The organism is Desulforegula conservatrix Mb1Pa (assembly GCF_000426225.1).
Lineage (GTDB): Bacteria > Desulfobacterota > Desulfobacteria > Desulfobacterales > Desulforegulaceae > Desulforegula > Desulforegula conservatrix.
On the sequence record NZ_AUEY01000003.1, the window covers coordinates 57,672 to 115,342 of the forward strand.

48 protein-coding genes (2 of these 48 cut by a window edge) are annotated in these 57,671 nt (G+C 43.2%); 41 read left to right on the plus strand and 7 right to left on the minus strand.

Annotated elements, in window-relative coordinates:
• Positions 1 to 143, plus strand: the end of a protein-coding gene (locus K245_RS0102160; protein WP_027357983.1) for an SDR family NAD(P)-dependent oxidoreductase. It extends 679 nt beyond the left edge of the window; only the last 143 of its 822 coding nucleotides appear in the window; its start codon lies off the left edge, out of view; its stop codon occupies positions 141 to 143.
• Between the two features lie 238 nt (positions 144 to 381).
• Here the strand turns inward: K245_RS0102160 and K245_RS26220 are convergent, their stop codons facing one another.
• The 3 genes from K245_RS26220 to K245_RS0102180 form a co-directional block, all read right to left on the minus strand.
• On the minus strand, positions 382 to 5,964 hold the full coding sequence (locus K245_RS26220) for a PAS domain S-box protein (RefSeq protein ID WP_051283793.1): 5,583 nt from the start codon (positions 5,962 to 5,964) through the stop codon (positions 382 to 384).
• Between the two features lie 152 nt (positions 5,965 to 6,116).
• Entirely contained in the window at positions 6,117 to 7,079 is a 963-nt protein-coding gene (locus K245_RS0102175) for a diguanylate cyclase (protein ID WP_027357984.1), read from the minus strand.
• Positions 7,080 to 7,497: 418 nt separating this feature from the next.
• Entirely contained in the window at positions 7,498 to 7,860 is a 363-nt protein-coding gene (locus K245_RS0102180; protein ID WP_027357985.1) for a DVU0772 family protein, read from the minus strand.
• 472 nt (positions 7,861 to 8,332) lie between these two features.
• Between K245_RS0102180 and K245_RS0102185 the strand changes: the two genes are divergently transcribed.
• From K245_RS0102185 to K245_RS0102315, 25 genes are all read left to right on the plus strand, one after another.
• Entirely contained in the window at positions 8,333 to 8,533 is a 201-nt protein-coding gene (locus K245_RS0102185; protein ID WP_027357986.1) for a hypothetical protein, read from the plus strand.
• Between the two features lie 54 nt (positions 8,534 to 8,587).
• Complete coding sequence (gene rbr / locus K245_RS0102190; RefSeq protein ID WP_027357987.1) at positions 8,588 to 9,163, plus strand: rubrerythrin; 576 nt, start codon at positions 8,588 to 8,590, stop codon at positions 9,161 to 9,163.
• 44 nt (positions 9,164 to 9,207) lie between these two features.
• Entirely contained in the window at positions 9,208 to 9,582 is a 375-nt protein-coding gene (locus K245_RS0102195) for a desulfoferrodoxin (protein ID WP_027357988.1), read from the plus strand.
• A 3-nt stretch (positions 9,583 to 9,585) separates the two neighbouring features.
• Positions 9,586 to 10,110 (plus strand): ferritin, encoded by a 525-nt coding sequence (locus tag K245_RS0102200; RefSeq protein WP_027357989.1) that lies wholly within the window; start codon positions 9,586 to 9,588, stop codon positions 10,108 to 10,110.
• 249 nt (positions 10,111 to 10,359) lie between these two features.
• A complete protein-coding gene (locus K245_RS27985) occupies positions 10,360 to 10,518 on the plus strand; it encodes a rubredoxin-like domain-containing protein (RefSeq protein ID WP_198013807.1) in 159 nt (52 codons plus the stop codon).
• A 291-nt stretch (positions 10,519 to 10,809) separates the two neighbouring features.
• The gene (locus K245_RS0102210; RefSeq protein WP_027357990.1) at positions 10,810 to 12,135 is read left to right on the plus strand and encodes a cytochrome ubiquinol oxidase subunit I; all 1,326 of its coding nucleotides are present in this window, start codon (positions 10,810 to 10,812) and stop codon (positions 12,133 to 12,135) included.
• 36 nt (positions 12,136 to 12,171) lie between these two features.
• Positions 12,172 to 13,200: a cytochrome d ubiquinol oxidase subunit II gene (cydB, locus tag K245_RS0102215; protein ID WP_027357991.1), complete on the plus strand. Its 1,029-nt coding sequence runs from the start codon at positions 12,172 to 12,174 to the stop codon at positions 13,198 to 13,200.
• Positions 13,184 to 13,555, plus strand: coding sequence for a cytochrome c3 family protein (locus K245_RS26225; protein WP_051283794.1), 372 nt, complete (start codon positions 13,184 to 13,186; stop codon positions 13,553 to 13,555). The genes cydB and K245_RS26225 overlap by 17 nt, the downstream gene beginning before the upstream one ends.
• Before the next feature lie 197 nt (positions 13,556 to 13,752).
• Positions 13,753 to 14,709 (plus strand): NAD(P)H-dependent oxidoreductase, encoded by a 957-nt coding sequence (locus K245_RS26230; protein WP_051283795.1) that lies wholly within the window; start codon positions 13,753 to 13,755, stop codon positions 14,707 to 14,709.
• Positions 14,710 to 14,730: 21 nt separating this feature from the next.
• Complete coding sequence (gene rd / locus K245_RS27135; RefSeq protein ID WP_084156095.1) at positions 14,731 to 14,889, plus strand: rubredoxin; 159 nt, start codon at positions 14,731 to 14,733, stop codon at positions 14,887 to 14,889.
• 227 nt (positions 14,890 to 15,116) lie between these two features.
• Positions 15,117 to 16,304: an FprA family A-type flavoprotein gene (locus K245_RS0102240; protein WP_027357993.1), complete on the plus strand. Its 1,188-nt coding sequence runs from the start codon at positions 15,117 to 15,119 to the stop codon at positions 16,302 to 16,304.
• A 98-nt stretch (positions 16,305 to 16,402) separates the two neighbouring features.
• A complete protein-coding gene (locus K245_RS0102245) occupies positions 16,403 to 16,747 on the plus strand; it encodes a DsrE family protein (RefSeq protein ID WP_051283796.1) in 345 nt (114 codons plus the stop codon).
• A gap of 9 nt (positions 16,748 to 16,756) precedes the next feature.
• Positions 16,757 to 17,446: a DVU0298 family protein gene (locus K245_RS0102250; protein WP_027357995.1), complete on the plus strand. Its 690-nt coding sequence runs from the start codon at positions 16,757 to 16,759 to the stop codon at positions 17,444 to 17,446.
• 89 nt (positions 17,447 to 17,535) lie between these two features.
• On the plus strand, positions 17,536 to 19,023 hold the full coding sequence (locus tag K245_RS22720; protein ID WP_051283797.1) for a TolC family protein: 1,488 nt from the start codon (positions 17,536 to 17,538) through the stop codon (positions 19,021 to 19,023).
• Positions 19,010 to 20,158 (plus strand): efflux RND transporter periplasmic adaptor subunit, encoded by a 1,149-nt coding sequence (locus tag K245_RS0102260; protein WP_027357996.1) that lies wholly within the window; start codon positions 19,010 to 19,012, stop codon positions 20,156 to 20,158. Before K245_RS22720 ends, K245_RS0102260 begins: the two co-directional genes overlap by 14 nt.
• A 112-nt stretch (positions 20,159 to 20,270) precedes the next feature.
• Complete coding sequence (locus tag K245_RS0102265) at positions 20,271 to 20,810, plus strand: REP-associated tyrosine transposase (protein ID WP_027357997.1); 540 nt, start codon at positions 20,271 to 20,273, stop codon at positions 20,808 to 20,810.
• Positions 20,811 to 20,925: 115 nt separating this feature from the next.
• Complete coding sequence (locus K245_RS0102270; RefSeq protein ID WP_035276345.1) at positions 20,926 to 24,168, plus strand: efflux RND transporter permease subunit; 3,243 nt, start codon at positions 20,926 to 20,928, stop codon at positions 24,166 to 24,168.
• A gap of 295 nt (positions 24,169 to 24,463) precedes the next feature.
• Positions 24,464 to 26,623 (plus strand): cache domain-containing protein, encoded by a 2,160-nt coding sequence (locus K245_RS0102275; RefSeq protein WP_027357999.1) that lies wholly within the window; start codon positions 24,464 to 24,466, stop codon positions 26,621 to 26,623.
• A gap of 75 nt (positions 26,624 to 26,698) precedes the next feature.
• A complete protein-coding gene (locus K245_RS26235; protein ID WP_051283798.1) occupies positions 26,699 to 30,415 on the plus strand; it encodes a response regulator in 3,717 nt (1,238 codons plus the stop codon).
• 246 nt (positions 30,416 to 30,661) lie between these two features.
• Positions 30,662 to 32,446 (plus strand): alpha/beta hydrolase, encoded by a 1,785-nt coding sequence (locus K245_RS0102285; protein ID WP_027358000.1) that lies wholly within the window; start codon positions 30,662 to 30,664, stop codon positions 32,444 to 32,446.
• 569 nt (positions 32,447 to 33,015) lie between these two features.
• The gene (locus tag K245_RS0102295; protein WP_027358002.1) at positions 33,016 to 33,231 is read left to right on the plus strand and encodes a hypothetical protein; all 216 of its coding nucleotides are present in this window, start codon (positions 33,016 to 33,018) and stop codon (positions 33,229 to 33,231) included.
• On the plus strand, positions 33,231 to 33,806 hold the full coding sequence (locus tag K245_RS0102300) for a nucleoside deaminase (RefSeq protein WP_027358003.1): 576 nt from the start codon (positions 33,231 to 33,233) through the stop codon (positions 33,804 to 33,806). The genes K245_RS0102295 and K245_RS0102300 overlap by 1 nt, the downstream gene beginning before the upstream one ends.
• 99 nt (positions 33,807 to 33,905) lie before the next feature.
• The gene (gene queF, locus K245_RS0102305) at positions 33,906 to 34,310 is read left to right on the plus strand and encodes a preQ(1) synthase (RefSeq protein WP_035276346.1); all 405 of its coding nucleotides are present in this window, start codon (positions 33,906 to 33,908) and stop codon (positions 34,308 to 34,310) included.
• Positions 34,311 to 34,314: 4 nt separating this feature from the next.
• The gene (locus K245_RS0102310) at positions 34,315 to 35,220 is read left to right on the plus strand and encodes a hypothetical protein (RefSeq protein ID WP_027358005.1); all 906 of its coding nucleotides are present in this window, start codon (positions 34,315 to 34,317) and stop codon (positions 35,218 to 35,220) included.
• Between the two features lie 585 nt (positions 35,221 to 35,805).
• Complete coding sequence (locus K245_RS0102315) at positions 35,806 to 38,004, plus strand: acetyl-CoA hydrolase/transferase C-terminal domain-containing protein (RefSeq protein ID WP_027358006.1); 2,199 nt, start codon at positions 35,806 to 35,808, stop codon at positions 38,002 to 38,004.
• A 201-nt stretch (positions 38,005 to 38,205) separates the two neighbouring features.
• Here the strand turns inward: K245_RS0102315 and lysA are convergent, their stop codons facing one another.
• The 3 genes from lysA to K245_RS0102335 all read right to left on the minus strand — a co-directional run bounded on the left by lysA (position 38,206) and on the right by K245_RS0102335 (position 41,559).
• The gene (lysA, locus tag K245_RS0102325; protein WP_027358007.1) at positions 38,206 to 39,465 is read right to left on the minus strand and encodes a diaminopimelate decarboxylase; all 1,260 of its coding nucleotides are present in this window, start codon (positions 39,463 to 39,465) and stop codon (positions 38,206 to 38,208) included.
• A 6-nt stretch (positions 39,466 to 39,471) separates the two neighbouring features.
• Positions 39,472 to 39,957: an Lrp/AsnC family transcriptional regulator gene (locus tag K245_RS0102330; RefSeq protein WP_051283799.1), complete on the minus strand. Its 486-nt coding sequence runs from the start codon at positions 39,955 to 39,957 to the stop codon at positions 39,472 to 39,474.
• 201 nt (positions 39,958 to 40,158) lie between these two features.
• The gene (locus tag K245_RS0102335) at positions 40,159 to 41,559 is read right to left on the minus strand and encodes a DEAD/DEAH box helicase (RefSeq protein ID WP_035276347.1); all 1,401 of its coding nucleotides are present in this window, start codon (positions 41,557 to 41,559) and stop codon (positions 40,159 to 40,161) included.
• 515 nt (positions 41,560 to 42,074) lie between these two features.
• On the opposite strand from K245_RS0102335, the gene K245_RS0102340 reads away from it, so the two are divergent.
• The 6 genes from K245_RS0102340 (at position 42,075) to K245_RS22730 (ending at position 46,932) form a co-directional block, all read left to right on the plus strand.
• Positions 42,075 to 43,640 (plus strand): HD domain-containing phosphohydrolase, encoded by a 1,566-nt coding sequence (locus tag K245_RS0102340; protein ID WP_084156097.1) that lies wholly within the window; start codon positions 42,075 to 42,077, stop codon positions 43,638 to 43,640.
• Between the two features lie 194 nt (positions 43,641 to 43,834).
• Positions 43,835 to 44,389 carry a PilZ domain-containing protein gene (locus tag K245_RS0102345; protein ID WP_027358011.1) on the plus strand — a complete coding sequence of 185 codons (555 nt, stop codon included), beginning with the start codon at positions 43,835 to 43,837 and terminating at the stop codon, positions 44,387 to 44,389.
• 44 nt (positions 44,390 to 44,433) lie between these two features.
• Positions 44,434 to 44,790 carry a PilZ domain-containing protein gene (locus K245_RS0102350; RefSeq protein WP_027358012.1) on the plus strand — a complete coding sequence of 119 codons (357 nt, stop codon included), beginning with the start codon at positions 44,434 to 44,436 and terminating at the stop codon, positions 44,788 to 44,790.
• A 50-nt stretch (positions 44,791 to 44,840) separates the two neighbouring features.
• Positions 44,841 to 45,302 carry a chemotaxis protein CheX gene (locus tag K245_RS0102355; RefSeq protein WP_027358013.1) on the plus strand — a complete coding sequence of 154 codons (462 nt, stop codon included), beginning with the start codon at positions 44,841 to 44,843 and terminating at the stop codon, positions 45,300 to 45,302.
• An 80-nt stretch (positions 45,303 to 45,382) separates the two neighbouring features.
• The gene (locus tag K245_RS0102360; protein ID WP_027358014.1) at positions 45,383 to 45,757 is read left to right on the plus strand and encodes a chemotaxis response regulator CheY; all 375 of its coding nucleotides are present in this window, start codon (positions 45,383 to 45,385) and stop codon (positions 45,755 to 45,757) included.
• A 179-nt stretch (positions 45,758 to 45,936) separates the two neighbouring features.
• Complete coding sequence (locus K245_RS22730) at positions 45,937 to 46,932, plus strand: sigma-54 interaction domain-containing protein (protein WP_232223787.1); 996 nt, start codon at positions 45,937 to 45,939, stop codon at positions 46,930 to 46,932.
• Between the two features lie 52 nt (positions 46,933 to 46,984).
• Here K245_RS22730 and K245_RS0102370 read toward each other — a convergent pair whose 3' ends face one another.
• Positions 46,985 to 47,164 carry a hypothetical protein gene (locus K245_RS0102370; protein WP_027358015.1) on the minus strand — a complete coding sequence of 60 codons (180 nt, stop codon included), beginning with the start codon at positions 47,162 to 47,164 and terminating at the stop codon, positions 46,985 to 46,987.
• A gap of 135 nt (positions 47,165 to 47,299) precedes the next feature.
• Here K245_RS0102370 and K245_RS0102375 point away from each other — a divergent pair, with 135 nt between their 5' ends.
• From K245_RS0102375 to K245_RS0102415, 9 genes are all read left to right on the plus strand, one after another.
• Positions 47,300 to 49,711, plus strand: coding sequence for a tetratricopeptide repeat protein (locus tag K245_RS0102375; protein ID WP_027358016.1), 2,412 nt, complete (start codon positions 47,300 to 47,302; stop codon positions 49,709 to 49,711).
• Between the two features lie 293 nt (positions 49,712 to 50,004).
• Positions 50,005 to 51,405: a sigma-54-dependent transcriptional regulator gene (locus tag K245_RS0102380; RefSeq protein ID WP_027358017.1), complete on the plus strand. Its 1,401-nt coding sequence runs from the start codon at positions 50,005 to 50,007 to the stop codon at positions 51,403 to 51,405.
• Positions 51,406 to 51,480: 75 nt separating this feature from the next.
• Entirely contained in the window at positions 51,481 to 51,885 is a 405-nt protein-coding gene (gene flgB / locus K245_RS0102385) for a flagellar basal body rod protein FlgB (RefSeq protein ID WP_027358018.1), read from the plus strand.
• Positions 51,885 to 52,322 (plus strand): flagellar basal body rod protein FlgC, encoded by a 438-nt coding sequence (gene flgC / locus K245_RS0102390; protein WP_027358019.1) that lies wholly within the window; start codon positions 51,885 to 51,887, stop codon positions 52,320 to 52,322. The genes flgB and flgC overlap by 1 nt, the downstream gene beginning before the upstream one ends.
• Before the next feature lie 14 nt (positions 52,323 to 52,336).
• The gene (fliE, locus tag K245_RS0102395) at positions 52,337 to 52,642 is read left to right on the plus strand and encodes a flagellar hook-basal body complex protein FliE (RefSeq protein WP_027358020.1); all 306 of its coding nucleotides are present in this window, start codon (positions 52,337 to 52,339) and stop codon (positions 52,640 to 52,642) included.
• Between the two features lie 217 nt (positions 52,643 to 52,859).
• Positions 52,860 to 54,455 carry a flagellar basal-body MS-ring/collar protein FliF gene (gene fliF / locus K245_RS0102400; protein ID WP_027358021.1) on the plus strand — a complete coding sequence of 532 codons (1,596 nt, stop codon included), beginning with the start codon at positions 52,860 to 52,862 and terminating at the stop codon, positions 54,453 to 54,455.
• The gene (gene fliG, locus K245_RS0102405; protein WP_027358022.1) at positions 54,452 to 55,465 is read left to right on the plus strand and encodes a flagellar motor switch protein FliG; all 1,014 of its coding nucleotides are present in this window, start codon (positions 54,452 to 54,454) and stop codon (positions 55,463 to 55,465) included. Before fliF ends, fliG begins: the two co-directional genes overlap by 4 nt.
• Complete coding sequence (locus K245_RS0102410; protein WP_027358023.1) at positions 55,452 to 56,330, plus strand: FliH/SctL family protein; 879 nt, start codon at positions 55,452 to 55,454, stop codon at positions 56,328 to 56,330. The genes fliG and K245_RS0102410 overlap by 14 nt, the downstream gene beginning before the upstream one ends.
• 315 nt (positions 56,331 to 56,645) lie before the next feature.
• Positions 56,646 to 57,671: the 5' portion of a FliI/YscN family ATPase gene (locus tag K245_RS0102415; RefSeq protein WP_027358024.1), read on the plus strand. It continues 306 nt past the right edge of the window; the window shows 1,026 of its 1,332 coding nt (coding positions 1-1,026); the start codon lies at positions 56,646 to 56,648; its stop codon lies off the right edge, out of view.

Sequence of the window (57,671 nt, forward strand, 5' to 3'; positions counted from 1 at the left end):
CAGATCAGGCAGCAGATACAATCATTGACGGAATCAAAAAAAGCAGGTCAAGGGTTCTTATCGGAAATGACGCAAAACTGCTTGATAAAATCCAGAGATTCTTTCCTGCCGGATATGACAAGATTTTTGCGAAGATTCTTTAATCCGGCATCTTCGTATTTTCAGATAGTTATGGATTCTGGCTCCGCCTTTTTGCGAGATCATCAAAATAGATGGCCTCGCAAAAAGTCCAAAAAAAGCATCGACGTCATGCCGGACTTGATCCGAATCCAGTAATTTCAGCCATTTCTGGATTCCGGCCTTCGCCGGAATGACAGGAATCGGATTTTTTGCGACATTGTCAAAATTGGAATAAATTCTTGATGGTGCGAAATAGGATGTCTATGTTTTCAAAATACCGGACAGAACATTCTCTGCTTTTTTGAAATCAAGCATGTCAATATGCTTTTTAAGTTCAGAAAGCTCCGGTGATTCTGGCATTACAAGACACAATTTTTTAAGAACATCCTCTGCCCTCAGGTCACAGGCAAGAAGCATGCATTTAAGCTCAGCTAATAATGCTTCGGTTTTTTCCTTTGATAAAGCTGCCATTCCTTTGTGTTCAAAAGATTTCTTATTTTCTGACTCAAGTATTTCGGCAGCTCCAAAAGTTTTTTTCATCTGGATTTCAAGTTCGTCGATAAGAGATGGGATCATGTCTGTATTATTGTTTCTGATGGCCATTTCTATTTTTACAGATGCAGAAAACATGGCTTCGGCTCCAAGATTTCCTGCCAGCCCCTTCAATGTGTGCGCTAATGTCTCTGCTTTTTCAATCTGGCCTGAGTTCAGGGCCTTTGCCATATCACTGACTGTTGAGAGATTCTGATTTTTGAAACTTATTACAAGATCCCTGAAAAGTTTTCTGTTACCACCTATTCTTTTTAGCCCTGCTGATACATTGAATCCAGGAAGATTATCCGGCAGGCATGACTCGTCTGTCATATACTCGCAGACAGCTGTTTCTTTAATGGAAGCAGCCGATGTAGGCTTTAGCCATTTAATGAGGGTCCTGTAGAGATCTTCGACATCTATGGGCTTGGCAATATGATCATTCATGTCTGCCCTCAGGCATTTTTCCCGTTCATCCAGCATGGCGTGGGCAGTCATGGCAATTATCGGCAGATCATCCGCAGACCAGTCTGCCCTGATTTTTGCGGTTGCTTCATAGCCGTCCATAACTGGCATCTGGATATCCATGAGCACTGCGCTGAAATTCTTCCCGTCTTTCCTGATTGCTTCCACAGCTTTTTTGCCATTATCCGCTATGAGCACTTCCATTCCCGCATTTACAAGGATCTCCCTTGCGACCTGCTGATTGATGGGATGATCTTCAACAAGAAGAATCCTGGCTCCTTTCAGCGTCTGTATGCTTTTTGTTCCGGGTGATTCGGAATCACTGTAATGATTCAACCTTGGCTGCACATTGCCGACAGCTTCCCAGATGCTTCTGTATAGAATATGCGGCATTACAGGTTTTGAGAGGAACGTCCTGATTCCTATATCTGAGGCTCTTTGCCTTATTTTTTCACCACCGAATGCTGAGGTTATGATTATTACAGGTACAAAAGGATGAAAATTTGAATTCTTGATTTTTTGCGCGGTTTCAAGCCCATCCATTTCCGGCATCCTCCAGTCAATGAGGGCAAGTTGGTAAGGATCAGAATCTGAGCCTTGTGACTGGTTAAGCTCTCTTAGAACCGCCTTGCCTGAAGAAACGGCAGTCACCCTGAGCGATAGTCTCTTCAGCATTTCACTCAGCACTTCAAGCGACACCGGGTTATCATCGGCCACAATTATTTTCATTCCTGCCAGATCCGAAGTTACGCTGAAAATATCCGCAATATCTTTTGAGCTTTTTTCAAATACTCCTGTAAATGAGAAGGTGCTTCCTTTCCCAGGTTCACTTTCAGCAGTTATGGTGCCTTCCATCATTTCCACAAGGCGTTTGCAGATGCTAAGCCCTAGGCCTGTTCCTCCATAACGCCTGGTTGTTGAAGTGTCTGACTGGGTGAATGGCTGAAACAGTTTGCCAAGCAGATCAGGGCTAAGGCCGACACCGCTGTCCTTGATAGAAAAACGGAGCATGATCTTTTCGTCTTCGATATCTTCTGGCTCAACCGAAACAGAAAGAATGATCAGTCCCTTTTCTGTGAATTTTACGGCGTTTCCTATTAGGTTCACAAGGATCTGTTCCAGCCTCATTGAATCACCTACAAGGCTGTCCGGCACATCAGGATTTATTGAATAAAGAATTTCAAGGCCCTTCTGATCGGAACGAACCGTAATCAGGCTGGAAATTCTGTTAAGAGTTTCATTGAGGGAAAAATCAGCCTTTTCTATTTCAAGCTTGCCAGCCTCTATTTTTGAAAAATCCAGAATATCATTAAGAATTCCAAGGAGGGATTTGGCCGAAGAATTGATTTTGTTAAGATAATCCCATTGCTTTGGAGAAAGCTCTGTCTGCATTATGAGATGTCCGAGGCCGAGGATGGCGTTCATCGGGGTGCGGATTTCATGGCTCATATTTGCGAGGAAAGCGCTTTTTGCTCTTGTGGCCGCCTCTGCCGCCTCTTTTGCCTCAAAAAGTTCTTTTTCCGATCTTATGCGTTCGGCGACTTTCCAGGTTGAATCCATCAAAAGTGTAAGCTGGAGTATATCCGACTGGTTATAATCTGTTTCACGGTTTGCTACTCCAACCACACCAATAATCTCATCATTATTGAAAACTGGTATGGTCAGATATCTTAAAAGATGGGCGTGTCCTTCAGGGTAACCTTTTTTTAAGGGATGAAAGGCATTGTAATCATTGATGAGGATAGGCCTTCTCTGCCTTACCGCTTCTCCCCATATCCCCGTATTTTCAAGGGTATAACAAACTTTTGGGGAAACTATGGCGCATTCCTTCATTACTGTTTTTGAATAGCTGTCGAGGGAGAATTCCTGCTTTTCACTGTCGTAGTGATATATGTAGCCAATTTTGCTGCCGGTAAGGCTTATTGCCTCTTCAAGTGCGAAATCGAGAAGTTCTTTTACGTCCTTTGTCCGGAACTGTGAAACCTTTATAAGACTCTGGAGTCTTTTCTGATCTTGCAGCAGTCTTTCTTCGGCCTCTTTAATGGCAGTAATATCATAGTTGATTCCAGTCATTCTAAGGGCCTGCCCTGTCTCATCCCTTTGAACACGGCCAAAGGCTCTTAAATGGCGGATTTGTCCGTTTGGCCAGATAACCCTGAATTCCGTATTAAACTCTTTTTTATTCTCAAGGGCCTGCCGGATTTCTTCGTCTCCGCGCAGTTTATCTTCAGGGTGAATACCTTTAAGCCATGATTCATAGGCACCTCTAAAATCAAATTTATCAATGCCGTAAAGCCTGAACATCCTTTCATCCCAGAACAACTGGTTGTTTATGACATCCCAGTCCCAAACTCCGATATCAGCGGATTTTACCGCTATCTCGAATCTCTCGTTCAGAAGCTGGAGTTTCTCTTCGGCCTGTTTGCGCTGGCTTATATCCCTTGCAATGCTTGACGCTCCAGTTATTTCATCGTTTTTGTCTTTGATTGGGGATACTGATACTGAAACAGATACTAAGTGGCCGTCCTTGTGCTTGCGACTGGTCTCGAGGTGCTCAACCGAGCCTCCGAAGCTTATTGTTTCAAGGATTCCTGATTCCTCGTCTTCATAACCTTCGGGGATGAGAATCATCATGGATTTGCCGATTATTTCATTTTCAGAATAACCAAATATTTTTTCAGCTCCGCGGTTCCAGCTGGCTATGATTCCGTCAATTGATTTCCCAATTATGGCGTCTTCGGATGATTCGACAATGGATGCAAGAAGCTTGTTTTTTTCTTCTGCTTTCCTGGATAATGTAATGTCTTCAAAGGTTCCGAGTACGCCGAAGGCCTTTCCGTCTATGTCATAGAGAGGAATCTTGCTGATCCTTGCCCAGTGAGTTTCTTCATCGTTATGCCTAAAAGACAGCTCATAATTAATCCTTGGAATTCCCGTGCCCATGATCTTCATGTCTTCGGCCCTGAATTTTTCTGCGTCTTCCTTCCATGAGAAATCATAATCGGTTTTGCCAATGACTGCTTCAGGCGTATCGAGCCCGGTATCTTCTGCAAAAAGTCTGTTGCAGCCTGCATAGCGCAGCCCCTTGTCCTTCCAGAAAACCCTTTGGGGGATATTGTCCAGAATCATTCTCAGCACTTGGCGGGAGTGGTGGAGTTCCTCCTCATATTGCTTGCGCTCCGTAATATCCCTTACAACGCCGATACATCTTGTCTTGTCACCAAGACAGATCATTTTTGCGTTAATTTCCACAGGGATTTTAACCCCATCTTTAGTGACATGAACGGATTCAAATATTGCTGATCCATGCTCATGGATCTGGCTTAATCTTGATAATAACTGGCTGCCAAATTCCTCATCATCTATGTCTCCAGGCCCCATGGTCAAAAGCTCCGACTCTGTGTATCCGAGCTTTTCTACTGCCTTGTTGTTGACAGAAACAAATCTGCCATTTTCATCCAAAATGAAAATGGAGTCGTTTGCATTTTCAAAAAGTGTCCTGTAACGCTCTTCGCTGATTATAAGGTTTTCCTCCAGTCTGCGGCGTTCGGTCATGTCCGTGACTATGCACAAAAGTCTGTCTGTATTTTCCAGTTTTAAAAGTTTGCCTATTATCACTCCTTTAAGTGGTGTTCCGTCCTTTCTGATCATATCAATATCATGCCCACCGCTTTCTCCTTTTTCCTTTATCTGCCTTGCAAACATTCTGCGCTGTTCAAGGTCATTCCATATGCCAAGCTCAAGATAGGTCTTTCCTGAAGTTTCTTCATGGCTGAATCCGAAAGTGCGGTGGAATACTTCGTTTGTTTCAAGTATAAGGCCAGTTGCTGGGTCAGTGACAATCATGATGTTGGGGCTTGAAAGGAAAAGTTTGGAGAATTTTTCTTCAGATACCCTTAGTTCAGCTTCAATATGCCTGCGCTCATCTATTTCAGAAACTAAATCCTGGTTGAGCTGATCGAAATGTTTGTGGTTTTCAAGAAGCTTTTCTTCATGCTTTCTGCGTAATTCTAAATGTCTGAGTATGATAAAAAAACTTGTGGACAGAGACATTGCTGTTATGAAGGACAGGAAATAAAACAAGAGAGAATGTGACGCAGAATGCCATCCTTTTTTTGTAGATAGGGAAATGGTCCATTTGGCGTTGGGCACTTCAAAGGAAAAATCCACCGGGGATTTAAAATCCTCCGATGTTCCGTTCGTCGCAAAAATATGCTTTTGTCCGGTATCAGGATGGATGCCGGATAATTCATATATGTATCCGTCTTTTTCAAGCTGCTGGATATCGACTCTCTTCAGAAAATCCTGAACATTGATGATTGCGATGGCGAAGCCCCAGAATTTTTTGTTCTCAACACCTTCAGGGATAAAGACCGGCAATCTTCCAACCATCGCGAGTCCCCCCTGCACAAGCTCAAATGGCCCGGCAAAGGTCAGCTTGCCCGTCTTTATCGCCAGAAGAGATTCCTCCCGGCGCTTGGGGGCATTCAGCAGATCGTGGCCAATGGCTTTTTCGTTTCCTGCCAGGGGATACATCTTTGAAATAACTCCACCGGGTGCAAGCCCTATGCTGCTTATGACCACATTTGCCTTTATAAGGCTTTCAGCTATCTCGTCGAATTCTTCCAGAAAATTTTTGTCATGCTTGAGAAATAACTCGAGTGTAGCTGTGACGGAAAGGGCAGAGGAGAGTTCCCTCTCTATGGAATAAGCTTTGTTTGCAGCGAGCGACATTGCTGCATGGCGATGCTCTATGGAATGGTAATTATCATGGATGCTTGTGAAATAAATGCTAAAGCCCATAATTATAAAGAAAACAGCAATGGGAAGAAGAAGTTTGATTTTCATTTTGCACCTTATATTGATGGTCTCGCAAAAACAGAAAAAAGGTCTTCAGCGTCGTGCCTGGCTTCATCCGGCATCATTGTATTTCCAGACAATTAAGGATTCCGGCCTAAGCCGTAATGACTGAAATTGTACTTTTTGCGCGACAATCAACCTTATTCCATGGAAGCTGCTGTGACTCTGTTTCTTCCGTTTTCCTTGGACTTGTAAAGGGCTGAGTCGGCCTTGCTGGTGAACCATTTTGGCGACATCTTTTCGTTTGTCACCATAGCGCTTGCCACTCCTATGCTGATTGTCACGCAGTCGGCAATATCAGAGCAGGCATGGGGCAGATTTTCGGAAATTGTTTCGAGTCTGAACTTTTCAGCGAGTCTTAACGCGCCTTCCGGGGATGTGTCCGGCAATATGATTACAAATTCTTCTCCTCCGTACCTGGCAGTAAGGTCGCTTGATCTTTGGAAAATTCTTTTAATAATCTCACTTATGTGACGGAGGCAGTCATCGCCTGCAAGGTGTCCGTAGTGGTCATTATAGCGTTTGAAGTAATCGATATCGCAGAGTATTATGGAAAGACATTCGCCGCTTCTGTGCGCTCTTCTTACTTCAGCATCCATCACTTCATCGAAGTGTCTGCGGTTTGCAAGTCCGGTTAATCCATCGTGCTTGGCAAGAATATCAAGTTCCCGGTTTTTCTGGGCAAGAACCTCGCTGAGCATTTTAAGGGCATCGCTGTAACTTTTCAGCTTAAGATGGTTTCTGATTCTGTTTTTTACAATAGGCGGGCTGAATGGCTTTGTAATATAGTCGATTGCTCCGGCTTCAAGGCCTTTGGCTTCCTCTTCAACGCTGACCATGGCTGTGACAAAAATTACAGGGATCCATACGGTCGCTTCATCTGATTTAAGAATCGAGCAGACTTCGTATCCGTCCATTTCAGGCATGAGAATATCCAGAAGAATAATATCAGGCAGTTCTCTTTTAGCGATCTCCAGCCCCTGTTCTCCCCTTGTGGCGAAGAAAATCCTGTAATCATTGCGGAGTATTTCATTCAGAATTCTTATATTGTCAGGCGTGTCATCAATTATGAGAATCTTCTGCATTGATATGTTTTCTGACATAGAGATCATAATCTCCAAAGGGTTTTAGGAAAGCCTATATTTTAGGAGAGCTATCAATGGGGTGCTTCAGTTTGATTTGGAAAATGCAATTGTAAAGGATTATTTAAAAAAATGCATGCGATTTTCTTTGCTTCAAACCTGAGCCTGTGAATCCTCGGGAAAATAATAATAGGATGATAAATATCTGTAGCATGGCATGTCCATTGTTTTCAAATACTTCTGGATTCCGGCGTGGCTATTCAGTCATTCCGGCTAAGGCATGAACCCAGAAGTGCCTGAAAATATAAAAATGACGGATCAAGTCTGTCATGAAGCTTAAACAATTGTCTGACTTTTTGCGAGATTACAAAAGATAATCTTTAAATAAAAAAAGCATTCAGCCCATTTTGTTCCAATGCAGCTGAATGCCTTATTATTTTTAGTTTAGCATCAGCAGGGATTGAAGCCACTTTTTTACTTCGCCTTCAACAGGGTATACACCTCTGTTTCCCGCAACAGAATCAACGAATGATCTCTGTAATTCCTTTGGCAATTCAATTTTTGCAAGCTCAACCGCTTCTTCTGAGTTTCTTTTGATAAAGTAAACACATGGCTCCGCATCCCAGTAGTATACCGTAAAATAATAAGATACATCATTTTTACCATGCACGAAATTATTGTTTCCCTTGATCCAGCTTCCGCCCCACTCAAGGTAGAGAGACACAGCATGTGCCGGTGTCATTTCCCAGTCTATAGAATTCTTAAGATGTAAGTCATTGCCTATTTCTTCAAGTGTCATCATTCTGATTCTCCTTGTCTTGTTTATTGTTTTATAACTATTTAAATTCATCTGTATTTTGTTTTGCAATCGTCGTGCCATCAAATGAGGCGCTGGCAGGAGGCTCTAAGTTCTTTATTTTGAAGGGGGTTTTCTTTTTCTTGAAGCAATTGAATGTTTTGTGATACGTTTTTGTCTCATGGATTTGATTCATGTGTAGCAGACAAAAGCTGTTTATAATTTAAATCATTTTTGTCAGTTAAATCAGGATGTTTTTTGTTTATAACTGATCTTTTCACTGTCCTTATGGGTCAAGCTGTCCCGTCCCCCGAAGATCGGGACACTATTGAGCAGGCTCTTTTTTTCATTATTATATAGAAATAACAGCATATTAATGGTTTGTTTTCTCTTTGGCACGTAAATTGAATTAACTGCATCAAGATTTTGCGTAATTTGAATGTGATGCTGATATTCAATATAAAGGCAGGGGGTCAAGGTGAAGACCTGCAATCAAAACATAGAAAAAACAATAGATTTGGCAAAGATTATGCTTGAACTAGCCCAGTCAGGAGACGAGTACAGAGAAGACTCAGGATGCGGCATTTTGTTCGGGGTTTTGCGTGACTCGGCCTACAAGATAATAAAGCTGGCCGAAGCTGAAAAAAAAGCCCATGAAGTCAAAGGCTTCTGGCCATAAAATTTTTTAAGAATAAATGAATAGCAAATATTAAACTCTAATAAGGGGGACACATTGAAGTCTATAATAGGAACCAGAACCGAAAAAAATCTTCTTGCAGCGTTCGCAGGTGAATCACAAGCCAGAAACCGTTACACTTATTTTGCAGGTCAGGCCAAAAAAGATGGATATGTTCAGATAGCGGACATTTTTGAAGAAACAGCTCATCAGGAAAAAGAGCATGCAAAGCGTTTTTTCAGTTTTCTTGAAGGCGGTATGGTGGAAATAACCGCTTCATATCCTGCCGGAATTGTAAAGTCTACCCTCGACAATCTTGTTGCAGCGGCAGAAGGCGAGCACGAGGAGTATACAATCATATATCCTGATTTTGCCAAGATTGCTCGTGAAGAAGGCTTTGAAGCGGTTGCAATGATTTTTGACATGGTTTCGGTGGCTGAAAAACAGCATGAAAAAAGATATCGTGACCTTGCCGCAAATATAGAAGCAGGCAGGGTATTCAAGAGAAGCGAAAAAGTAACATGGAGATGCAGAAACTGCGGATACCTTCACGAAGCGCTCGAAGCTCCGAAAATGTGTCCTGCATGTGCTCATCCCCAGGCTCATTTTGAAATTATTGCTGAAAACTGGTAAAATTATAAATATTTTAATAACTTCTGATAATTAAGGATAAAATAATGCCGTCAAGACTCGAAATATACAAATGCGAAGCATGTGAAAATATGGTTGAAGTAATCCGCGCTGGAAAAGGCCCTCTTGCATGCTGTGGAAAGCCTATGGTTCTTATGACAGAAAACACCGTTGATGCTGCAAAGGAAAAACATATTCCTGTTGTTGAAAAAGTGGCAGGCGGTTTTAAAGTTAAGGTTGGAAGTGTTGCTCATCCGATGGAAGACAAACATTATATTGAGTGGATTCAGATTGTGGATGGCGATATGACATGCAGAAAATTCCTCAAGCCTGGCGAAGTTCCTGAAGCAGAGTTCAAATCAGACGCCGCATCTGTCGTCGCCAGAGAATTCTGTAACCTTCATGGCGTCTGGAAAGGCTAACCAATGATAAGTGCAAAAATGGAAAAGGCTCTGAATGATCAGATAAATGCAGAAGCATTCTCAGCCTATCTTTATATGTCGATGTCGGCTTATTTCAAGTCGTGTAATCTTCCGGGATTTGCTCACTGGATGGATATTCAGGCCCAGGAAGAATATATTCATTCTCGTAAATTCTATGATTATATCATCCAGAGGGGCGGCAAGGTAAAACTTGCAAAAATAGACGCTCCGGAAACTGAGTGGGCTTCACCCCTTGCAATATTTGAGGCAGCCCTCAAACATGAGCAGTATATTACATCAAGAATAAACAGCCTTGTTGATCTTTCAATCAAGGAAAAAGATCACGCCGCAGGTATTTTCCTTCACTGGTTCGTTACAGAACAGGTTGAAGAGGAAGAAAACGCCGGCGGAATAATTGAGCAGCTCAAGCTGATCGCAGATTCCAAGTCTGGCATTTTCATGCTGGACAGGGAGCTTGGACAGCGCCTGCCTCCTGCAGCCGGAGCCCAGGCAGCAGCAGGAGCATAATGTAATACTTGAAAAGGTCGCAAAAAGTCCGGTTCACGTCATTTCTGCTCAGGCCGGAATAAAGAAGTAGCTGAAAACACTGGCTACCTGATCAAGTCCGGCATGACGCAGACACCTTTTTGATTTTTTGCGAGGCCATCAAGACTTGCATGGCAAGGTAATTGATAACAGACAAACATCCGGATTGAGCGGGTATCCCGTTTGATTCGGATGTTTTTTAAAAAAAGCACACAACTTGAGGAGGTATTTATGGCCACAGTATGGAAATGCCAGAAATGCGGTTACCGTGTAGAAGCAGAAACACCACCCGAGCAGTGTCCTGGTTGCAAGGAAAAATGTGAGTTTGTGGATGTAACCTGTTATACACCTGATTGTGCTGGTCCCAAAGTAGATGATCGTTTGAAATAAATGCGGGTAAAGTTTTTATAAAAGCTGCGTTCAGTATTCAGATTGTTTTAAAGACACAGGGTTCCTCTAAAAATTTGAATTTTTAATTTGTTAATTCAAGGGAATCATCAGCGTCGCACTAAGAAGCGTAGTTCATGAGGTATAAGTGAGGCTTCGAGTACGACGCTGCCTGATTAAGCTTTGGCAAAAAAGGCAATTTTTAGAGGTGGCCTGCATAAGCTTTTCAGTCGGCGAGGGAAATATTGAACGCAGCCGCAACAGTATTTTATTATGTTAAAGGAGGCTTTTTCCATGGATGTGCTGCTGCTGTCCAGGCTGCAATTTGCCGTCGCCACGATGTTTCATTTTCTTTTTGTTCCGCTCACCTTGGGCCTTTCATTCCTTATTGCAATAATGGAAACAAAGTATGCAAAAACCGGAGATGAAACATATCTTCGGATGACCAAATTCTGGGGCAAACTTTTTTTAATAAATTTTGCGGTCGGAGTTGTTACAGGCATAAGTCTTGAGTTTCAGTTCGGAACCAACTGGTCCAAGTATTCGGTCTATGTGGGTGATATTTTTGGTTCTCTTCTTGCGATTGAAGCAACTGTCGCCTTTTTTCTTGAATCCACATTCATTGGTATCTGGATTTTCGGCTGGAAAAAGCTTTCGGCAAAAGCCCATGCCTTTGTCATGTGGCTTGTGGCAATAGGAGGAAGCATTTCTGCCGTGTGGATCCTTATAGCAAACGCATGGATGCAGCATCCTGTGGGTTTTACAATAAGAAACGGCAGGGCAGAGCTGACCGATTTATGGGCAATCATAACCCAGGAATTTGCAGCTCTTGAAATTCTTCATACCCTGTCAAGTGCCTATATATTGGGCGCATTCTTTGTAATGGGCATCAGCGCTTACCATCTTCTTAAAAAACAGCATGTTGATGTTTTTACCCGGTCATTTAACATAGCTCTTGTTTTTGGGCTTGTTGCATCAATCTTTCTTGTAATAGAAGGCGATATTCATGCAATAGACGTTGCAAAAAAACAGCCTGCAAAGCTCGCTGCAATGGAATCTCATTGGGAAACCAAGGCTATGGCCCCTGTTTATCTTTTTGCCTGGCCAGATGAAGAAAATGAAAAAAACAAGATTGAAATCGGCGCTATTCCGGGTGTTCTCAGTTTTCTTGCCTACCACGATGTGAATGCTGTTGTTAAAGGGCTTAAGGATTTTCCAAAAGAAGAAAGACCTCCTGTTGCAATAACAGCCCTCGCATTCAAGGTTATGGTGGGATTAGGTTTTTATTTTCCACTTATAACAATCATAGCGTGGTTCAGGCGCAAAAAAATTATGGAAAGCCCGTGGCTTCTCAGAATACTCCTTTTTTCAATACCTCTTCCATACCTTGCAATTGAAGCCGGATGGGTTGTGGCAGAAGTAGGCCGCCAGCCCTGGATCGTTTATGGCCTCATGAAAACCTCTCAGGCAGCTTCTGTTTTACCATCCGAACATGTCCTAATAACCTTGATCGGTTTTTTGGTGGTTTATGGTCTGCTCGGTTTCGCAGGTTTTTACATGATGGCAATCAATGCAATAAAAGGCCCTGCTCCTGCGGTTGCAGAGATTGAGCATGCTTAACGAAAAACAAGAATATGGATGGAAGGAGAGCCTGAAATGATAATGCAGTCGATTTGGTTTTTTCTCTGGGGCCTTTTATGGGCGCTTTTTTTCATGACAAGCGGTTTTGACCTTGGAATAGGGATTCTTTATCCTTTTTTAGGGAAAACCGACACTGACAAAAAAATGATGATCAATTCCCTCGGCCCTTTATGGGACGGGAACGAAGTGTGGCTGATAACCGCCGGAGGCGTCACCTTCGCAGCCTTTCCTCTGGTTTATGCCACAATGTTCTCAACGCTTTATGTTCCTCTGATGCTTATTCTTTTTACCCTTATAATAAGGGGCGTTTCTTTCGAATTCAGAGGTCTTTCCGAAAAGAAGGCATGGACGTTCATCTGGGATTCCTGCATATTTGTGGGAAGTCTTGCTCCTGCTCTTCTTTTTGGAGTTGCTTTTGCCAATATTTTTTCAGGAATTCCTTTTGACGCAAACGGAGTATTTCAGGGCAATCTTTTCACTCTGCTTACGCCTTACGGAATACTCGGCGGCATTGTTTTTGTTCTTCTGTTTGCTATGCACGGCAGCCTCTGGCTTTGCATCAGAACCGAAAACGACCTTCAGGCAAGGTCGATCAAGGCTGTTTCAGTGCTTTGGCCAGTGATTGTGGCTGGCGTGGCAGGTTTTGTCGCTTACAGCAAATTTGCTACCAATCTTTTTGAAAATTATTCAAAATACCCGGCCCTATACCTGATAATTGTTCTTGCTGTTGCAGGACTTGTCGTGGCAAGAATTCTGGCGGCAAAGAAAATGTATTTCAGGGCGTGGGGCGCATCCTGCGTGGCAATTGTTTTCACGACATTTTTCGGGATAGCCGGTCTTTTCCCGAATCTTTTTCCATCCAGCATAGATAAGAATCTTTCACTTACGGCTTTCAATTCTTCGTCAAGTCCTCTGACCTTAAGAATAATGCTCATAGTCGTGCTTATTTTTATACCCATGGTACTCGCTTATCAGGGTTGGGCTTACAAGCTTTTCAGCCATAAGATAAAGGAAGAAGATCTGCATCATGAAGAAGCATATTAATGAAAAAATACTTGGAACAGGATTCTGGCTTGTTGTTTTTGTTATAATTCTTGCAGTTATGACGGGATTGGCTCTTGGCGAAAGCGGAAAAGGCCCGGATAACCCTGCTGTGATAAAATCTTCAAAGGGGAATATTTCATTTTCCCATGAGGAGCATGTTAAGATTGATGGCGGGTGCGGAGCCTGTCATAAGATGTTCCCGCCTAAAGGCGGTCAGATTGAAGCTTTAAAGGCATCTGGCAAAATAAAGGAAAAAGGCGTGATGAATATGTGCCGGGACTGCCACGGAAAGCTGATGGCAGCAGGCAAAGACACCGGGCCTACCGCAGATTGTCTTGGATGTCATAAGAAATGATAAAAAAGGCTCCAGGTTTTTATAATGCCTGGAGCCTTTAAATAATCAGGCCGATCGCTTTTTTGAAAAAAAGTTACGCAAAAAAAATTTTTGATTTTTATGAGTGCGTAACAAACCAAAGATACGGAATCTGATCTAAATAGAAACGGGCCTTTTTCGTGTTTTTCGTTTGTTCCGTGTTTCATCAAGGAGAATATATGCTTGTTTTAGGAATTCAGGGAAGTCCGAGAAAAAAAGGCAACACAGCACATCTTCTTTCGATTTTCATGAAAGCAGCTGCAGAAATGGGTGCCGAGACCATTACAATCAATCCTTATGATTACAAGATTTCTCCATGCCTTGAATATACGGCCTGCGAGAAAACAGGCACCTGTCCCATAAAAGATGATGTCGAAACCCTGATTTATCCGCTTATGCGCAGGGCGACAATTATTGTGACAGGCTCACCAGCATTTTTTTATTCGGCTCCTTCCCAGTTGAAGGCCCTGATTGACAGAACCCAGCCTTTGTGGTCAAGGAAATACAGGCTTAATCTTGATGATCCAATAAGGCCATTCAGAAAAGGTTTTTTTCTTGGCCTTGGTGCCACAAAAGGCAAAAGGCTTTTTGAAGGCTTTGATCTCATGATGAGGTATTTTTATGACGCTGCCGGAGCATCCTATGAGGGAATGCTTGGTTATAGGGAAATAGAAAAACCTGGTGATATGGCAAAGCACCCGACAGCTGAAAATGATGTCAGGACAGAGGCAGAGCGGCTAATAAGGCAATATATGACAAGGCTGAGGCTCGTTTTTTTATGCAGGGATAATTCTTTTTTAGGGCCTGCCGCAGCTGCCTTTACCATGAAAGAAGCTGGCTGCGTTTACGATGCAGAGTCTTTCGGAATAAATCCTTCTGAAAAAGTTCATTCTGGCCTTGTTCCGCTTATGGCTGAAAAAGGGATTGATCTTGGGTTTGTAAATCCAGCGGGAATAGAGAAGTTTCATGGGGATATAAATTCTGCCATGAAAATTTTCATCGGAAGTAATGAATCAGAAGCTGATGGCTTTAAATATGATGTTTTTTGGAAAACGCCTGATTATAAGGATCAGGACGTTAATCTTGATGCAATACTTGACTTAATATCTGAGAAGGTTTCAGGTTTAAACAAATAACTGATTTTGGAGGTAGTTTTTATGGATAAATATGTTTGTACTGTATGCGGCTATGTTTATGATCCGGCAGAAGGCGATTCAGAAGGAGGTATTCCTGCTGGAACCGCTTTTGCTGATATTCCTGAAGACTGGACATGCCCGGTCTGCGGAGCTTCCAAGGATGATTTCGAAAAAAAATAAAAGATAAAAACATGGATAAGGTCGGATTAATAGCAAAGGACATTTTAATCCGACCTACGAATCCGCAATTACAATATAGCAAAAAAGTCCGATTTTCGTCATTCCCGCTAAGGCAGGAATCCAGAAGTATCTGAAAAAGCTGGATGCCGGATCAAGCAAGGCATGACGCTGATGCCTTTTTTGATTTTATGCGAGACAATCAATAATAAATTTAGTCAGAGGACAAAATGAGACCTGTAGAAATAGCGCCAGGGATATATAATGTAGGCGTAAGAGACTGGAACATAAGGGATTTTCACGGCTATTCCACGTATCTTGGAACAACATACAATGCATTCCTTATAATCGATGAAAAAATCACCCTCATTGACACCGTAAAGTCTGATTTTACGGACGAAATGATGGCCAATATCTCAAGGGTTATAGATCCTAAAAAGATCGACGTCATAATCAGCAATCATACTGAAATGGATCATTCTGGCGGGTTGCCACATCTCATGAGCGTTATCGGGCCTGACAAGCCTATTTTATGCTCCAAAATGGGGGCTAAAAATCTTGCTGCCCATTTCGGAAATGATCTGAAATATCAGCCTGTTGCAGATGGTGAAGCCATCAATATCGGAAAGCGTAATCTCAAGTTCATTGAAACAAGGATGCTTCACTGGCCGGACAGCATGTTCACATATGCAGTTGAGGACAAGATTCTTTTTTCCAGCGACGCATTCGGCCAGCACTATGCGGGCTCAGAGACATTTGATGATGAAGTGGGCGAACTCATCATGCCCCATGCCAAAAAATATTACGCAAATATTCTGACCCTTTTTTCCGACCTGATCCAGAAGCTTCTTAAATCGGTTGCTGAAAGCGGGCTTGAGATCAAGACAATATGCCCTGATCATGGAATAATCTGGAGAAAAGATCCGGGTGCGATCATTTCGGCATACAATGATTGGAGTCTTCAGAAGACCGACCAGAAGGCCCTTGTTCTCTATGACAGTATGTGGCATTCGACCGAAATAATGGCGGATGAGATCGTGTCAGGCCTTCTTGCCACAGGCGTAAAAGCAATACCAATGCAGGCGAGAAAATGGCACAGAAGCGACGTAATGACCGAGATGCTCGACGCCAAGGCCCTTATAGTCGGCTCTCCGACGCTCAACAACAATATTTTCCCTGCCTTGATGGACGTCATGACCTACATCAAGGGACTGAAGCCATCAAACAGAATTGCGGCATCATTCGGTTCCTATGGCTGGAGCGGAGAAGCAGCAAACCTGCTTGCTACAGAACTTGAAAATATGAAGTTCAAGGTTGTGGAACCAGCACTGAGAGTAAAGTATATACCTGATACAGCTTCAAGGGATCTTTGTTTCGAATTCGGCAAGAAAATGGGCGAGCATATCAAAGCCTCATGATTTGAATACGGCCCTCCCACGAGGGCCGTTAATTTTTCTGCCACGCCTCTTGTAACCCCACATATCGAAACGTCTCTTTCCAAGAAAGGAAGTGAATAATGAAAAAAGCATTTTTTGCATTCAAGGGCGATCCTGTCTGTTTTATCCATGTTCTTTTAAATGCCCTGGACATGAATGAAAAAGGAGTGGACGTCAAAATAGTAATGGAAGGAGCAGCAACGGCCCTTATTCCTGACCTTGCGTTGCCCGGCAATCCCTTAAATTCCATGTGGGAAAAAGTAAAGGAGATAGGGCTTGTCGCAGGAGTTTGCAAGGCATGCGCTATTAAGATGAATGCTCTTGATTCGGCAAAAAACCAGAACCTTTCCATACTTGACGACATGAAGGGGCATCCTTCAATGGCCGCATTTTTTAATAACGGCTATGACATTATAACTTTCTGACAGGAATATATGGAAAAGAAGAATTACAGCTCATCAAAACTTAAGGCCCATGTCAGGGAAATGCTTCTTTCCGAACAGTTTACTTATGGCTGCTGTTTTGAAAGCTATTCTCCAAGACTTGTGCTTGCAGTGCTTTTTTCCATGTATTTTGACAGCAATCAGCTTCTTAGATGGAGAGCAATCACTGCGACCGGAAGTATTGTGTCCAAAATGGCTGACGAAAACATGGAGTCTGCAAGAATAGTAATGAGGCGCCTCATGTGGACACTTAATGATGAGTCCGGCGGAATAGGCTGGGGATCTCCCGAGGCAATGGGCGAAATAATGTCCAGGCATAGGAAGCTTGCGGATGAATATAACCGTATCCTTATTTCATACTTGATGGAAGATGGAAATTATCTTGAGCTTGAAATGCTCCAGCGCGGAGCTTTATGGGCACTGGCGAGGCTTGCGGGTGAACGCCCTGATTTATGTATAAAGGCGAAAGGACTTATCAAACCATATTTTTCATCTGATGATAAGGAAATAAAGGGTATTGCGGCAATGATCTCAGGAATTCTTAAAGAAGAAGAGGTTCTTGGAGAACTTGAAGCATTGACATCTGATGAGACCATGATAGAGTTTTACGAAAATTGTGAGATCAAAAAATTAAAACTATCCAATATAGCGGCAGACTCAATCATAGCCATCATTAAATAAGACCCCGGATTTTTAGAAGTAATTGCGCGTGAAGTCTATCTTGCCAAACGATTGGGGGTCATCATAAGCAATTGGGAGATAAGGTGATTATGAAACCAGGAGCTCTCGTAGCAAAATGCTTTATCCTGACAGCAGCTTTTTTTCTTTCCTCTGGATTTACAGGTTTTAAGACCTACACCTACGATGAAATTATTAAGGAGCATCCTGACGCTTTATGCGACGCTTCAGGAAATATTCTGAAAGATGGGCCCGGCCCCGGAACCTGTATCCTCAGCGGAAGCGCAGGCATTGGCGATGCCATAAAAATTGCCCTTAAAAACAATCCTGAAATGCTGATGGCTTCGGCCAGGATTGACAGGGCCGACGCAATGAGAACAGAGGCCGAGTCAGCATTATGGCCAAAGGCTGGAGTTTATGGCGAATATTCCCAGGGCGATGCTCCGTCCGGATATCTTTTCAAGACAATAGACCAGAGAAAGCTTCCGCCTGGCACAAATTTCAATGATCCTGGCTGGTATGACAATTATGAATTCGGTGCAAGCGCAGGTGTAAATTTGTATCGCGGTGGTCAGGATATGACACGAGTCAGAATGGCCGGAATCGAAAAAAAGATTTCTGAAAAGGATCGTCTTGCTGCTGGAAACAGGGTCATCTCTTCGGTTATAAATGCCTATTTTGATTTATTTTCTGCGAGGGAATTTGAAAGAATAGCAAAGCAGTCATCTGATACAGTCAGGGAGCAGCTGAGAATTATGGAGGTCAGATTCGCCTCGGGCGGTGCTCTTAAGTCTGATATTCTTTCCCTTAAAGTTCGGGTTGCAGAGGCTGACGAGGAAATTGTCAAAAGCCGCAACAGGGTTATGATGGCCGAAGCTGCTCTTAAAAGGGCAATGGGAATGCCGCTTGAAACAAAAATAGAGTTCAAGGAAGCGTCTCTTCCCGCGACTGATAAGCCTGAGAGCTATGAAAAAGCCCTTGAAACAGCTGTGGCAAAAAGGCCGGAGCTTGAATCCGTAAGGCAGAAGGTGGTTCAGGCAAGAATGTCCCAGGATGTTGCAAAAGGGATGTGGATGCCCAAAGTCGATCTGAATGGAAGACTTTATGCGGATTATCCAGATACAAAGTTTGACACAGAAGACGCAAACTGGATGGTTGCAGCCCTCGTCTCATGGGATCTTTTCACAGGAAATTACAGAAAAGCCGAGGCTGACAAGGCAAGAGCCAATCTTTATGAATCGCTTGCAGCAAGCAGACAGGCTTTAATGGATATCCAGCTTGACGTCAAAAACGCTTATCTGAAAACTTCGGAATCAGAAGAAAGATTTAAGGTCGCTGAAAGCGGGGTGTCAATGGCAGAAGAATCGTTAAAGCTCGTAAAACAGCAGTATGACGGCGGTTCTGTGCCGATTACGAGGTATCTTGAAACAGAATTAGCAAGAAACGGTTCTTTAATACGAAAAGCCTCTGCCCATTATGACAGGGAAAAGTCAAGGGCTGATATGGCCAGGGCGACAGGCGTCCTTATTAACCTTTTCAATGAAGATGCTGGAGAAGGTAGAGAAAATGAAAAAAAATAATAATTACGGAAAGAATTTTGCTTTGTCCTTGGCCTTTGCTGCTCTGGTCGCTTTTTCAGGAGGATGTTCCGGAGATATCAAGCCAGGAACAGTTGAGTCCAAGGGCAACGAGGATCTTAAATTCACAAACACTGCAAAAGCCGAGAAAACAGAAGTAACTGACTGGTATGAAGCTGTGGGAACAGTCAGGCCAAGAACTGAATCAAGGATAGAAGCCTTGGTTACAGCCAATGTAAAAAGTGTAGAGGTTTCGGCGGGCGCAAAGGTAAAAAAAGACCAGGTACTTGCAGAAATTGATGACAGGCAGCTTGTAGCAAAACTGGATCAGGCCAAGCAGGCCCTTGCTGGAGCAAGATCTGCGGAAAAAGGAGCGACCCAGGCTGTGGCTTCTGCCCAGGCCGCATTCACCCAGGCTGATTCGGAATATAAAAGAGTCCAGAAATATTTTTCGTCCCAGGCAGCAACCGCCAGAGAGCTTGAAGAGGCAAAATCAAGATATCTACAGGCAGAAGCAGGACTCCAGCAGGCAAAGGAGGCTCTTTCAGGAGCAAGATCAGGAATAAGGCAGGTTGAGGAAGTCGTCAAAGAAGCCGAGATCGGCCTAGGATATACAAAGATAAAAGCTCCTGCAGACGGAGAGATTCTGAACAGGATGGTCGAGCCAGGAGACCTCGCTTCTCCAGGAAAGCCTCTTTTCATGATGAAGACCAGCGGACTCATGAGGCTTGAGGCCTTTGTCCGCGAGGGACTCATAAACAGCGTGAAACCAGGACAGCTCCTTAAAGTGTCAATGCCTAATCTCAAAAACGAAATAGACGCCACCCTTGAAGAAATAGTTCCCTACGCAGATCCCAAAAGCAGATCATTTCTTGTGAAGGCATCGATATCTAAGGATGAAGGTATTTATCCCGGAATGTTCGGAAAGCTACTTATTCCCCTTGAAAAGCATGAAGCCGTGGTTTTGCCAGCGGAGTCGATTCAGAAAATAGGCCAGCTTGAACTCGTTATGGTTCAAAAAGAAAAGGGCTGGGAGCGGAGATACGTGAAAACCGGTTCCTTTTCTGATGGAAAGACAGAGATTTTATCTGGGCTTACCGGGGATGAGATCATTGGGTATAATGCCGTAAAAAAATAAAAAACCTGGGGGCTTTTTTTTAAAGCCCCACGCCCCTATGAGCTACGAATTGTAAATGTAGGGTGCTCAAGCCGCAAGGCTTGCGCACCAATGTATTTCATGGAGAGCAAGTATGTCAGAATACAGGCGTGTAAAAATTCCAGAAGCTACCTATTTTTTTACGGTGACGACATACCTTCGTAGAAATATTTTCGGGAATGAGGATAACGTTCGCATTCTTGGAGAAACAGCAAGATCAGTAAGAAAAAAGCATCCTTTTCACGTGGATGCCTGGGTCGTTCTGCCTGACCATATGCACTGCATTTGGACAATGCCTGAAAATGACAGCGATTTCTCCATCAGGTGGCGGCTTATCAAGGCGGGATTTTCAAAGAAAGCCAATCATCTGCATGCCCCGGCGCTTGCAGATCCTTCACGTATAAAGCGAAGAGAGCTGACCATTTGGCACAGGAGATTCTGGGAGCATATGATCAGGGACGAAAGTGATTATGAAAATCATATGAATTATGTCCATTTTAACCCTGTAAAACACAATTTTGTGAAAAAAGCGTCGGAATGGAAATGGTCGACGTTTCATAGATATGTAAAGCTCGGAGTATATTCAGATGACTGGGAAATCAAAGAAAATCCAGCAGGAGCCTTTTTTGACTGAAAGATGGTGCGCAGGCCTGAGAGCCTGAGCACCCTACGCCTAAACCGGCAACATAACATAAATTCAGGGTAAACCCTTGGCACACATTGCTTTTTGTTATTAACGAGGAAACATCATGGAAGAAAACGCAGAAAAACCCAAAGGCATGATTCTTGGCCTTGTGAATACATTTCTGACAACAAAGCTTTCCCTGTTTTTTGTGGCAATTTCCATTCTTCTAGGGATTGCGGCGGTAACACTTACTCCGCGTGAAGAGGAACCCCAGATCGTTGTTCCCATGGCAGATGTTTACGTCAATGTGCCGGGCGCGTCTCCGGAGGAAATTGAAAAGCTTGTGGCGACTCCGCTTGAAAAGCTTCTGTGGCAGCTTGACGGTGTTGAATATGTCTATTCCATGTCAGGGCATGAGATGGCCGTGGTTACCGTCAGGTTTTATGTCGGCCAGAACAGGGAGGATTCCCTTGTAAAGCTTCATAACAAGATCATGATGAATGTCGACAGGGTTCCTTCGATTGTTAAAGGTTGGGTTGTCAAGCCGGTTGAGATTGATGATGTTCCGATTGTTAATATCACGCTTTATTCTGAAAAATATAATGACCATGAACTTCATAGAATAGGCGAGGAAGCCTTAAGCCGCCTTGCGGAGGTGAAAAATACTTCCGGAACTTCTATTGTCGGAGGAAGAACAAGGGAGGTAAGGGTAGAACTTCAGCCTGAGAGAATGGCAGGGCTTGGGGTTTCTCTTCTTGAGGTTCAAAATGCTCTTAGGGGAACGGACGCATCAGTCAAAGCTGGTGAATACACAAGATTTAATAAGGAGTTTACTGTCTCTGCTAATTCTTTCATTAAAAAAGCATCCGAAGTATCTGACCTTGTCGTGGGAGTCAGTCAGGGGCGGCCGGTTTATCTAAAAGACATTGCATCCATAACTGACGGGCCTGAAGAAGTTTCAAGCTATACAAAAATAGGTTTCTCAAACAGGGAAAGAAACGAGAATGCGGATAAGCCTGAAACTGCATCAGCCGTAACCCTTGCGATATCCAAGAAAAAGGGTACAAATGCCGTGAGCGTTGCCAATGATGTTCTTGTAAAACTCGAAGAACTCAAAAAGACGGTTATCCCGGATGGCGTGAATGTGGAAATTACGAGGAATTACGGATATTCGGCCCAAGGCAAGGTTAATGAGCTGCTTCGGGGGCTTTTGGAAGCCATAATAATCGTCGTTGTTCTGATCATCTTTTCAATGGGCTGGAAGGAATCAGTGGTTGTTGCGCTTTCCATTCCTGTCAGCTTTGCGCTCGCGCTTTTTGTCAATCTTCTTCTTGGCTACACAATAAACAGAGTGACTCTTTTCGCCCTGATTTTGTCCCTTGGGCTTGTTGTTGACGACCCTATAATGAATGTGGACAATATCCAGAGGCATATGCTGTCCGGCAGATTCAAGAACAGCATTGACGCGGCTCTTTTTGCGGTTAAGGAGGTTCTGCGGCCTGTAATAATTTCGACATTCACCATAATAGCCTGCTTTGTTCCGCTTTTTTTCATCACTGGCATGATGGGGCCATATATGGCTCCAATGGCAATAAACGTGCCTATGGCACTGATCTTTTCTCTTATTTCTTCACTTACATTTGTTCCTTGGTTGAGCCACACTCTGATTAAGAAATCGATCAAGCCAGGAGATGCCGGCCATCCCGGCGGACATAATGAAGAATCTGGATCCTGGGCAAAAAGTGTGGGGCCTGTTTACAGAAAAATAGTCGAGCCTTTGTTAGATTCTTCAAAAAAGCGGAACCTGTTTTTCGGTGGTATTTTTCTTCTTTTTGTTTTTTCGGTTCTTCTTGCTGTTTTCAGAATAGTGCCGCTTAAACTTCTTCCATTTGATAACAAGAACGAGTTCATGATCATCCTTGATATGCCTGAAGGATCAGGGCTTGAGAAAACAGCTGCCACAGTGAATGATTTAGAGGCATATCTAAAGACTGTTCCCGAAGTCACAAATTTTGTGTCTTATACTGGCATGGGCGCTCCAATGGATTTTAACGGCATGGTGCGTCATTATTATCTGAGAAAAGGAAGCAACTTAGCGGATATTCAGGTGAATCTTGCTGACAAGCACAGAAGGAAAGAGCAGAGCCATGCCATTGTTTTAAGGCTCAGAACTGATCTTGAGGCCATAGCTCTAAAACACGGAGCCTTGATAAAACTTGTTGAGACTCCTCCTGGCCCACCTGTGCTTTCAACGGTTGTGGCGGAAATTTATGGCCAGCCTGATAATTCCTACTCAGACCTTTTGGCAGGTTCTGAAAAAGTACAGAAGATGCTTGGTTCAATGCCGTATGTATCTGATATTGATTCTTCAGCAGAGGCTGACAGAAAAAAACTCGAAATCAGCGTTGACAGGGAAAAGGCAGCTTTACACGGGGTTTCTGCCCAGGAAATTGTCGGAACACTTCAATCCGCAATTCAGGGAACCATTGCCGCTACTGTGCATGAATCTGATGAAAGGCAGCCGCTTGGCATAAGAATTGTTCTTCCGAGGGACAAGAGGACGGGAGAGGCTTCAATAGCCCAGATTCCTGTTAAAACTGCTTCTGGAGACATGGTTCCCATTGCCGAAATTGTGAACATGAAATGGGTGGATGAATCCCAGCCCATATATCACAAAAATCTTGAAAGAGTTGTGTTCACTTATGCGGAAATGGCAGGCAAATCTCCTGTCGAGGCTATTTTGGCCCTGAAATCCGATCTGAAGAAAAATCCACTTCCTCAAGGCATAAAGGCTGATCTTGCAGGTGAAGGTGAATGGAAGATAACCGTGGATGTTTTCAGGGACATGGGAATTGCCTTTGGCGTTGCCATGATTGCTATTTACCTGCTGCTCGTGATTCAGTCAGGTTCATACTCCATGCCTGTTCTTATCATGACTTCTATTCCCCTGACTCTTCTTGGCATAATGCCGGGATTTGTGATTCTTAATCTTGTTTCCGGCGGAAAGTCGGGAGGTTTTGACAATCCGGTTTTTTTAACTGCCACGAGCATGATCGGTATGATAGCGCTTGGCGGAATTGTAATCAGAAACTCACTTATTCTGATTGAATTCATTGAGGAAAGCCTTAAAGAAGGCCTTTCGCTTAAAGAGGCGCTTTTAAAAAGCGGGGCAATAAGAATCAGACCCATCTTTTTGACAGCGGCGTCAGCAGCTCTTGGCGCTTGGCCGATAACAAAAGATCCGGTTTTTTCTGGCCTTGCATGGGCGTTGATATTCGGTCTGACCGCATCGACTGTCTTCACTTTGATAGTTATACCTGTGGCTTATTATGCTTTCTTTGGCGCTAAAGAAGGTAAGGCCGTCTGATTTTGGGCCGGTCATCAAAAAATGTTTTTGATGACCGGCAAATGGGCCATGAAAAATATTGCCCAACTCATTGCTTTAACACCATGCCTTTTTGTGTTATCAGTAAAGCAAGTTAAAAATCATTTTCTCAGCTTCAATTACAGCTTTCCATAACAATTCTTAAAACCTGTTTAATAGCAATTCCAGTAATGTTTGGATGTCCCCTGATAAGGGTTTTCAGTAAGTCAATTTGCATTGTTTATCGGAAACTTTTTTGTCTCATATTGTTTAATCTTTGCTTTCTGGATCAGCTGCCATGAAAAAGAGTTTCATCTCATTATTGCGGAAAGCCCTTTTTATACCCCCCCTTGTCATTATTCTTTTTTCCGTTATTGGATGGAGTATTCTTGAATATTTCAGCTGGCATCATGAGTTTGTCGAAGAAACCTCAAAACTAATTGAAGAACGTAAGAATTTTATATTGGAAAGATCAAGGATCGCGGCTTCATATATCGATTTTCAGAGGTCATCTTCACTCGGCAGAAAAAAAGTTCTCATGGAAGCGAAAATTTCAGATACCTATGATTTCATTGATTCTCTTTATGGAACTTATGATGGCGCTTCTAAAGAAGACGTAGAAAAAAAGATCTTCAATACCCTTGACGATATGGCTTTTGGCGAGGCCGGCGGCTTTATAATGAAGGAAACCGGAGATCTTGTCTTTTATCCGGGGGAATCGAGTCCTTCACTTTTTCCAAATCATAACAGCATTCCCACAGACTACCTGATCGAAAATCTGGATAAAAATATGGATGGACGTTTCCTTGTTTCCTATGTCTTTGAAAAAAAAGAAGACGCCCAGGATAAGCCTAAGAGGATCTTCTGCCTAAAAAGGTTCCGTCAGTCAGGGTGGGTGATAGGCATATCCGCTTCTTATGAAGAGGTTGAAAAAGAGGCAAGGGCAACAATCTCAGGATGGTTTTCCAGGCTTGAATCAATTGGCAGTCAGGGCTTTATTTTCATAATGGACTCAGAAGGTCAGATTATTTCAAATTCCGGGCTTCAGAACGTGGTCGGGAAAAACATAAAGGAAGTTGCGCCAGGAAATGTGTCCGAAGCCATTTTTAATAAACTCGGTAAAAAAAGCGAGGAGTTTGCAGACATTGAATGGATATCAGGTGCGGCAGAAAATGCCAGGATCAGTCGGGTCTCATTCTTTAATGTCCCGGAATGGGGCTGGACTGTCGGAGTAGGCTTTTTTACCGATGACCTTGATAAAGCCCTTGAATACAAAAAAGCCCAGGGACGCCAAGAAATTTTTGTCGCTATTCGCTTTCTGATCATCGTGCTTCCATTATTTTTGATCATTGGGTTTTTTTTCTACAGAATAATTTCCATGAGACTTGAAAAGAATTTTCTGAACTTCCATAGTTTTTTTAAAAACGCCCAGGAAAAGGGTGCAAGGATAGACTCCTCTGAAATGGATTTCGGGGAATTTGTGTCAATGGCTGATGCTGCAAACAAAATGCTTGAAGAGCGGCAAAGCACTGAATCAAGGCTCAGGCAGAGCGAGTCTAATTTCGCCTCTTTCTTTAATTCCATTGAAGACAGCATATTCGTTGTTAATGACGATCTTAAGATTCTTGCCATGAATCCTTCTGCCATAGGTATCCTTGATATATCCAATAAAAATGATTCACCGAATAACCTGTCTGATTTTTATGACGCAGATACAATCTCCAGGATACAATGTTTTGTACTAAATCATGAAAAATACTCCAGGGATATGGGCCAGGGTTTTCTGTCTCATGCAGATTCCTTGAAAAAAAATGTTCAAACTTCTGCTTTTGAAGGAACGTGGAACTCTGAAAAGGCTTTTTTTATTCTTAGCAGGGATATTTCGTTCATTGTCGCGTCTGAAGAGAAGTTCTCGAAAATATTCAGTGAAAGCCCTGTAATGATGTCCGTCTCAACAGCCGATGAGGGCAGGTTTGTGGACATAAACAAAACGGCCACAGAATATCTTGGATATCCAAGAGAGGCTTTTATCGGGAGTCTTTCAACTGAAGTCGGGATTTTTGCCGATCCTTCCTGGCGTAACAAAATGAAGCCTTTCATGAAAAAATACGGCAATATCAGAAACGAGGAAGTGGATCTTGTAACAAAAAGCGGAGAAATACTTCACTGCATACTGTCCATGGATATCATCTCTTTTGCGGGGCAGAAGTATATTCTTACGGTCGGCAATAATATCACAGAAAGAAAAAAAGCGGAAAAATCACTTGTGGCCGCCAAGGAAGAGGCCCTTGCTTCCAAGGCAAGGCTTGAAGAAACTCTGCGGGAGCTTGAACTTTTCAACAGATTCATGATGGACAGGGAAGAAAGGCTCATGTCCCTCAAAGAGGAGGTTAACCAGCTTCTTCAAGAGGCTGGCAAGACTCCCCGTTACAATATTTCTGATTATATCGGTGCATGAGCCGGTTTTTAAAGGCAAGGGAATGTCTGACTTAATATGGTTTTAAATAACGGAATCGAACCATGAAGGCTTGAAATGACAGGAAATACCTTATCCAGAAAAAATATATGCCCGGTTACAGGGCTTGAAATCAGAAAAGAGGCTGGCTGGGATAGTCTGAATATTTCGGGCGATCTTTCAGTCTCTGTATATCTGATCGGAGAAAGGATTTTTTGCTTTTCCCTTATTGGCAGAATGTCTGAAAAGGATGGGATGGAGTTCATAAAGCTCCGCAGCCTGATTGCAGGCTCATCAATCTGCGACGGATGGAGGTATTCCGAGGTTATTGATTTTTCAGGGACGACCGGGAACTATTCCCTTAAAAACATGGTGGAGGCTCTTACCAGAAGCGCCATGCCAGGGATTTTTCTTGGAGGAATCATAACAGGCATCAGAAATCATAAATATATTTTTGCAAAAGCGGGCTTTTCCTTAAAAAGAAAAAAAACCGGATACCTTTTTGAGAAAGGGCATGATTCCTCCGTTATGCACGCTTTCAGTATGTGCAACGAATATGACGCAGCACATGAGTTAAAGGAAGATCTTCTTGTCTCAAAGGAGGACTGGGTTTTTTCGAGGGAAGATTTTTCGATCAGTTACAAGGTCATCAGGGAGAGAGTCCTTTACATAAAAACAACCGGATATGGAAACGCTTCGGATGTTGATGAAGCCTGCCGCATACTCGATGTGATTTTCATGGGAGGGTGGTTCAACAAGAGCATACCATATTACAGAATATCCGATTATACAGATTGTATTGGCGGGTCATGGGCCGCAAAAAAAAAGTATGCAAGGGTTCTTATGGACCCGGAAAGACTCCCTCCGGCTGCAAGCTATGTAATAGGTGCCAGCCCTGTTTTAAAGGCTGCAATGCTGCTTGTTCGCTATATATACCCTGTGGATATTTTTTTTCTGGACACGGTCAAAGATGCTTTGCAGTGCATTTCCTCGGCCATTTCAAACCATGGAACCATAAAAAGGCATGGTGGCCATTTGAAAAGAATCGGTGATTTCGTCCTGCCTTTTTTCAAGGGTTCTTATTATTCGAGGGAATGGCTTGAAAATGAGTCCAGAAAGATTCTGGCCGAGATGGGGCTTGTCAAATGGGGCACTGACAAGCCTAAGGCTTATCTTCCCGACGCCAATCATCCTTTCAGGAGCCTTTATGAAGCCATGGGGCTGATCGCCGAAGAAATGCAGTATCTGGTTTCCGAGCTTTCGAGCTCAGAAATCCGTTTCCGGCAAAAGGCGGAAGAGCAGAGTCTTCTTCTTGATACCATTCAGGTGCAGATATGGCATCTTACAGATCCTGAAACCTACGGTCTGGTGAATATGGCCCATGCTGAATTTCTGGGAATGAAGCCCTCAGAGATTCAGGGCAGAAGGCTTTATGATATTTATCCTGATAATATTGCAAGCGCCTATGTTCAGAGTAACCGGGATGTTTTTGAATCAGGAGAAAGCAAGAGACTCGAGCTATGGGTTGAGAATTCCAAGGGCCGCAAGCGATTTCTGGATCTCGTCAAGACCCCTAAGAAGGGCCCGGAAGGCGTGGAATATGTCGTATGCTCGGCCCTTGATATCACGGATAAATGGCAGACCGACCAGGTATTGAAAGAGAGTGAAAACAGGATAAGGTCTATCCTTAACTCTATCCAGGCCGGTATTCTGATTATTAATGAAAACAATCATATAATAGAGTACGCAAATCCTTCAGCCCTTGAAATGTCAGGTTATTCAAAGGAAGAACTGATTGGCCAGACATGTCATATGGTTGTCTGCCCTGCTGAAAGAGGTTGCTGCCCGATAGCTGATCTTAATCAGCGTGTTGACAGATCTGAAAGGACTCTTCTCAGAAAAGACGGAAATTCAATCCCGATATTAAAGACTGTGACAAAGATCACGCTTGATGGCAGACCAAGTTTTCTGGAAAGCTTTGTTGATATAAGCGATATTCATTACGCCCAGATAGAAAGAGATAAAGCCATTGTTCTTCTGACAGCGGAAAAGGAAAAACTCAGAAAAAGTCAGAGAATCATTATGAGCATGATGGAGGACGCCAACAATGCCCGCCATGAAGCTGAAAACGCCAACAGAAAACTGACCGAAGCCGTTGACAGGGCGAATGTTCTTGCAAGGGAAGCAGATGCTGCGAATCAGGCCAAAAGCGCTTTTCTTGCAAATATGAGCCATGAAATAAGAACGCCCATGAATGGCGTGATAGGTATGACAGGCCTTCTTCTTGGAACCGGCCTCACCCAGGAACAGCGTGGGTATGGAGAGATAATAAAAAGAAGCGCTGACAGCCTTCTCTCGCTTATAAATGATGTTCTTGATTTCTCAAAGATTGAGGCAGGCAGGCTTGATCTTGAAATAGTGGAATTTGATTTGCGGGCTGTTCTTGAGGAAACAATAGACATATTATCATCCAAAGCCATTGAAAAAGCGCTTGAGCTTTTCTGCTTTTTGGAACCCGACGTACAGTTTTGTCTGAAGGGCGATCCTGGCCGCCTGAGGCAGATAATTGTGAATCTCGGAGCCAATGCAATAAAATTTACCGAGCATGGAGAAGTCTCAATAAGAGTATCAAAAATGTGGGAGAGCCAGAATTCCACAAAACTCAGATTCGAGGTTAAAGACACAGGAATCGGTATACCTGCCGATAAACAGAACGGTCTATTTTCGCCGTTTATCCAGGCCGATGTCTCCACAACAAGAAAATACGGGGGGTCAGGACTGGGGCTTGCCATTTCAAGACAGCTTGTGAGCCTTATGGGGGGTGAGATAGGCTGTTCAAGCCGGCTGGGAGAGGGATCCTTGTTCTGGTTTGAGATAATCATGGACATTGCGTCGTTGCAGTACCGTGATGATCAGAAAGAGAGAAAGCTGAAGACCAGGGAAAAAATTCTTGTGGTTGACGGCAATGATGCTGGCAGGTCTTTCATGCTTGATTGCATTTCGGCTGCCGGAGGTATCGCAGAAGGAGCCTCTGATGAAGAAAGCGCCATGAGCATTCTCAAAAAAGCCTCATCAGGCGGACATCCATTCAAGGCAGCCATCATAGATATGAAAATAGCCGGGAATAAGGGCGAGCTTCTTGCAAGAAGTATCAAGGAAAACAATGCATTCTCCGATACCATGCTTATTCTGATGGGTAGTGCAGGACAGACAAGAAGGCATACGGATCTGGCCTCAATGGGTTTTGGGGCTTATCTGAATAAACCCGTAAAATATTCACATATCTTAAACTGTATAGAATCTGTTTTGGACAGAAATGATCCGAGAACGTCTGGAAAAGCCTCAGCAGTGAATGAAATCTGTGAGGACTGCGGTCAGAAAACCAGGGCTCTCAAGATACTCATTGCAGAAGATAATGTGATAAATCAGAAAGTGGCGACTATTATACTTGAAAAGCTTGGGCACAAGGTCGATGTTGTGGCAAACGGACTTGAGGCATTAAGCTCCCTCGAGAATATAGAATACGATCTTGTTTTTATGGATTGTCAGATGCCTGAAATGGATGGCTTTGACGCGGTAAAAAATATCAGGGCATGGAAGAACGAAGATAAAGATGGATTGAGATTCAAAGCTTCGGGTAATATAATTGTGGCAATGACGGCCCATGCTCTTCAGGGCGACAGGGAGAGATGTCTTGCTGCCGGGATGGATGATTATATAGCCAAGCCAATAAGACCCGATTCCATATCAGGAATCATAAAAAAGTGGATGGACAGATTGTGCGACAGTGATTGATTCTCCTGGGCTTTACTTCATATTATAAGGTTTGGTGCTTCTTAACCCAGGGATATGACGGAATTGATGGACTCGAAAAAGTCCGATTACAGTCATTCCGGCGCAGGCCGGAATCCAGAAGTGGTTGAAATTACAGGTTGCCGGATCAAGTCCTGCATGACGCGAAAGCCATTTTTTGATTTTTTTGCGAGTCCATTATACTTGATATATGCTCCTCAAATAATGCTTTAGCCAAGGGAGGCCTGAGTGAAGATTGAGAAAAAAGAAACAAAGATAATTTTTCCTGATGAATTGATGGAAATACTTTCCATGTCTCCAGCCGAGAACTCCGAAAACTTTGACACCGTTGTCCACTGGAAAAGTATTTTCGTTGGAGGGATTGTTCGTCAGATGTTTGAGTTCAGAGATATATTAGAAGAGCTTTCAAGGCACAAGGAAGACCTTGGGCTTATGTCCCTTTACGCAGGTTTTTATAATGACCTTTTCACTAGGTTTTGCATCGATCCAATTAAATTTCAGACCCAGGGAGCCGTACGATCTTCAAGGGATCCTGACCCCTTTATCGAGCAAAATATATGGATAGAGACTTCATACGCAGGAGCCATAAAGGATCTGTGTTCTCATTTCATGGATGGAGATTCCTTCAGTTATGAAATGGCCGAGGAATTTTGTGCTTCGGAGGAAGGTCAGGAGTTCCTTAAAAAGAAAATGCTTGAGTTCGCATGGCTTGAATACAGATATCATTCATATGGATTGTCTCCTTTAAGGGCATTGAGGGAGCTTCTTGAGGCTCTTGTTGTAATGATTACAAGGAAGCCTTTCACGAAGAAAGATGTCCCGTTCATGAAAAAAGGGATGGATTTTGATGCTTATCTTGCCGAAGGGAAAATAAGGTTTGAGAATCTGTACAGAGAAGATGCCTTTGATATCGTAAGGTACTGCGAGGACTTTACAGGAGGAAAAATCGGCTGTACTCCATATGAATATGTCGAAGGCTCCCATATGGGCAGCGTCAGGTTGAGGCATTATTATCTGCCTGATTCGATAAAGTCTAATGGGAAAGTCATATACATGGCAAGCCCCCTGATAAACAAGCCCGAGCTTTTTGATATGGCAAAGGGCAAGTCAGTCGTCGAGGCCATGCAGGTTCGCGGATATGACATTTATCTTGTCGATCCTGGAAATCCAGGGGCAATGCATACTGATCTTGGTCTGGATTTTTATGGCAAGACAGTGCATGACGCTTATCTGGATATTATAACGGCAAGAAATCCTGGTCAGGAAATCCTCGTCATGGGTTACTGCATGGGCGGTACCCTCGTTCTTCCATATCTTGCAAGGAGAGCGGAAGAGCGCCTTTCAAAAGGGCTTGGGATGGACATTAAAAAGGTTGCCCTGATGGCGGCCCCTGTGAAATTTGATGATGGTTCCACAGGTCATGGCATGATGAGGGCCTCGATCCGTAAAAATTACAGCAGCTCGGTCATGAACGGACTTTTTGACAATGTTAACATTCCTCCCCAGGTGATTGAATTCGGAATGAATGAGATCCAGCCTGGCGTCAGGTATAACGTCAAAAAAGGTTTTTATGAACGAGCCATGTATGAAGGAGCGATAAGGGATTCCGCAGACTTTCTTTACTGGCTTTCCCACGGCACAAGGTTCGCCACAAAAGCCCACGGAGAATGGATAGAAAATATTTTTCTCGGCAATCAGATATTTGAAGGTAAATATGTACTTCCTTCCAAAGACCCTGCCTTTGACGGAAAGCCAGTAAATATGGACATGCTCACTAAAGCCGGAGTTGTTATTTTTGACTACAGGGGTGACAGAGACCCTATCTCGCCACCAGGGTCATGTGTGGCGAGCGAGACATGGGGAGCGTCTTCTGGCAAGGGAAGCAAATCAACTACTGCTGCAGGTCTGAACCGTACAATTGAAAAGAATGTCGGCCATATTTTTGTAGTGAGCAAAAAGCTCCTTGCGGATTATATAGGAGAAGTTTCCGAGTTTTATGAAGAAGGGGTGTGACCAGTTTTTGAGAAGGCCACAAAAAAACAGATTACAGTCATTCCGGCGCAGGCCGGAATCCGGAAGTATTTAAAAATGGCTCTGTTCCCCTTTGATGTTGAAAACCGAAATAATGAAACTCTTTGTAGCTTTTGATCTTGGGGAACTTTTTGAAAAAAGTTCCCCAAATCCCTCAAAAACTTTATGTTTTCATTATTGTCAGACGCAAATGTCCTAAAGTTGTGTATGCACCGTTTCCTTACCTGAAAGTTTTTGCGGAACTTTTTCCAAAAAGCGACCCGCCGGAGGCAGCTTTTAGATTTGAATATCAAATAGTTATTGTATATATCCTTCTCCGCACTTAAGGGGAACAGAGCCTTAAAAATATAAAGATGCCGTATCAAGTCCGGCATGACGTAGTTGCCTTTTTTTGGTTTTTGCTAGTCCATCAGTTTTAACATTGATGTGTATTGAGTGCCGGACGGAATTAAAACTGTTTTTGACACTATTCATGGTCTGGAGTATAACTTCCGCCGTTTTATAAGTGTTTAATTTGTCTTTGAAAAAAAAGGCGTAACGCGGAGGTTTCTTTGAACATTAAATTTATTATTACTTGCATAGCTGTATTTGGAATAGCTCTTATTTTAGGGAGATGGCATCAGCAGGAAAGAATAAAGAACAGATTCGCGGGTCTGCCCTGGTATGCGGACTACATGAATCTTCCAAGTTTTATAATATATATTCTTGTGATAGCTCTTCTCCTGCTGAGGCTTTATATAGCCAGAACCGGAGGAATCAGTTACTGATGAATATCGAGCTTGTCATTCCTTACTGGATTGAAGAAAGGTTGCTTGATTATGAGAGTGATTTTTCATCCATCGAGGCAAGAATGGAGTTCGTCGTAGCCCTTGCAGAAGAAAATGTGACAAAGGGAACAGGCGGCCCGTTTGCTGCCGTTATCTTTGATATGGACTCATGGAGGCCTGTGGCAGCTGGTGTTAATCTTGTGACCTCCCATAACTGCAGTGTATTTCACGCTGAAATCGTGGCAATAATTTCAGCCCAGAAAAAAATGGGCTGTTTTGATTTGAGCGAAGCGTTGCACGGTAAATTCGAGCTTGTCACAAGTACAGAACCATGTGCAATGTGTTTTGGAGCGATTCCCTGGTCAGGAGTAATCAGTCTTGTATGCGGAGCAAGAGACGTTGATGCCCGTGCAATAGGTTTTGACGAAGGCCCTAAACTGCCTGATTGGGAAAAAGCTCTTGAAGAAAGAGGCATACAGGTGACCCTGGATATAGCAAGGGAAAAGGCGGCCGCTGTTTTGAAGTCGTATGCAGCTTCGGGCGGAGTCATATATAATGGAAGGGGCAGAGTCTGATTTTTGTTTATCCCCTTCTGATATTATGAATTAAAGGGGTATCCAGATATGGCTGGCAACGCTATAATGTTATTGAAATTAACAGTTTAAGAGGTTTTGATGAAAGTAGCCCACGAAAAAAATGTTACCTATGAAATACTGTCTCCGGACACCATAAGAACAGATGTTCTTGATCCCATAGAGTATAAATACAGACAGAAGAGAGACATAGACATAATAATAAAAAATCCTGAACATACCTCGGTCTGTCCAATGACAGGCCTTCCTGACATGGGCTGTATAACAATAAGATATGTCCCGGATATGCATATTGTGGAATTGAAGTCCCTGAAATTCTATATGCTCCAATACAGAAATGTGGGCATTTTCTATGAGCATATTGTGAACAGGATTCTGGACGATCTTGTCGAAGTTCTTAAACCAAAGAAAATGAGCGTAACTGGCGATTTTACATCAAGGGGGGGGATTACCTCCATTGTAACCGCCGAATATAATGGAGCATAGTTTGATGAAGCGTCTCTATCCTTTGTTGGTGTTTGCCGTTTGCATGCTTGTTTCTGGATGCATGAAAAATGGATCTTTGACAATGATCGGGGGAAACAAGGATATAGAGCCTCCCCTTAAAAAGATATGGGTAATGCCTTTTCCCTCAACAGGGGAGAATGCTTTTTCAGAAAAATTCGGGAATAGTCTTAAAAAAGTATTTGGGGCTGAAAAAACCCTGTTTCTTGTGAACTCACATTTATCAGATTATAAGGCCTTGCCTGAAAGATTACCTCTTCTTCCAGGAGGCAGAATCAATAATTCCACGCTTTCTTCAATTGCCGAAGAAGCAGGCATTCAGGCCGTAGGAGTTTATTCTGCTGTTGATGTGTCAGTTGAGGAAAAATACACAGAGACAATGTATCTGAGCAAGACGAGATGGTTTCTCAAGGCCTTTTTTTCATTTTCAGTTTATGACACAGAAACATCCTCAAAACTTTGTGATTTTTACATTGAAGAAAAGGTTAAAATAACTAAAGAAGAATTTGACGAGTATTCAAAATTCCCTGAAAAAATTTCCGAAGCCTCTGTATCAGAGCTTTTTAATCAGGCTTCTTTAACTATCTCAGAAAAAGCGCTCGATGCTCTTTCAAAAGTATCATGGAAAGCTTTTATTGTCAGTGTTAATGGAAACAGGGCCAGGATTTCATCTGGCAAAGAAGTTCTTGTAAAACCAGGGGACGAGATGGATGTATTTTCGCTTGGCCAGATATTTGAAGGCAAAGATGGTTTCAGATACAGAATTCCTGGTGACATAAAGGGAAAGATAAAAATTGAAAGAAGCGAAAACAATTATTCGGAAGCGGAAATTCCGGGAGGACTGACCGTGGTTCCGGGGATGACCCTGAAGCCAATCCCTATGGCTGAATAATCCTTAAAAAAGAGAAAATGATGGCCGCAGACCTTCTTTAAAGGTCTGCGGCTTTTTTTTACTTGGTTGTTATGCTGTTCTATGCTTTATAGAAGTAGAAAATTTTTGACGAGACCTTGTAAATAAAATCCTTCCTTTTAAATAGCACATAATAAAAAATACGCCCTGATTTATGGCAGGGCTGCCTTGTCGCTCTTTTAGTCGTTTTATAATTAAAACTTATATGAGTATGCTCTGATAAATAAATAAAACAGCTGTTTGACCGATATCCTGATCTCGTAAAACAGGTTTTGACTACCCATGCTTTTACATTTTGAATCTGAAACCCTGCTGCACCTTTTTTGCTGAACAGGCAGCCCTGCGGCCAGGATTCATCAAAAAGGCATTTTTATCAAAAAAATCATTGAGTTGACATTTTTTACCCGTTTATTTATAGAAAAAAATTCTAATTATCGAAATATATAATAATAAACAATGTTTATTTTATGGAAGTGCTGGATTTCTTATTTCGAATCATATACTAATTAAGACCGAAATTTGAAAAGAAAAATAACTGACTTTTGATCAATAATAACAGGGGGAGACATGACAGCAGGCAAGGAGCCGGTATATTTTAAAGATCCTGACAAGCTCGTGGATCATATTATTGCAACTGTTGGAAAGGAAATAACCTTTGGAACCCAGCTTGGCCTTGGAAAACCTAATAATATAATGAATGCTCTATTCAGAAGAGCAAAGGAAGATCCAAGCATCAAGCTTAGAATAATAACAGCCCTTTCTCTTGAACCGCCTGTATGGTCAAGTGATCTTGAGCGCCGCATGCTTGAGCCAATCAGGGAAAGACTGTGGAAAGGTTATGTAGAGCTTGAATATGCCGCTGCCGCCAGAACCAAGACCCTGCCTCCGAATGTTGAAATCAGCGAGTTTTTCTACAAAGCCGGCGCTTTCATGAATAATGACCACATGCAGCAGAACTACATCAGTACTAACTATACTCATGCAGCAAGGGATGTTGTTAATAACGGCATGAACGTGGCTGGAGCACTTCTTGGCAGAAAAGAAATAGATGGTAAGGTCATGTTCAGCATGGGCTGTAACGGTGACACAGCCATGGACGCCATCGACCTGATGAGGGAAAGACAGGAAAAAGACGGCAAACCTACCCTTGTTCTTGGTGAAATCAATACAAAGCTTCCGTTTATGTATGGAGATGCTGTTGGTGAGCCATCACTCTGTGATGCTGTTCTTGATAACGCTGAAATAGAAACCCGCCTTTTCAATGTTCCAAGGGAAGCTGTCAGCACTGTCGATTATATGATCGGTGTAAATGCAAGCACACTTCTTAAAGATGACGGAACACTCCAGGTGGGTATAGGCTCACTGGGCGATGCCGTTGCTTATGCCCTTATTGCAAGACATAAGAATAACGCTGATTACAGGGGCGTTGTTGAAAGATCTGGTCTTCTTGATTCCTCTAAGGAACTGATTGAAGAATGGGGTGGTCTGGACGTTTTTGACAAGGGACTTTACGGCTCTACTGAAATGTTCGTTGACGGCTTCCTTCAGCTTTACAAGAACGACATAATGAAACGCCGCTGCTATGACAATATTCATATACAGCGTCTTGTTCATGATGGAGTCGTTAAGGACGGAGTCGTAACCCCAAATGCTCTTGTTGCACTCATCAAGAATGAATCCATCCACAGAAGAATGCAGAAAAAAGATTTTGATCTGCTTCTTGAGTTCGGAATTCTTAAAGACGGCCTCAAATACGAAGACGGATCTATCATTGACGGTGATAAACGTTATTCTGCTGATTTCCATGATACAGACAATCTTAAGGCTGTCGCGGCCAACTGCATGGGCACAAAACTGAAGAAAGGTTACTGGATACATGCGGGTTTCTATGTCGGGCCTCAAGACTTCTACGACACTGTCAATGCGATGTCTGAAGAAGAGCGCATGCAGATCAATATGACCAGCGTACTTAATGTTAATCAGCTTTATGCAAACAATAAGTATATTGGCGAAGATCTTAAAGTTCTTCACAGAAAGAATGGCCGTTTTATCAATGCTGGTCTTATGGTGACACTCTCAGGTGCGGTTGTTTCAGATATGCTTGAGAGCGGTAAGGTTGTCAGCGGTGTTGGTGGTCAGTACAATTTCGTTTCAATGGCACAGGCGCTTGCAGATGGACGCGGGGCGCTCATGATTCGCAGTACAAGAGGTGAAGGCAAAGACGTTGTTTCAAATGTTGTCTTCAACTATGGACATACAACCGTTCCACGCCATCTCCGTGACATAATCATAACTGAATACGGGCTCGCTGATATCCGCGGAAAACGTGACAAGGATATTGCAACTCTTCTCATAAATGTAGCTGACTCAAGATTTCAGGAAAACCTTCTTGCTCAGGCCAAAAAGGCTGGCAAGGTTCCGGCATCCTATATGATTCCTGAACAGTTCAGGAACAACACACCTGAAAAGCTTGAAAAAATTCTTGCTCCGGCAAGGGAAAAAGGTCTTTTCCCTGCGTTCCCATTCGGAACAGATTTCATGCCTGATGAAATTGCCCTTGGAAAAGCACTCAGAACCTTCAAGGCAAAAGCTGAAGAAAGCAAATTTGGAGTAATGAAGGACATTGCTTCTTCATGGTTCTCTCCGGCTCCAGCAAACGCCCAGAAATATCTTGAGCGCATGAAGCTTGAAAAACCTGCCAACGGCAAGGAAAAATTCATGCAGAAGGTTGTTATTAACGCCCTTAAGATGACTGGCGCAATATAAGTTTTAAAGTTTTTAACTAAAATTAAACCCTCCATTCCCAAAAAGGAATGGAGGGTTTTTTTGAAGCAATTCTTTTTTTTGATGAATGATTTTTAAAATAACCATCCTATCAATCCTGAATCAGATATCAAAAATCAGTAATTCATGACGTCGGGTTAAGATAAGCGAACGCCCTAACCCGACATACGACGGCGCATTTTTTTACAGAGCGAGTCTGTCTGGCGTGAAATTTAGGGTGGCGAACAGATCATCCAGGGTTTCTTCCCTTCTGATCATATCAACGCTTCCGTCTTGTTTCAGCATCAGCTCTTTTGGTCTGAGCTTGCCGTTGTAGTTGAAGCACATTGCATGGCCGTGGGCGCCGGTGTCTTGGATAATCAAAAGATCGCCGTCTTCTATGGCCGGAAGTTCTCTCTGAACGGCAAATTTGTCGTTGTTTTCACAGAGAGATCCTACAACGTCCGCAACAAGTGTTTTTGGCATGTCTTCTTTGCCGAGCACGTCTATGTGATGATAGGAACCGTACATGCCTGGTCTCATGAGGGATGACATGCACGCGTCAACGCCAACGTATCTTCTGTAGATTTCCTTTTTGTTTATTGCCCTTGTAACAAGAACTCCGTGCGGGCCTGTCATGTATCTGCCGCTTTCCATGAAAAGGGCGGGAGCGTATCCGTGCTTTTCCTTGAATTCATTGAAGAGGGCTGTGATTTCCTTGCCCATTGAATCAAGGTCAAGATCGTTGTCTTCCGGTCTGTATGGAATTCCGAGGCCGCCGCCAATGTTTGTGAATTCGAATTTTATACCCAAGGCAGATCCGATTTCTTCCACAAGATTAAGAAGCATTCTGGCAGTTTCGACCATATATGTGTAGTCGCGCTCGTTGGACGCGAGCATGGTGTGGATTCCGAAGCGCTTTGCTCCTTTTTCCATAGCCAATTTGTATGCATCTATAATCTGATGATGTGCAACTCCGTATTTGGCCTCAATCGGGTTACCAATGATGGAATTGCCTGTTCTTCTTTCGCCTGGATTGTACCTGAAGCAGATCAGTTCAGGCATTTTCGGGGTTTTTTCCACAAGGGTGATGTCATCGAGATTGAGGATGCATCCTCCGTTTGAAAGTGCCGCTTCGAAATCTTCCGGCGAGGTATTGTTCGATGTGAACATGATATCTGAAGGGCCGGATCCGATTTTTCTGCTTAGGGCAAGTTCCGCAATTGAGCTGCAATCCATTCCAAAACCTTCTTCATGCATGATTTTCAGTATGGACGGATTTGGAAGAGCCTTTACAGCGTAGAATTCCTTGAAGCCTTTTATTCCTGCAAAAGCCTTTTTGAGCTTTGATGTTGTTTCCCTGATGCCTTTTTCATCGTAAATATGAAAAGGAGTTCCGTAGTGCTGCGCGATTTTTTCGGCAGACGGGAAAAGACGACTCTTATAATCCTTTGACATTGGCATGGCAGATTACTCCTGGTCTGTGTCTGTTTTCATGTCAGGCATGGAATCAATCGGGATTTTTGACGTCTCCTTGAACGTATCAAGGACTGTGTGGGTCTTTGTCGCCATGACGCCTTCGATTTTTCTGATTCTGTCCTGCAATATTCGTTTGAGGGCTTCTGGCCCTGATGTCCTGATTTTTATGAAATAGCAGTCCTCGCCGCTGATAAAGTGAACTTCCTGGATTTCAGGAATCAGGGCAAGGGTTTCGGCAACTTTACCTTCGTCTGTTTTTTCCGGATAAACCCAGGCAAAGGACAGAAAATTCCTGTCAAACATGCGAGGGTTCAGCTTTACTTCATATCCGTCGATTATTCCTGATTTTTCCAGCTTTCTTATGCGTTCAAGAACAGCGGACGGCGTAAGCCCCACCTGTCTGGCCACCTCGACATTGGGGATTCTTGCCTTCTCCTGAAGAATATGAAGTATTTTCTGGCTAATTTCATCTATCATTCGGAATTAATGCCATATTGCCATAAAATATTCAATATTTTTATATTAATGCCAAATTTTATTCATAAACTCAAAAGTTTTTTTACGGAGCTTTTTCCAAAAAGCGACCCGCTCGAGGCACACGAATCTGGAGCACAAACCTTAGTGCTTGAGCGCACTACGAATCGGCCTTTTTAGCTAAATTGACCATACAGGCAAAAATCATCTGTCGTCCTCAGGCTGTTCTCCGCTGTAGATTCTCTGCCTTGCCATTGCTCCTGAAACAAGGACATCCACATTTACATCCACATAATCAAATACCCTGGCTTTTTCTTTACCAGGTGCGGGGCGCAGAACCCTTCCGAGATACTGAAGAAGCCTTCCGCTGAACCTGACGGGCGTGGCAAGAAAAAGAGTCGATAACTCTTTTAAATCAAAGCCTTCACCGACAAGCTGGCCTGTTGCCACAATAATCCTGGATTCGCCTGATGAGATCTTGTCCATGGTTTCCTTTCTCTGGGCTGAACTCATGTCTCCGGTGAGCATGACGGCTTCGATATTATGGCCGAATTTCAGCATGGCACAGAGGGTCTCGCAGTGTTTTTTTCTGTCTGACAGGACTATGCAGATGCCTTCTCTTGTTGAAGACTCTTTTGCAACGTCTGCTGCAATGAGTCTGTTTCTTTCGTCATCAGAAACAAGTTCTGTCATTACTTTTGTGTAATGGGTGACGGGATCGAAGTGGGCCTTGAATTCTGTCCGCCTTATGACAATGTCTGCCTTAAGAATATCTCCGCGCATTATAAGCCCTGCCTTGTTGACCTGATGAAGGCAGGGGCCTATGAACCAGTATATGAGCTTTGTGAGGCGGTCGCGCCTGTATAGCGTCGCAGAAAGACCGAGCATGTATTTTGAGTCAAATGCGCTGACAGCTTCGGTGAAGGTTCTTGAAGGCGCTCTGTGGCATTCATCCACGATTATATGTCCGAAGAAAGGAGCTATTTCAGCCGCGCATTTATAAACACTCTGGACTGTTCCGACTGTGAATTCCCTGCCAATTTTTTTTTCTCCTCCGCCGATGAATCCGATTTCTTCGGTTTTTATGCCTGTGAAGCTTTCTATTCTTTCGATCCATTGAAGCGCTAAGTCTTTGGTGTGGACAAGAATAAGACAGGGCTGTTTTCTTTGGGCCGCAATGAAAATTCCCATGACGGTCTTTCCAGCGCCCGTTGGGGCGTTGAGTGTTCCAAAGTCCTTTTTCATTACTTCAGAACAAGCAAACTCCTGGAACTCGCGCAGTTTTCCTGTAAACGGAATATCTATGGGAACCAGGGATCTTCTTTGATCATTCAGGGCAAACGGAATGGAATGCCTTCTGCATATTTCAATCAGCTGTCTTGCGTATCCCCTTGGAATTATGATTTCCCCGGCTGCGGTTTCTTCAAAAAATTTCAGGGATTCGGGAGTTGTTCCGTTCCATCTGCCAAGTCTTTGATTTTCGAGCCATTTAGGGTTCTGGATTGTAAGATTTTGTTTGAGTATGACAAAAAGGCCTGGGGGAAGCAGACGCAGCTTCAGATTGTTTTTAATTAATATTTCCAGAGTACTTGCTTGGTCGTTCATTCAAAAGCTTCCTTAATTTACGCATCAAAAAAACAATGTGATTTTGTCATTCTTGATGGTCTCGCAAAAAGTCAGAAAAAGGCATCGGCGTCATGCCGGACTTGATCAGGCATTTTTGTATTTTCAAATATTTCTGAATTCCGGCCTGCGCCGGAATGACCGAAATCAAACTTTTTGCGACCTTTTCATTCTTAAATCCCGGTCAGATAGAGTCTTGACCTTACAAATTTTATCCATGATTTGGTCATGGGATAAAACCGCCGCGACTCTGCTCAGCTTGTCAGAGCCTTCATGGACTCAATGCCATCATGGGTTTTTTATGTCATTATTTTTAATTGTGCTTAAATATTTGATAGTATTTATTTCATCTGTTGGTATATTAAGCAATTCTATCACTGTCATAGGTAGCCAGTCTGTATAAATGCCATACAGCGCTTATCCAAAGCGCTTTTGGCAAAAAAATGGCATTTAAATATAAGATTTTATAAAGTCACTGTATCATAAGGTTTAGGAAAATGCCGGTTCTAACCGCATCAAGCAGAGACAATTCCACTAATAATATTTTAGATTCATTCTCTGAACAAAAAAAGACAGTTCTTTTTGTTGATGATGAAGAAAGTATCCTTGAGATTGTTGCTGAATACTTCACGCACAAAGGATACCATGTTCTTACTGCCCCGAATGGCGTTGAGGCATTAAAAGTTATTGTCGGGCATCATATAGACTGCTGTTTTACTGACATCAATATGCCCGAAATGACAGGGCTTGAACTGGCAGAGCGCCTCAGAGCGACGGACAACACAATCCCTGTCGTTATAATGACAGGCTATCCTTCGCTTGATAATACAATAAGAACCCTTAGAAACGGCGTAGTTGATTTTTTGATCAAGCCTGTCAATCTTAGCCAGATGGAGCTTTGCCTGAAGAGGGTTTTGAGGGAAAGAGAGCTTTTCATTGAGAATGTCCTTCTCAAGGAAGAACTTGAAAGCAAAAGCAAGATTGAGCAGCTGAACAAGGAGCTTGTCGTCAAGATTGACGAGCTTAATATATTGAACCAGATAATGTCTGAATTTGCGCAGCCGAGCTCAAGCAGGGATATTTTCAGGCGTATAGTTGATATGGCCGTATTTCTGAAAAAGAATTCCGAAGCCAAATTCTATATAGTCAATGAAGAAATGCACGCGCCCTGCCTTGTGGCGTCGTCGACGGTCCAGGGAAAAGGGAATGAATCTCTGCAGGAAGCTGAGGAACAACTTGTTCTTGATGTTTTGAATGACGGAATCCCTCTTCTCATTCCTGAGCTTGATCAGGCAAAACCCATATCTTCCGAGTATGGATCATTCATGCTGGTTCCTCTTAAGATAAGGGAAAAAATATTCGGGGTGCTGACACTTTCGGTCGGCAAGTCAACCGAAGCATTTAATTTCAAGGAACTTTATTATCTTTCCTTCATAGCCAACAAGGCTGCGTACAGCATAGAAAATCTTGCACTCTACGAAAATATTTATGAAAATCTTTTTTCCACGCTCTATGCTTTTGTTTCGGCCATAGAAGCAAAGGATACCTATACCCAGATGCATTCCAAGCGGGTTGCCGAGCTGTCAATAATGATAGGCAAGGAAATAGGATGTACTCTTGAAGAGCTGGAAATACTCAATGTTGTCGGCCAGCTTCATGATATAGGCAAGATTGGAATAAGGGATGAGATTTTGCTCAAGCCCGGAAAACTGACAGATGAAGAGTATGAGATCATAAAACAGCATCCTGGAATAGGAGCCAATATTGTTGGTAAGCTGGGTTTCTGGAACAGGGAGATGGAAATAATCAGGTACCACCACGAAAAATACGATGGCACTGGATATCCTGAAGGCCTGAAACGCGAGGAAATACCATTTCTGGCAAGAATTATTTCCGTGGCAGACTCATACGATGCCATGGCTTCAAACAGAGCTTACAGAAACAGGCTTTCAGACAATGAAATAATGAATATTCTTAAAAAAGGATCAGGAACCCAGTTTGATCCAGGGATAGTGGGCCTCTTTATTTCCATGCTTGAAAAAGGCCAGATTAAAACGGACTGATTAAAAATGACTGACAGCACCGCCACAAGTTTTTGTTTCCATTTCTGCGTATTTTCTTGTGTTTACAGTATATGATTCAGATGTTATAAGTTTAGATACAGCGCCTGAATTCTCCAAAAGGGCCGTTTTCTGAAAGTCTTGTTAAATGCCTCTATTTTCGACTTGAACCTCAAGGGCTTGCTTAAAGACAAACAATGGTAAATAAATTCAAGGAAAAAAGAGAAAACGTCAGAACATTTCTCACTGCCCAGGTGACAGTAAAACCTGTTTCCAGGCATTATGCCGACGGTTTTTCAGGATTTTTTACCGGTATGGAGCCTCTGCTGCCCCCTTCTTCACCAAAAAAAGAATCTGTTCCGGGAACTCCGGACAGTGTGATAGGAATGCTTTTAAGTCTTGATGAAAAGCTTGACCATATTCTTTCAATACTTGAGGACAACAAGAATCTTGCCCAGAAAAGGTGCGAGGCTCTTGACATAAGTGGCACAGGGCTTTGCATTCTGATGGATGAAGAGGTCCGATTCGGCGATAATTTTGAAGTGACCATAAGATTTTCAGGTCATCCTCTGAGGGTTTTGAAAACGTGCGCCGAAGTTGTCAGGGTTTCACCTTACCTTAATAACAGATTTGAAATAGGCATGAAATTCAAAGATCTTACTGAGGCTGAAAAAGAAAATATCATAGCCCTTACTTTTTCAGAAAACAGGAAAAGAATAAGAGAAAACAAAAGTATGTGGGACAACGACTAGTCCTTTTTGGTCTGAAATTATAACCAAGTAACGGCAGGTGAAAAATGACAACTTCTGATGGCTCAGACAGACGGAAAGGTGTAAGAGTTAGATTTGATACAGGAGTTAGTCTCACCATAGATTCCGGCAGTAAGATTATCTCCGCTGTGGGAGACATACGTGATATAAGTCTTAATGGTATTTTTGTAAGAACTCCTGAGAAAATGGAGCAGGGAGCCGAGTGTGACATTAAGATAGAACTGACAGGAACTGAAGTGCCCATTGTTCTTGAGATGAAGGGTAAGGTTGTCAGAATTGAGGATTCAGGGGTTGGCGTTCATTTTGACGCTATGGACCTTGAGACTTTCATGCACCTTAAAAATGTTGTCCGCTATAACGCTCCTGAATCAGATATTTTCTGACTAACATAACTCCGCTAATGTCGGAGGAAATATTGGAAATGGGGTAACTCATGGATGCAAAACTTATTAATCCATTTATAAATGCTACAACTAATGTTCTGGAAACCATGGCTTTCATAAAATCGGTTCCAGGTAAGCCCTATCTCAAGAAGGATGACGTGGCCAAGGGCGATGTCACAGGCGTGATAGGCATCACAGGTGAAACCAACGGAACCATCGCGGTCACCTTTGAAGAAGGCTGCATCCTCAAAATTGTATCCAATATGTTCGGAGAGGAAATGACCACTTTGAACAGCGAGGTTGCCGATGCGGTTGGAGAGCTTACAAATATGATTTCAGGCCAGGCCAGGCGTGAACTCGAAGGCCTTGGAATGGTATTTGAGGCGGCCATTCCTTCTGTGGTCAGCGGCAGGTCTCACTCAATTACCCATTATACAGACGGTCCAAAGATAGCTATCCCTTTCACAACGGATGGCGGGAAATTCACAATAGAAGTCTGTCTTGAAAAATAGATTTGAGATAAAACGGGATTTGTTTTATTAGATTCCCAATCTGAAACCGTTTATTGTTCGCATGACAGGAGGAAGGTATCATGGATACATCCATCAAAATTTTATGCGTGGACGATTTTGCAACCATGCGCAGAATTTTAAAAAATATTCTCAAGCAGCTTGGCTTTAACAATATAACCGAGGCAGACGACGGGACAACAGCTCTTGAAGAGCTTAAAAAATCCCATTACGACCTGATAATCTCGGACTGGAATATGCCTAAGATGACAGGTCTTGAGCTTCTCAAGACAATCAGAAGCACACCTGAATTCAAGGATATTCCCTTCCTTATGGTTACTGCCGAGGCCCAGAAACAGAATGTTATCGAAGCTGTTCAGGCAGGCGTTTCTAATTATGTTGTTAAGCCTTTCACCGCAGAGGCAATAGCAGAAAAGCTCCAGAAGATCCTTGGCTAAGTTTTTACCGGGTTTTTCGGACAGAAAAGAGTATTTCACGGCATAAAACCGGAACTTTTCTGTCCGGAGCCTGATTTGCAAAGTGCGGATAATTTGTTTTATTATTAGGTATATATCTTTCTTAAATGCCAGTGTCCAACTCCTTAAAAAAAACACCTGTCCAGGAAGATCTTTCTGAAATGATCGGTTTCGTTGGGAAAAGTCCTGAAGTTCAGGCTGTTTTGAAAAAGATCACCAAGGTGGCGGCCTCGGACAGCACTGTCCTCATTACGGGCGAAAGCGGCACTGGAAAAGAGTTGATCGCAAGGGCCATACATTGCCTAAGCAAAAGAAGCGCCGGGCCTATGATCACCATCAATTGCGGCGCAATTCCTTCCGAACTTCTTGAAAGCGAGCTTTTTGGTCATGAGAAAGGTTCTTTCACCGGAGCCCATAAGGCAAGAATGGGCAGATTCGAGATGGCCGCAGCCGGAACCATATTCCTTGATGAAATAGGGGACATGAATCCAATGCTCCAGGTCAAGCTTCTCAGGGCAATCCAGGAGCAGACCTTTGAGCGTGTAGGCGGCGAAAAGCCCATAAGTGTTGACATCAGAATTATTTCTGCCACAAATAAAAATCTCAAAAAGGCCGTGGAAGAAGGCTCTTTCAGGGATGACCTTTTCTACCGGCTAAATGTAATACCTCTCCATATTCCTCCTCTGCGTGAAAGAACCGGAGATATTCCAGTTCTGTGCTCTTATTTTTTAGAACGTTTTTCAGAACGAATGGAAGAGCCTGTCAAAAAAATATCAGACAAGGCAGGGGCTTTTCTGGAGGCTTATGCCTGGCCAGGCAATGTGCGTGAACTTGAGAACCTCATGGAGCGTCTTTCTGTGATGGTGGACGGTGAAATCATTGATGTTGAGGATTTACCTGAAAATATCAATGTGCAGGCAGAAAATTCTGTAAGCAAAGGCTTCCCGGATGGGTTTCAGTACGATGAGAACATCGGGTTCAACGACGCGGTTGATAATTTCCAGCGCCACCTTATCCTGAAAGCCCTGAAAAAGACGGGATGGGTAAAGGCAAAGGCGGCAGAACTTCTTAAAATAAACCGTACGACCCTTGTTGAAAAGATCAAAAAGCTTGAGATAGAATCAAAAGCTTCGGATGTTTTTGAAATAGATAAATAACAGCCCTCTGTCAAAATAATGCCACATGCATCCCCGAAAACTGTTTTAATGACTATTTGATCTTGATTTTGATCCCATAAAGCGCAGGTTGTTTTGTAAAAACCGCAACAATAATCTTTCTGATTTTTTTAATAGAGCCTGTAATTATAAGCACAAAAAGCCTCATGGATATTACTTGGCAATGATCCCCCAATTTTTTCTGTCTCTTTATTCCGTACTTTTTTATTGGCATCCACTTATCTTTATTCATACCCGTTTTATTTTAATAATAGATATGGCATTTTATTTGCAGTATTTGCTTACAAGTGCGGACGGACTTAAATAACGTCCGTGTAAAAATGGCTAAATCTATTATTGTGGAAAGAATATGAACTCCGGAAATTATAAAATCTTAAAAGCAGCGATGTGCATTCTTCTGATATTATTTATGTCAGTCGTTTTCACAGATACTTATGCTGCGGAGAAAAAGGCGGCTGCTTCTGCCGAGGCTGCCCCTGCCGGAGATTCCCTTGGCATAAATATCGAATTCATGGGTAAGAAGCCGGAAATCAGGATAGCGAGGGTGGACGGAACTGAGCTCATGATAGCTTTCAGGATGAAGGCATCAGGCGATGATTTTAAGATAGGCGCTGGAAAACAAAAATTTGCCGGATTGAGATATGAGATTTTGCCTGGCGGGGCCGGAGCTATATTTTTAAAAACCCATGACAGAATAGATTCCTTTGACAGCAAATGGGATCAGGATGGAAAAAATCTTCAGGTTTCCGTTATAACAAAAAAGGCTGAAGCCCCCAAGCAACCTGAAAAGACAGTTGAGTCGGCAGGGTCAACAATTTCAAGTGAAGATGCGGAGTTTATTTCAAATATTAAAGAAATGCCCTGCTTTTCCGCCGGCGGATTATCATCAGCTTTCGGTGCCTTGTCGAATGAAAACTGGGACAGTGCAGCCGAAATTCTCGACGAATTTTTGACAGACGCCCAAAACAGCGGCAAGTGCGCGGATGCAGCAAGTTTTCTCAGTGCTTACGTTTTTTACAGATCAAAAGGCAAGGATGATCCCGCAGTTAGCAGGAGAATGTTCCAGGAGATGATGGTCGAGTATCCTGATTCTCCATATATTCCTTATTCTGCCCTTTATCTTGGGGAACTCGAGCTTTCGCTCACAGGCTATGCTCCGGCATCAGGGTATTTCAACTACATACTCACGGAGTTTCCTGATTTCAGGGCAAAGCCCCAGGCAATCTACGGATATGCCATATCAAACATATATCTCGATAATCTGGTGAGTTCATATAAGGCCCTTAGCGAACTTTCGTCCAAATATCCTGACAGTGCATACACTGAACATGCTGCTTTTCAACAGGGAAGAATTTTTTTCAAGCGCGGAGACTATGAGGATGCCCTGAAACGCTTTGAAGTCTATTATTCCAAAAATAAGGATGCTGTTTATGATTCTCCTGAATTGTTATACTATCTTGGAAGTTCCGCCTACCACATAGGTAATTACAAAAAGGCCATAGAATATCTTTCAATGGCTTATAATCTTTTTCCTGAAATTGAAGAGCCAGATATTCTATTTTCAAGAATTGCCGACAGCTACGTTGAAGAAGGCCAGCTTGAAAAGGCAAAAAAGATTTACGAACTGGTCAGGTCAAAATATTCGGGTACTGACGGTTTCGCCGTAAGTTCTGTGAGACTTGCGGGCCTTGTGGATAATCAGGAGGAAAAAGAGGGGATCTACCAGGAGGTTATTGATGGTTTCCCTGATAATCCCCTTGCAAAGCTTTCCATGCTCAAACTTGCAAAGGCAAAGTTTGACACAGGCGATTTTGAAAGCAGTATGGAGCTTCTTTTCCAGCTATTATCTGAAAATCCCGGCGCAACAAAAAAAGAAGCTGATGCATTTTTGCAGCTGGCAACTGAAAAGTATTTTTCCTCAAAAGTATCCGAAGGCAAGGCCTTTGAAGCAGTTAAGAATTTTGAGGCAAAGAAAAAAAAAATTGAACCCTATATGAATCCAAAGATTCAATACCTTGTAGGAAAATCATATCTGAATCTCGGGCTTTATGAGCCTGCCTACGAATATCTGGCCGCATCCGCTCCTGCTTACGCGAACAAGGCCAAACCTCCGGGGTTTGACTATGATCTTGCACTGAGCATGGACGAGACAGGCCGGGCTGCGGAAGCAAAGCATATGTTCGTGTCCGCTTCTTCATCTGATTCTCTTTCGTCTGTGGATGCTCTGAAAAGACTTGCCCGCATTCAGATCTCGGAAGGTAAGCAGGACGATGCCCTGAACACATACAGGGAAGCTTTTTCAAAAAGTGAAAAACCGGATCAGAAAGCCGAAATACTGCTTGATCAGGCCCCAATATTTGAGAGCCGGAAAGATACCGATGCGGTGGCGTCTCTTATGGCCAAGGCCGAGGATCTTTTAAGGGCGAATAATGCGTCACCGGACAGGGACTTGCTTTTGAAAATTTTAAAAAAGCGGGGAGAGGCCGAGGCAAAAAAAGAAAATTATCTTGCAGCATCAGGAGCTTTTGAGCGTGCCCTTGCTCTGAAAAAAGAGGGAGATAATTTTGAAGAAATTTCCTTTTTACTCGCAGATACTTACGAGCGTCTGACCAAGACAAAAGAGGCGTCTGAAATATTCAAAAGCATTTCAGAGGGAGAAAACGATTTCTGGGCAAAGCTTGCCAAGGAAAGGCTCGAGCAGCTCATTTTTTTCGATAAGCTTAAAAGCCCTGAAAAAAAACTGGCGTCCCAGGCTAATTAACTGATGATCGGCCCTCAGAAAGTCTGATTACCGTCATTCCTGCGCAGACCGGAATTCAGAAGTATCTGAAAATACAAAGATGCCTGAGCAGGTATGACAAAAAACCGACTTTTTGCTGTTTTTTCATACGGATTGTTCATCAGGCGTATAAAAATGATAATATAAATATAGATATTTGAGTTTATTTCAGTTTCCTGTTAATAACTTTAGATCTTAAGCTACAGCGGCCGCCACTCCTCAATGTTTTTTTGGGGTATTCATGTTTTTTTCGATTTTTGATATTTAATGCCATCATGTCCAGAGTAGAAATTCTCATAGTTGAAGACAATCATAAAGAAAGAAGCCTGATTCTCCGTTATCTGGAAGATATTGGCGCTTATCCTTCTTTTGCTTCTGATGTTTCAGAGGCTCTGGAAAAAGTCAGAACCGGGAATTTCTGCCTTGTTATTTTAAGCTATGAGACACTCGGCCTCCAGACCCATATCTTTCTCGATGCTATATCAGTTATGGATTCAGCCCCAAGAACCGTAATAACATCAAATACTCCATCCGTTGAAACAGCTGTTGCCCTTATAAAAGCAGGCGCAATGGATTTTCTGGCAAAGCCGGTTCAGAGGGACAGCATAAAGGCTGTACTTGATCTGGTTCTTGAACAGAAAATTGATAAGCTGGACGGATCAGAGCCGCAGAGACCTTCTAAAAAAATCGAGATAATAACCAGAGACAAGGGAATGGAAAAACTCATTGCCCTTGTTGATCAGGTAGCAGACAGCACCGCTTCAGTGCTTATTAACGGTGAAAGCGGCACTGGTAAAGAAGTATTTGCCAGATATATCCATGACAAAAGCAGCAGAAGAAAAAAGGCCTTTGTTGCGGTGAACTGCGCAGCTCTTCCTGAGTCGCTTCTTGAAAGCGAGCTTTTTGGTTATGAGAAAGGCGCTTTCACAGGAGCTGCAGCAAGAAAACCGGGCAAATTTGAAATTGCCAGCGGCGGAACCATCCTGCTTGACGAAATAACTGAAATGCAGCCCCATCTCCAGTCAAAGCTTCTCAGGGTAATACAGGAGAGGGAGATTGACAGGATAGGCGGTATTGCGCCGGTTCCTGTGGATGTTAGAATAATTGCAACCACAAATCGGGATATAAGGGCTTCTGTGGACTCAGGCTCTTTCAGGGACGACCTTTTCTACAGATTAAGCACAATTCCTTTGAATATCCCGTCACTCAGGAAAAGAGCCGGGGATATACCCTTCCTTGCCGAGTTTTTTATCCAGAAGTATAGTCTTATTGACGGTCGCCGTGTCAAAGGTTTGACGGATGCCGCTCTTTCAAGGATCTGTGCATATGAGTTTCCCGGAAATGTCCGTGAGCTTGAAAACATGATGCACAGAGCTGTTCTTCTTGCAAAAGCCGAGCTTATAAAGCCGGTTGACCTCATGATGGAAGATGATGAAGATGATGAATTCAAAGAGATTGTAAAGACTGGTGACCAGCAGGCAGTCAGTTTTTCCATACCCGAAGATTTTTATTCTGCTCCCCTGCGCGACGTTGAAAGACAGATGATTTTCCATACGCTTGAAAAGACCCAGGGCAACAGAACCCACGCTGCCAAGCTGCTTGGGATCAGCGTCAGAACGCTTCGAAACAAGCTTAATGAGTATCGGGAAGAGTTTGGGGATATCCCGGATATTTAACTTGCTTCATGTTAGGCATGAAAATTGCTTTTTAGTATTATCAATGAGAAGAACAATACTGAAAAGGAGTTTACCATGTCTGGTTTAAAAATATTTGACAATACATACAATTTTCTGGGCAACGCCCTTAATGTTTCGTCCAGGCGTCATAATCTCATCACTTCCAATATTGCCAATATAGATACCATCGGTTACAAGCCAAGTGACCTCGATTTCAAATCCACTCTTGAGGCTTTGATGGCAGAGCCCAAAAAAGAAATGGCAGTGACACATCCCAAGCACATCACTCCTGAAACCGCTCCTCCTGACATGAATGGAGAAAGATTCGACATGGCCAATATCTATCATCTTGATTCAGTCGATCTGGACAGGGAGATGGAGAGTCTTGTTGAAAACAATATCAATTACAGAACCACTGCCGAAATGATGATGAGAAAGATAACTCTGTTGAAGCACGCTATAAGTGAGGGAGGCAGATAATGGATTTTTATACTTCTATGAGAATAAGCGCTGGGGGCCTTACTGCCCAGCGCACTAAAATGAATGTCATCTCCGAGAACATTGCGAATGTCGATACCACAAGAACCCCGGAAGGCGGGCCATACAGGAGAAAAATGGTTGTCTTCGGATCAACTCCCGTAAAAGATGATTTCGGCAAGAAGCTTGAAGAAGCAGGCAAGGCTCACACGGGGGTTGAAGTGAAGCAGATTGTCCGCTCCCAGGAAGATTTCAGGCTTGTATACAATCCGAGCCATCCTGACTCTGATCCAGTAACAGGTTACGTGGCCATGCCTAATGTGGATCATATCACAGAGATTTCTGACATGATGGTGGCAAGAAGAGCTTATGACGCGAACGTTTCAGCCCTCAACAACAGCAAGAGTATGATTCTTAAAGCCCTTGAAATAGGCAAATAACCGGGAGGTTTATCATGAATACAATCAGACCAATATTCGGTTCGGCTCCGCAGCTGATGAACCAGCTTAACAAAAGCACTCCAGCACCATCCCAGGGCGAAGGAATAAATTTCATGGATAGATTAAAGAGTGCCATGAGTGATGTCAATAATCGTCAGGTGGTTGCAGATACTGCCTCTGAACAGGTTGTACAGGGAAAAATGGGAATCCATGAAGGCATGATGGCGGTTCAGGAAGCGGATGTATCGCTCAGGTATATGCTCCAGGTAAGGGGCAAGACAGTTGAGGCATACCGCGAGATAATGCGTATGCAGTTCTGATTTTGCTGTTAAAATTTAAGGCCGTTAATAAAATGATCCTGATCAATATCCTTGCATAAACTTTGACAAGGTCGCAAAAAGTTCGGTTCCCGTCATTCCGGCGTATGCCGGAATCCAGAAGTAGCTGAAAACACTGGGTACCGGATCAAGTCCGGCATAATGCCGACGCCTTTTTTGACTTTTTGCGAGACCATCAACTTTAAATTAGGTTGGCACCATGAATCCTATCCTTGAACAGATTCTTAATATCTACAGAAATATGCCTCTATCGAGAAAAATTTTCATAGGGGCGGCCACAGCTATAATGATTGCCGGTTTTGCCGCGCTTTTCATATGGGCCAACCGCGTGCAGTATAATACTCTTTATACCAATCTTTCGTCCGAAGATGCTTCCCAGATTTTAACCAAACTCAAGGAACAGCGGGTGCCATATCAGCTCGAAGGCGGCGGCTCGACCATCAAAATACCTGAGGAGAAAGTCTATGAAACAAGACTGGGAATGGCTGGTCTGGGGCTTCCAAAGGGTGGGGGAGCAGGCTTTGAGATTTTTGACAAGACTGATTTTGGCGCCACTGAGTTTGTGCAGAATCTGAATTATCAGCGTGCTCTTCAGGGTGAGCTTGCACGAACCATAAAAGAATTTGATGAAGTTGAAGACGCCAGGGTAATGATTGTAATGCCCAAGGATTCTGTTTTCATAGAAGATAAAAAACCTCCGACAGCATCAATCATGCTTAAGCTTAAAAAAGATCTGCCAAAGGAAAAGGTCAATGCAGTGGTTTATCTTGTGTCAAGTTCGATTTCAGATCTTGCGCCTGAAAGAATTTCTGTGGTTGACACAACCGGTAAGGTTTTGTTCAAGCATAAGCAGGAAGATGAAGATGGAGGCGATATTGTTGCCAAACGCCAGAAATACAAAACCTCGGTTGAAGAAGAGCTTTCCGCAAGCATACAGTCAATGCTTGAACATATTATAGGCAAGAATAAAGCTATTGTTCGTGTTACTACAGAGATGAATTTTGCCCAGATAGACGAGCAGGAAGAAATCTTTGATCCGGAAGGACAGGTTGCAAGAAGCAGGCATAATATCGGGGAGGCTGCGGACAAGCAGGGCAAGAATCCCGCAGATGTTTCAAGCGTTAATCCTGTAGTTCCTCCTGAAGAACAGGTTGCAGGTGGTACTCCATATAATGAAAAAAATCAGAAGACCGATGATACGGTAAACTATGATATAACAAAGACCCTTAGAAAAACCGTTAAGCCCATTGGCCAGGTAACAAGACTTTCAGTTGCTGCTGTTCTTGATGGCAAGTATGAAGATGCAAAGGATGATAAAGGCTTCATAGTAAAGAAGTTTGTTCCAAGATCCCAGCAGGAAATGGATCAGTTCATGGCTATTGTGAAAAAATCCATGGGTTTCAACGAAGACAGAGGCGACCAGATTTCAGTAGAGTCCCTTCCTTTCTCAAGTGTTGACGAAGTTGCTCCTGATACAAGGTTTGACATAGGAAAAATGAGGAAGGATTATGGAAATATAATTGCAAATATCCTTCTTATACTGGCAATATTCATATTCATTGTACGACCGGTGGCAAAGACCATCAAAGAAGTCAAGACTGTGGTTCAGGAGCCGGCGCTTCCTCCTGGTGAGGAAGAGACAAGACTTATATCAGAAATTGAGGAAGACACCATTCATCTGCCCAAGCCCGAGGAAATTGAGGCCAAGGAAAGGGCTTATGAACTGGCTCTCAGGGATCATGACAGAACAGCCAGCATAATCAGGGGCTGGCTAAACGAGGCGGCGCAATCATGACAGATGAAGAAAAAGGCGGACTTACAGGTCAACAGAAGGCGGCAATCTTTTTGATTGCGATGGGAGAGGATTATGCCGCCAATGTTTTCAAGCGAATGTCTGATCGTGAGATCAGAAAGGCCGCCACTGCCATGGCCACCCTGGAAAAGATAGAACCTGCCGTGGTGGCTAAAGTCATGGAAGAATTCATAGAGCAATACGAAGGTGATGTGCCGATCATGGTTCAGGGAGACACCTTCATAAAAAATGTTCTTGGCAAGGCGCTGGAAAAGGAGCGGGCTGACATTTTCATCAAAGAAGTGGAGGAAGGTAAGAGGGATGTCCCGTTCGACTGGAGCTGGAAGGTCAATACATCCACAATGTCATCATATCTGGGCGCGGAGCATCCCCAGACTGTCGCCATGGTTCTGGCCCATCTGCCTCCTGAAATATCTGCTGAGGTCATGATTGGTCTGCCTGATGAAAGAAAGGGTGACATAGCTCTGCGTATTGCAAAACTTGGTCAGATTCCTGAGGACATAATAAGAGATGTGGATGACGCTTTGAGGGCTGAATTCAGCGGTGTGGCAGGCAAGGGAAGTAAAGGCGGCGGTCTTCAGGTTCTTGTTGATATATTGAACGGAGTTAATAAGGAAACCGAAGAGCTTGTCATGGAAACCATAGAAGAAGAAAATCCGGATATGGCTGAAGACATTAAAGGCATGATGTTCGTATTTGAAGATCTGCTCAATGTAGATGACAAGGCTATGCGCGAGATTCTGAAGAAAGTTGAAGGCAGCCAGCTTACCATTGCGTTAAAGACGGCAAGTGATGAAATGAAGAAAAAGATTCTTGGAAACCTCTCTGCACGCGCGGCTGAAATGCTCATGGAAGACCTTGAGATTATGGGGCCTGTAAAGCTTTCAGATGTTGAAGGCGCTCAGTCTGAAGTTGTAAGAGCGGCCAAGGAGCTTGAGTCAGAAGGTACCATCACACTTGGAGGCAAAGGAAAGGGCGATGTCTTCGTCTGATAATAAAAACAGGCCTGATGATGATTGGAAGCCCATGTCAGTAGATGCTTCCGATCATTTCGAGGATATATCCTCTCCCCAAAGGGAGGAATCGGATTTCAGCGCCCTTTTCAGCCAAGAGGGCAAGAAGAAGAAAAAACAGGTCGATTCCTTTGTTCCTTTTGTTTCTAAAGATGGTGATTCCGTAAAGGTTACGGAAATGACCGAAGATCTCTTTGAAGAAGATCCTGCTGAAAATGTATCCGATCATGTTGAGGAACCTGAAATACCGAGGATTTCCGAAGAAGAGCTGAACGCTATAAGGGAAGTGGCCAGAAAAGAAGGCTTTGATCAGGGCTATGCGGACGGGTTTTCCAAAGGAGAAAAAGACGGATTCAGCAAGGGGGAAAAAGACGGCTTTGCAAAGGGTGAGGCAACAGGTCATGACAATGGTTTGAAAATAGCAGCCAGCCAGGCTGAAAGTATAGAATCCCTCTTATCTGATATGAATTCGGCATATTCCGTTCTTATTAAAAAGAATGAGGCATTCATAATAAGTCTTATATGCCGTGCAGTTGAAAAAATTGTGTATGGTCTTCTTTCCATAGATCATCTGATAGTCAAGCGTGCTGTAATGGAAGCCTTTTCGCTTATTCCCGAGCCAGAGGACGTTACGGTCAGAATCAATACCGAAGATTACGAATTCATAGAGCATGTCAAAGATGATTTTTTCAGGGAAATTTCTTCTCTCAAGCAGGTGACCGTGATTGCTGATCCAGGAGTCAAAAAAGGCGGATGCCAGATAGAATGTGCGGCAGGAACTGTTGATATGAATCTTGAAAAAAGACTTGAAAGCATAAAAAAGAAGATAATTGAACTCAGCTGATGGAATGAATCTGTAATAATATAAAGATGGTTGTTTTTAGATTCTTGATTGGTGATTTTTGCGGTTGGCATTAATAATCAATATTCATACTTCTAAAATCAAAAATCAGCATTAAAAAATTCAAGATGGCTATGCAGTATTTTCAGTTTGATTGTCTGCCCTGAAAATAATGACTTACAAGAATAACGGAAGTATTGTTTTCCAGGCATCTGACATAATCATAAAATTTTTGCGGAGCTTTTTTCAAAAAGCGACTCGCCGAAGGCACTCATAACTGAAAATAAGACAGAGCCGCAAAAATCAATAAGGCTTTTAATGACCGACCCCCATATACATGAGATTCACTGGGAAAAATACTTCGATGCCATTGATTCCTGCAGGCTTGGAGAAATAGAGGGCAGGATTGTAAATGTCATCGGACTTATTGCAGAGGCTGATGGCCTGGGTATGGGGATCGGCAGTCTTTGCAGAATTACAAAGGATGACGGCCATGAAATGATGGCAGAGGTTGTCGGATTCAGAGGCAGCCGTGTTCTTCTCATGCCATATGGAGAAACAAGGGGAATAAGGGCTGGCAGTAAGGTCACACTCATGGACAAGAGCCCCAGGGCTTTTGTTGGCGACGCTTTTCTTGGAAGAGTCGTGAGCGGAATGGGTGAACCCCTGGACGGGCTTGGGCCAATAAAACCCGAGGCTGAATACCCCCTTTACGGCAATCCCATCAATCCACTTGAAAGACGCCAGATTCACGAGCCCCTTGATGTCGGCGTGGCAGCCATTAATGTCATGATCCCTCTTGGAAGAGGCCAAAGAATAGCCATCATGGCTGGTTCAGGAGTTGGTAAAAGCATGCTCATGGGCATGATGGCCAAGCATACGACAGCCAATGTTTCAGTAATAGCACTCATTGGTGAGCGAGGCAGGGAGGTTAAGGATTTTGTTGAAAGCAATCTTGGCCCTGACGGATTAAAAAATTCTGTCGTGATCGCGGCCACTTCCGACACTCCGCCCCTGGTAAGAATGAGGGGAGCTTATCTTGCCACCACAATTGCGGAATATTTCCGGGATCAGGGCAAAGACGTGCTTTTGATCATGGACTCCATCACCCGTTTTGCCATGTCTTCGAGAGACGTAGGCCTAGCTGCTGGTGAGCCCCCGACCAGTCGAGGCTACACGCCTTCTTTTTTCGTGCAGATTCCTATTCTGCTTGAAAGGGCCGGCGCAGTTGCAGGCAAGGGAAGTATCACCGGAATATATACGGTTCTTGTGGAAGGTGACGATCTCAATGACCCTGTCGGAGATACCGTGCGTTCTATAGTTGACGGTCATATTGTATTGTCC

What these genes read in the sequence shown, in the direction of transcription:
- K245_RS26235 (WP_051283798.1), top strand. Translation starts at nt 26,699, where the DNA reads ATGACAGGAAATACCTTATCCAGAAAAAATATATGCCCGGTTACAGGG.
- fliF (WP_027358021.1), top strand. Translation starts at nt 52,860, where the DNA reads ATGAATCCTATCCTTGAACAGATTCTTAATATCTACAGAAATATGCCT.
- K245_RS26230 (WP_051283795.1), top strand. Translation starts at nt 13,753, where the DNA reads ATGCTTGTTTTAGGAATTCAGGGAAGTCCGAGAAAAAAAGGCAACACA.
- K245_RS0102335 (WP_035276347.1), bottom strand. Translation starts at nt 41,559, where the DNA reads ATGAACGACCAAGCAAGTACTCTGGAAATATTAATTAAAAACAATCTG.
- K245_RS26220 (WP_051283793.1), bottom strand. Translation starts at nt 5,964, where the DNA reads ATGAAAATCAAACTTCTTCTTCCCATTGCTGTTTTCTTTATAATTATG.
- K245_RS0102275 (WP_027357999.1), top strand. Translation starts at nt 24,464, where the DNA reads ATGAAAAAGAGTTTCATCTCATTATTGCGGAAAGCCCTTTTTATACCC.
- flgB (WP_027358018.1), top strand. Translation starts at nt 51,481, where the DNA reads ATGTCTGGTTTAAAAATATTTGACAATACATACAATTTTCTGGGCAAC.
- K245_RS0102375 (WP_027358016.1), top strand. Translation starts at nt 47,300, where the DNA reads ATGAACTCCGGAAATTATAAAATCTTAAAAGCAGCGATGTGCATTCTT.
- K245_RS0102180 (WP_027357985.1), bottom strand. Translation starts at nt 7,860, where the DNA reads ATGATGACACTTGAAGAAATAGGCAATGACTTACATCTTAAGAATTCT.
- rd (WP_084156095.1), top strand. Translation starts at nt 14,731, where the DNA reads ATGGATAAATATGTTTGTACTGTATGCGGCTATGTTTATGATCCGGCA.
- K245_RS0102370 (WP_027358015.1), bottom strand. Translation starts at nt 47,164, where the DNA reads ATGCCAATAAAAAAGTACGGAATAAAGAGACAGAAAAAATTGGGGGAT.
- K245_RS0102350 (WP_027358012.1), top strand. Translation starts at nt 44,434, where the DNA reads ATGACAACTTCTGATGGCTCAGACAGACGGAAAGGTGTAAGAGTTAGA.
- K245_RS0102270 (WP_035276345.1), top strand. Translation starts at nt 20,926, where the DNA reads ATGGAAGAAAACGCAGAAAAACCCAAAGGCATGATTCTTGGCCTTGTG.
- K245_RS27985 (WP_198013807.1), top strand. Translation starts at nt 10,360, where the DNA reads ATGGCCACAGTATGGAAATGCCAGAAATGCGGTTACCGTGTAGAAGCA.
- K245_RS0102300 (WP_027358003.1), top strand. Translation starts at nt 33,231, where the DNA reads ATGAATATCGAGCTTGTCATTCCTTACTGGATTGAAGAAAGGTTGCTT.
- lysA (WP_027358007.1), bottom strand. Translation starts at nt 39,465, where the DNA reads ATGCCAATGTCAAAGGATTATAAGAGTCGTCTTTTCCCGTCTGCCGAA.
- K245_RS22720 (WP_051283797.1), top strand. Translation starts at nt 17,536, where the DNA reads ATGAAACCAGGAGCTCTCGTAGCAAAATGCTTTATCCTGACAGCAGCT.
- K245_RS0102340 (WP_084156097.1), top strand. Translation starts at nt 42,075, where the DNA reads ATGCCGGTTCTAACCGCATCAAGCAGAGACAATTCCACTAATAATATT.
- fliE (WP_027358020.1), top strand. Translation starts at nt 52,337, where the DNA reads ATGAATACAATCAGACCAATATTCGGTTCGGCTCCGCAGCTGATGAAC.
- fliG (WP_027358022.1), top strand. Translation starts at nt 54,452, where the DNA reads ATGACAGATGAAGAAAAAGGCGGACTTACAGGTCAACAGAAGGCGGCA.
- K245_RS0102380 (WP_027358017.1), top strand. Translation starts at nt 50,005, where the DNA reads ATGTCCAGAGTAGAAATTCTCATAGTTGAAGACAATCATAAAGAAAGA.
- K245_RS0102195 (WP_027357988.1), top strand. Translation starts at nt 9,208, where the DNA reads ATGCCGTCAAGACTCGAAATATACAAATGCGAAGCATGTGAAAATATG.
- K245_RS0102250 (WP_027357995.1), top strand. Translation starts at nt 16,757, where the DNA reads ATGGAAAAGAAGAATTACAGCTCATCAAAACTTAAGGCCCATGTCAGG.
- K245_RS0102265 (WP_027357997.1), top strand. Translation starts at nt 20,271, where the DNA reads ATGTCAGAATACAGGCGTGTAAAAATTCCAGAAGCTACCTATTTTTTT.
- K245_RS0102345 (WP_027358011.1), top strand. Translation starts at nt 43,835, where the DNA reads ATGGTAAATAAATTCAAGGAAAAAAGAGAAAACGTCAGAACATTTCTC.
- K245_RS0102200 (WP_027357989.1), top strand. Translation starts at nt 9,586, where the DNA reads ATGATAAGTGCAAAAATGGAAAAGGCTCTGAATGATCAGATAAATGCA.
- queF (WP_035276346.1), top strand. Translation starts at nt 33,906, where the DNA reads ATGAAAGTAGCCCACGAAAAAAATGTTACCTATGAAATACTGTCTCCG.
- cydB (WP_027357991.1), top strand. Translation starts at nt 12,172, where the DNA reads ATGATAATGCAGTCGATTTGGTTTTTTCTCTGGGGCCTTTTATGGGCG.
- K245_RS0102240 (WP_027357993.1), top strand. Translation starts at nt 15,117, where the DNA reads ATGAGACCTGTAGAAATAGCGCCAGGGATATATAATGTAGGCGTAAGA.
- K245_RS0102360 (WP_027358014.1), top strand. Translation starts at nt 45,383, where the DNA reads ATGGATACATCCATCAAAATTTTATGCGTGGACGATTTTGCAACCATG.
- K245_RS0102410 (WP_027358023.1), top strand. Translation starts at nt 55,452, where the DNA reads ATGTCTTCGTCTGATAATAAAAACAGGCCTGATGATGATTGGAAGCCC.
- K245_RS0102310 (WP_027358005.1), top strand. Translation starts at nt 34,315, where the DNA reads ATGAAGCGTCTCTATCCTTTGTTGGTGTTTGCCGTTTGCATGCTTGTT.
- K245_RS0102245 (WP_051283796.1), top strand. Translation starts at nt 16,403, where the DNA reads ATGAAAAAAGCATTTTTTGCATTCAAGGGCGATCCTGTCTGTTTTATC.
- flgC (WP_027358019.1), top strand. Translation starts at nt 51,885, where the DNA reads ATGGATTTTTATACTTCTATGAGAATAAGCGCTGGGGGCCTTACTGCC.
- K245_RS0102175 (WP_027357984.1), bottom strand. Translation starts at nt 7,079, where the DNA reads ATGTCAGAAAACATATCAATGCAGAAGATTCTCATAATTGATGACACG.
- K245_RS0102260 (WP_027357996.1), top strand. Translation starts at nt 19,010, where the DNA reads ATGAAAAAAAATAATAATTACGGAAAGAATTTTGCTTTGTCCTTGGCC.
- K245_RS0102210 (WP_027357990.1), top strand. Translation starts at nt 10,810, where the DNA reads ATGGATGTGCTGCTGCTGTCCAGGCTGCAATTTGCCGTCGCCACGATG.
- K245_RS0102315 (WP_027358006.1), top strand. Translation starts at nt 35,806, where the DNA reads ATGACAGCAGGCAAGGAGCCGGTATATTTTAAAGATCCTGACAAGCTC.
- K245_RS0102330 (WP_051283799.1), bottom strand. Translation starts at nt 39,957, where the DNA reads ATGATAGATGAAATTAGCCAGAAAATACTTCATATTCTTCAGGAGAAG.
- K245_RS26225 (WP_051283794.1), top strand. Translation starts at nt 13,184, where the DNA reads ATGAAGAAGCATATTAATGAAAAAATACTTGGAACAGGATTCTGGCTT.
- K245_RS0102355 (WP_027358013.1), top strand. Translation starts at nt 44,841, where the DNA reads ATGGATGCAAAACTTATTAATCCATTTATAAATGCTACAACTAATGTT.
- K245_RS22730 (WP_232223787.1), top strand. Translation starts at nt 45,937, where the DNA reads ATGATCGGTTTCGTTGGGAAAAGTCCTGAAGTTCAGGCTGTTTTGAAA.